The organism is Pseudomonas sp. NyZ201 (assembly GCF_049860765.1).
In the GTDB taxonomy this organism is placed as follows: domain Bacteria; phylum Pseudomonadota; class Gammaproteobacteria; order Pseudomonadales; family Pseudomonadaceae; genus Aquipseudomonas; species Aquipseudomonas bharatica.
In genome coordinates, this window is the sequence record NZ_CP187557.1 from 808,199 (window position 1) to 863,864 (window position 55,666).

At 64.8% G+C, this 55,666-nt stretch carries 55 protein-coding genes (2 of these 55 cut by a window edge); 27 read left to right on the forward strand and 28 right to left on the reverse strand.

The features are described 5' to 3' along the window. Positions 1-607, forward strand: the 3' portion of a protein-coding gene (locus ACPFMA_RS03685; protein WP_425929704.1) for an rRNA large subunit pseudouridine synthase E. It extends 38 nt beyond the left edge of the window; 607 of the gene's 645 nt are visible here — the last part of the coding sequence; the start codon falls outside the window, past its left edge; the stop codon is at positions 605-607. On the opposite strand, the gene ACPFMA_RS03690 is transcribed toward ACPFMA_RS03685, so the two are convergent. Together ACPFMA_RS03690 and ACPFMA_RS03695 are read right to left on the reverse strand one after the other, a co-directional pair. Next, positions 582-788 carry a DUF2788 domain-containing protein gene (locus tag ACPFMA_RS03690; protein ID WP_009394931.1) on the reverse strand — a complete coding sequence of 69 codons (207 nt, stop codon included), beginning with the start codon at positions 786-788 and terminating at the stop codon, positions 582-584. The two genes, ACPFMA_RS03685 and ACPFMA_RS03690, sit on opposite strands and share 26 nt — an antisense overlap. 38 nt (positions 789-826) lie before the next feature. Further along, positions 827-1,303, reverse strand: a complete 477-nt coding sequence (locus ACPFMA_RS03695) for an Lrp/AsnC family transcriptional regulator (RefSeq protein WP_009394930.1) — start codon at positions 1,301-1,303, stop codon at positions 827-829. A 396-nt stretch (positions 1,304-1,699) separates the two neighbouring features. Here ACPFMA_RS03695 and ACPFMA_RS03700 point away from each other — a divergent pair, with 396 nt between their 5' ends. Beyond that, positions 1,700-2,485, forward strand: a complete 786-nt coding sequence (locus ACPFMA_RS03700; RefSeq protein ID WP_064302035.1) for a DUF6515 family protein — start codon at positions 1,700-1,702, stop codon at positions 2,483-2,485. Positions 2,486-2,622: 137 nt separating this feature from the next. On the opposite strand, the gene ACPFMA_RS03705 is transcribed toward ACPFMA_RS03700, so the two are convergent. Together ACPFMA_RS03705 and ACPFMA_RS03710 are read right to left on the reverse strand one after the other, a co-directional pair. Continuing rightward, positions 2,623-3,495 carry a cation diffusion facilitator family transporter gene (locus tag ACPFMA_RS03705; RefSeq protein WP_064302034.1) on the reverse strand — a complete coding sequence of 291 codons (873 nt, stop codon included), beginning with the start codon at positions 3,493-3,495 and terminating at the stop codon, positions 2,623-2,625. 1 nt (position 3,496) lies between these two features. Next, entirely contained in the window at positions 3,497-3,916 is a 420-nt protein-coding gene (locus ACPFMA_RS03710; RefSeq protein WP_425929705.1) for a polyribonucleotide nucleotidyltransferase, read from the reverse strand. 119 nt (positions 3,917-4,035) lie between these two features. Here ACPFMA_RS03710 and hrpB point away from each other — a divergent pair, with 119 nt between their 5' ends. After that, the gene (gene hrpB / locus ACPFMA_RS03715; RefSeq protein ID WP_425929706.1) at positions 4,036-6,555 is read left to right on the forward strand and encodes an ATP-dependent helicase HrpB; all 2,520 of its coding nucleotides are present in this window, start codon (positions 4,036-4,038) and stop codon (positions 6,553-6,555) included. Positions 6,556-6,558: 3 nt separating this feature from the next. Here the strand turns inward: hrpB and ACPFMA_RS03720 are convergent, their stop codons facing one another. The 9 genes from ACPFMA_RS03720 to ACPFMA_RS03760 form a co-directional block, all read right to left on the reverse strand. Beyond that, the gene (locus ACPFMA_RS03720; RefSeq protein WP_425929707.1) at positions 6,559-7,911 is read right to left on the reverse strand and encodes an APC family permease; all 1,353 of its coding nucleotides are present in this window, start codon (positions 7,909-7,911) and stop codon (positions 6,559-6,561) included. Between the two features lie 253 nt (positions 7,912-8,164). Then, a complete protein-coding gene (locus ACPFMA_RS03725; RefSeq protein ID WP_064302031.1) occupies positions 8,165-8,935 on the reverse strand; it encodes an IclR family transcriptional regulator in 771 nt (256 codons plus the stop codon). 99 nt (positions 8,936-9,034) lie between these two features. Next, positions 9,035-9,604 carry a sarcosine oxidase subunit gamma gene (locus ACPFMA_RS03730; RefSeq protein ID WP_420058290.1) on the reverse strand — a complete coding sequence of 190 codons (570 nt, stop codon included), beginning with the start codon at positions 9,602-9,604 and terminating at the stop codon, positions 9,035-9,037. A 3-nt stretch (positions 9,605-9,607) separates the two neighbouring features. Further along, entirely contained in the window at positions 9,608-12,505 is a 2,898-nt protein-coding gene (locus ACPFMA_RS03735) for an FAD-dependent oxidoreductase (RefSeq protein ID WP_425929708.1), read from the reverse strand. After that, positions 12,502-12,801 carry a sarcosine oxidase subunit delta gene (locus ACPFMA_RS03740; protein ID WP_009394921.1) on the reverse strand — a complete coding sequence of 100 codons (300 nt, stop codon included), beginning with the start codon at positions 12,799-12,801 and terminating at the stop codon, positions 12,502-12,504. The genes ACPFMA_RS03735 and ACPFMA_RS03740 overlap by 4 nt, the downstream gene beginning before the upstream one ends. 10 nt (positions 12,802-12,811) lie before the next feature. Beyond that, positions 12,812-14,053 (reverse strand): FAD-dependent oxidoreductase, encoded by a 1,242-nt coding sequence (locus tag ACPFMA_RS03745; RefSeq protein WP_009394920.1) that lies wholly within the window; start codon positions 14,051-14,053, stop codon positions 12,812-12,814. Next, entirely contained in the window at positions 14,035-14,928 is an 894-nt protein-coding gene (gene folD / locus ACPFMA_RS03750; protein WP_009394919.1) for a bifunctional methylenetetrahydrofolate dehydrogenase/methenyltetrahydrofolate cyclohydrolase FolD, read from the reverse strand. The genes ACPFMA_RS03745 and folD overlap by 19 nt, the downstream gene beginning before the upstream one ends. Further along, entirely contained in the window at positions 14,925-15,791 is an 867-nt protein-coding gene (gene purU, locus ACPFMA_RS03755) for a formyltetrahydrofolate deformylase (protein ID WP_009394918.1), read from the reverse strand. Before purU ends, folD begins: the two co-directional genes overlap by 4 nt. Before the next feature lie 317 nt (positions 15,792-16,108). Then, complete coding sequence (locus ACPFMA_RS03760) at positions 16,109-16,702, reverse strand: helix-turn-helix domain-containing protein (RefSeq protein ID WP_009394917.1); 594 nt, start codon at positions 16,700-16,702, stop codon at positions 16,109-16,111. 294 nt (positions 16,703-16,996) lie between these two features. Here ACPFMA_RS03760 and glnT point away from each other — a divergent pair, with 294 nt between their 5' ends. The 4 genes from glnT to ACPFMA_RS03780 are packed head-to-tail and all read left to right on the forward strand — an operon-like array spanning position 16,997 to position 21,301. Then, positions 16,997-18,331, forward strand: a complete 1,335-nt coding sequence (gene glnT / locus ACPFMA_RS03765; protein ID WP_009394916.1) for a type III glutamate--ammonia ligase — start codon at positions 16,997-16,999, stop codon at positions 18,329-18,331. Between the two features lie 41 nt (positions 18,332-18,372). Next, positions 18,373-19,272 (forward strand): class II glutamine amidotransferase, encoded by a 900-nt coding sequence (locus ACPFMA_RS03770; RefSeq protein WP_064302025.1) that lies wholly within the window; start codon positions 18,373-18,375, stop codon positions 19,270-19,272. An 11-nt stretch (positions 19,273-19,283) separates the two neighbouring features. Next, the gene (locus ACPFMA_RS03775; RefSeq protein WP_009394912.1) at positions 19,284-19,958 is read left to right on the forward strand and encodes a glutamate synthase; all 675 of its coding nucleotides are present in this window, start codon (positions 19,284-19,286) and stop codon (positions 19,956-19,958) included. 20 nt (positions 19,959-19,978) lie between these two features. Then, a complete protein-coding gene (locus tag ACPFMA_RS03780; protein ID WP_009394911.1) occupies positions 19,979-21,301 on the forward strand; it encodes an FMN-binding glutamate synthase family protein in 1,323 nt (440 codons plus the stop codon). 132 nt (positions 21,302-21,433) lie between these two features. On the opposite strand, the gene ACPFMA_RS03785 is transcribed toward ACPFMA_RS03780, so the two are convergent. Next, positions 21,434-22,516 carry an endonuclease/exonuclease/phosphatase family protein gene (locus ACPFMA_RS03785; RefSeq protein WP_425929709.1) on the reverse strand — a complete coding sequence of 361 codons (1,083 nt, stop codon included), beginning with the start codon at positions 22,514-22,516 and terminating at the stop codon, positions 21,434-21,436. 46 nt (positions 22,517-22,562) lie between these two features. Next, positions 22,563-23,228, reverse strand: coding sequence for a hypothetical protein (locus ACPFMA_RS03790; RefSeq protein ID WP_420058297.1), 666 nt, complete (start codon positions 23,226-23,228; stop codon positions 22,563-22,565). 139 nt (positions 23,229-23,367) lie between these two features. On the opposite strand from ACPFMA_RS03790, the gene ACPFMA_RS03795 reads away from it, so the two are divergent. From ACPFMA_RS03795 to ACPFMA_RS03805, 3 genes are all read left to right on the forward strand, one after another. Then, positions 23,368-24,066: a DUF2076 domain-containing protein gene (locus ACPFMA_RS03795; RefSeq protein WP_064302022.1), complete on the forward strand. Its 699-nt coding sequence runs from the start codon at positions 23,368-23,370 to the stop codon at positions 24,064-24,066. 169 nt (positions 24,067-24,235) lie between these two features. Continuing rightward, positions 24,236-24,715 carry an NYN domain-containing protein gene (locus ACPFMA_RS03800; RefSeq protein WP_420058298.1) on the forward strand — a complete coding sequence of 160 codons (480 nt, stop codon included), beginning with the start codon at positions 24,236-24,238 and terminating at the stop codon, positions 24,713-24,715. A gap of 9 nt (positions 24,716-24,724) precedes the next feature. Next, positions 24,725-25,330 (forward strand): 3'-5' exonuclease, encoded by a 606-nt coding sequence (locus ACPFMA_RS03805; protein WP_420058299.1) that lies wholly within the window; start codon positions 24,725-24,727, stop codon positions 25,328-25,330. Here ACPFMA_RS03805 and ACPFMA_RS03810 read toward each other — a convergent pair. Continuing rightward, the gene (locus ACPFMA_RS03810) at positions 25,327-25,776 is read right to left on the reverse strand and encodes an Lrp/AsnC family transcriptional regulator (protein ID WP_009394899.1); all 450 of its coding nucleotides are present in this window, start codon (positions 25,774-25,776) and stop codon (positions 25,327-25,329) included. The genes ACPFMA_RS03805 and ACPFMA_RS03810 overlap by 4 nt on opposite strands. A gap of 143 nt (positions 25,777-25,919) precedes the next feature. Between ACPFMA_RS03810 and yedA the strand changes: the two genes are divergently transcribed. Both yedA and ACPFMA_RS03820 read left to right on the forward strand, forming a co-directional pair. Continuing rightward, a complete protein-coding gene (gene yedA, locus ACPFMA_RS03815; RefSeq protein ID WP_425929710.1) occupies positions 25,920-26,843 on the forward strand; it encodes a drug/metabolite exporter YedA in 924 nt (307 codons plus the stop codon). A 58-nt stretch (positions 26,844-26,901) separates the two neighbouring features. Next, positions 26,902-28,227 carry a DEAD/DEAH box helicase gene (locus ACPFMA_RS03820; protein ID WP_009394895.1) on the forward strand — a complete coding sequence of 442 codons (1,326 nt, stop codon included), beginning with the start codon at positions 26,902-26,904 and terminating at the stop codon, positions 28,225-28,227. A 110-nt stretch (positions 28,228-28,337) separates the two neighbouring features. Here ACPFMA_RS03820 and ACPFMA_RS03825 read toward each other — a convergent pair whose 3' ends face one another. Continuing rightward, complete coding sequence (locus ACPFMA_RS03825) at positions 28,338-29,576, reverse strand: TIGR03862 family flavoprotein (protein ID WP_425929711.1); 1,239 nt, start codon at positions 29,574-29,576, stop codon at positions 28,338-28,340. Between the two features lie 151 nt (positions 29,577-29,727). Beyond that, positions 29,728-30,642 (reverse strand): histone deacetylase family protein, encoded by a 915-nt coding sequence (locus tag ACPFMA_RS03830; RefSeq protein ID WP_009394884.1) that lies wholly within the window; start codon positions 30,640-30,642, stop codon positions 29,728-29,730. 109 nt (positions 30,643-30,751) lie between these two features. On the opposite strand from ACPFMA_RS03830, the gene ACPFMA_RS03835 reads away from it, so the two are divergent. The 5 genes from ACPFMA_RS03835 to ACPFMA_RS03855 all read left to right on the forward strand — a co-directional run bounded on the left by ACPFMA_RS03835 (position 30,752) and on the right by ACPFMA_RS03855 (position 34,283). Next, the gene (locus ACPFMA_RS03835; protein ID WP_064302016.1) at positions 30,752-31,321 is read left to right on the forward strand and encodes a GNAT family N-acetyltransferase; all 570 of its coding nucleotides are present in this window, start codon (positions 30,752-30,754) and stop codon (positions 31,319-31,321) included. A 65-nt stretch (positions 31,322-31,386) separates the two neighbouring features. After that, positions 31,387-32,256, forward strand: coding sequence for an acyl-CoA thioesterase II (gene tesB, locus ACPFMA_RS03840; protein ID WP_009394882.1), 870 nt, complete (start codon positions 31,387-31,389; stop codon positions 32,254-32,256). Then, positions 32,253-32,846, forward strand: coding sequence for an HAD family hydrolase (locus tag ACPFMA_RS03845; protein WP_425929712.1), 594 nt, complete (start codon positions 32,253-32,255; stop codon positions 32,844-32,846). The genes tesB and ACPFMA_RS03845 overlap by 4 nt, the downstream gene beginning before the upstream one ends. Before the next feature lie 148 nt (positions 32,847-32,994). After that, positions 32,995-34,002, forward strand: a complete 1,008-nt coding sequence (locus tag ACPFMA_RS03850; RefSeq protein ID WP_425929713.1) for a zinc-dependent alcohol dehydrogenase family protein — start codon at positions 32,995-32,997, stop codon at positions 34,000-34,002. A 68-nt stretch (positions 34,003-34,070) separates the two neighbouring features. After that, positions 34,071-34,283: a PLDc N-terminal domain-containing protein gene (locus ACPFMA_RS03855; RefSeq protein WP_425929714.1), complete on the forward strand. Its 213-nt coding sequence runs from the start codon at positions 34,071-34,073 to the stop codon at positions 34,281-34,283. 5 nt (positions 34,284-34,288) lie between these two features. Here ACPFMA_RS03855 and ACPFMA_RS03860 read toward each other — a convergent pair whose 3' ends face one another. Next, complete coding sequence (locus tag ACPFMA_RS03860; RefSeq protein ID WP_064302013.1) at positions 34,289-34,903, reverse strand: LysE family translocator; 615 nt, start codon at positions 34,901-34,903, stop codon at positions 34,289-34,291. A 114-nt stretch (positions 34,904-35,017) separates the two neighbouring features. On the opposite strand from ACPFMA_RS03860, the gene ACPFMA_RS03865 reads away from it, so the two are divergent. Then, positions 35,018-35,470: an Lrp/AsnC family transcriptional regulator gene (locus tag ACPFMA_RS03865; protein WP_009394857.1), complete on the forward strand. Its 453-nt coding sequence runs from the start codon at positions 35,018-35,020 to the stop codon at positions 35,468-35,470. Between the two features lie 179 nt (positions 35,471-35,649). Here ACPFMA_RS03865 and ACPFMA_RS03870 read toward each other — a convergent pair whose 3' ends face one another. From ACPFMA_RS03870 to ACPFMA_RS03905, 8 genes are all read right to left on the reverse strand, one after another. After that, a complete protein-coding gene (locus ACPFMA_RS03870; protein ID WP_425929715.1) occupies positions 35,650-36,441 on the reverse strand; it encodes an outer membrane protein OmpK in 792 nt (263 codons plus the stop codon). 249 nt (positions 36,442-36,690) lie between these two features. Continuing rightward, positions 36,691-37,656 carry a 2-oxoglutarate and iron-dependent oxygenase domain-containing protein gene (locus tag ACPFMA_RS03875; RefSeq protein WP_420058305.1) on the reverse strand — a complete coding sequence of 322 codons (966 nt, stop codon included), beginning with the start codon at positions 37,654-37,656 and terminating at the stop codon, positions 36,691-36,693. 164 nt (positions 37,657-37,820) lie between these two features. Further along, complete coding sequence (locus tag ACPFMA_RS03880) at positions 37,821-38,903, reverse strand: BMP family ABC transporter substrate-binding protein (RefSeq protein WP_420058306.1); 1,083 nt, start codon at positions 38,901-38,903, stop codon at positions 37,821-37,823. A gap of 306 nt (positions 38,904-39,209) precedes the next feature. Further along, on the reverse strand, positions 39,210-40,136 hold the full coding sequence (locus ACPFMA_RS03885) for an ABC transporter permease (protein ID WP_425929716.1): 927 nt from the start codon (positions 40,134-40,136) through the stop codon (positions 39,210-39,212). A 56-nt stretch (positions 40,137-40,192) separates the two neighbouring features. Then, positions 40,193-41,293, reverse strand: coding sequence for an ABC transporter permease (locus ACPFMA_RS03890; protein WP_064302009.1), 1,101 nt, complete (start codon positions 41,291-41,293; stop codon positions 40,193-40,195). Positions 41,294-41,306: 13 nt separating this feature from the next. Further along, on the reverse strand, positions 41,307-42,842 hold the full coding sequence (locus ACPFMA_RS03895; RefSeq protein ID WP_425929717.1) for an ABC transporter ATP-binding protein: 1,536 nt from the start codon (positions 42,840-42,842) through the stop codon (positions 41,307-41,309). A gap of 279 nt (positions 42,843-43,121) precedes the next feature. Next, positions 43,122-43,448 (reverse strand): AzlD domain-containing protein, encoded by a 327-nt coding sequence (locus tag ACPFMA_RS03900; RefSeq protein ID WP_009394850.1) that lies wholly within the window; start codon positions 43,446-43,448, stop codon positions 43,122-43,124. Then, complete coding sequence (locus ACPFMA_RS03905) at positions 43,445-44,179, reverse strand: AzlC family ABC transporter permease (protein ID WP_425929718.1); 735 nt, start codon at positions 44,177-44,179, stop codon at positions 43,445-43,447. The genes ACPFMA_RS03900 and ACPFMA_RS03905 overlap by 4 nt, the downstream gene beginning before the upstream one ends. A gap of 262 nt (positions 44,180-44,441) precedes the next feature. On the opposite strand from ACPFMA_RS03905, the gene ACPFMA_RS03910 reads away from it, so the two are divergent. Then, the gene (locus tag ACPFMA_RS03910) at positions 44,442-46,361 is read left to right on the forward strand and encodes a tyrosine-protein phosphatase (RefSeq protein WP_425929719.1); all 1,920 of its coding nucleotides are present in this window, start codon (positions 44,442-44,444) and stop codon (positions 46,359-46,361) included. Positions 46,362-46,367: 6 nt separating this feature from the next. Here ACPFMA_RS03910 and ACPFMA_RS03915 read toward each other — a convergent pair whose 3' ends face one another. Beyond that, complete coding sequence (locus ACPFMA_RS03915) at positions 46,368-47,345, reverse strand: AraC family transcriptional regulator (protein ID WP_420058311.1); 978 nt, start codon at positions 47,343-47,345, stop codon at positions 46,368-46,370. Positions 47,346-47,951: 606 nt separating this feature from the next. Between ACPFMA_RS03915 and ACPFMA_RS03920 the strand changes: the two genes are divergently transcribed. The 8 genes from ACPFMA_RS03920 to ACPFMA_RS03955 all read left to right on the forward strand — a co-directional run. Continuing rightward, positions 47,952-49,190 (forward strand): OprD family porin, encoded by a 1,239-nt coding sequence (locus tag ACPFMA_RS03920; protein ID WP_009394352.1) that lies wholly within the window; start codon positions 47,952-47,954, stop codon positions 49,188-49,190. Positions 49,191-49,309: 119 nt separating this feature from the next. Then, on the forward strand, positions 49,310-50,116 hold the full coding sequence (locus tag ACPFMA_RS03925) for an NAD-dependent epimerase/dehydratase family protein (RefSeq protein WP_425929720.1): 807 nt from the start codon (positions 49,310-49,312) through the stop codon (positions 50,114-50,116). 25 nt (positions 50,117-50,141) lie between these two features. Beyond that, positions 50,142-51,023, forward strand: a complete 882-nt coding sequence (locus ACPFMA_RS03930) for a glucurono-1,5-lactonase (protein WP_064303353.1) — start codon at positions 50,142-50,144, stop codon at positions 51,021-51,023. Positions 51,024-51,090: 67 nt separating this feature from the next. Beyond that, positions 51,091-52,056 carry a TRAP transporter substrate-binding protein gene (locus tag ACPFMA_RS03935; protein ID WP_009394349.1) on the forward strand — a complete coding sequence of 322 codons (966 nt, stop codon included), beginning with the start codon at positions 51,091-51,093 and terminating at the stop codon, positions 52,054-52,056. 60 nt (positions 52,057-52,116) lie between these two features. Then, entirely contained in the window at positions 52,117-52,644 is a 528-nt protein-coding gene (locus ACPFMA_RS03940; protein ID WP_064303354.1) for a TRAP transporter small permease, read from the forward strand. Continuing rightward, entirely contained in the window at positions 52,645-53,925 is a 1,281-nt protein-coding gene (locus ACPFMA_RS03945) for a TRAP transporter large permease (RefSeq protein WP_009394346.1), read from the forward strand. Positions 53,926-53,983: 58 nt separating this feature from the next. Further along, positions 53,984-54,907, forward strand: a complete 924-nt coding sequence (locus ACPFMA_RS03950) for an EamA family transporter (RefSeq protein WP_425929721.1) — start codon at positions 53,984-53,986, stop codon at positions 54,905-54,907. A 24-nt stretch (positions 54,908-54,931) separates the two neighbouring features. Next, positions 54,932-55,666: the 5' portion of an aldose 1-epimerase gene (locus tag ACPFMA_RS03955; protein ID WP_064303356.1), read on the forward strand. It continues 129 nt past the right edge of the window; only the first 735 of its 864 coding nucleotides appear in the window; the start codon lies at positions 54,932-54,934; the stop codon falls past the right edge of the window.

A 55,666-nucleotide genomic window follows, 5' to 3' on the forward strand; every position in this document is an offset into this window, starting at 1 on the left:
GGCCAAGCCCGCCGGTCCGCGACGCCCGCCCAAGGCGCCGCCGGCCGAGCCGCGGTTGATCCTGTTCAACAAGCCCTTCGACGTGCTGACCCAGTTCAGCGACGGCGAGGGGCGGGTGACCCTCAAGGATTTCATTGCGGTGCCCGGCGTCTATCCCGCCGGACGCCTTGATCGTGACAGCGAAGGCTTGTTGCTGCTGACCAACGACGGCCAGTTGCAGGCGCGTATCGCCGATCCGAAGCACAAGCTGCCCAAGACCTATTGGGTACAGGTGGAAGGCGAGCCGAGCGAAGAGCAGATCCAGCGCCTGCGCGACGGCGTCGAGCTGAACGATGGCCCGACCCTCCCGGCCCAGGCCCGCCCACTGGACGAGCCGCAGCTGTGGCCGCGCAATCCGCCGGTGCGTTTTCGCAAGAGCGTGCCGACCAGCTGGCTGGAACTGGTCATCAAGGAAGGCCGCAACCGTCAGGTGCGGCGCATGACCGCGGCGGTTGGCTTGCCAACCCTGCGCCTGGTGCGGGTGAGGATCGGCGACTGGACACTGGACGGCCTGGAGCCGGGCCAGTGGAAGGACGTGCCGGTTACTGGTGCAACTCGATCCAGGTGATCACCACGCTTTTGATGATGAAGGCGAGGATGCCCAGGCCGAGCACGAAAAACAGGATGAAGGTGCCGAACTTGCCGGCCTTGGACTTCTTCGCCAGGTCATAGACGATGAAGCCCATGAAACCAATCAGGACGGTGACGAGGATGGTCATCATCCACTCTTCGAACAACACAGGATCCATCGATTCTCTCCGGCAGCGTGAGGCGCCGGATTATACGCCTATCGCAGGTGGGTCAGTGGCAGCTCGGTCGAGGCCAAAACCTGATTCAGGACAAAACTCGAGCGCACGCTTGTGACACCCTCGATACGGGTCAGGTGGCCGAGCAGCAGTTTCTGGTAATGATCCATGTCCGGCACCACCACCTTGAGCTGGTAGTCGGCGTCCATTCCGGTGACCAGGCTGCACTCCAGCACCTGGGGCAGGTTGCGGATCGCCGCCTCGAAGGTTTCGAAGCGCTCGGGCGTGTGCCGGTCCATGCCGATCAGCACGTAGGCGGTCAGGCTCAGGCCGAGTTTCTTGCGATCGAGCAGGGCGACCTGGCGGGAAATGAAGCCGTCGTCCTCCAGCTGCTTGACCCGCCGCGAGCAGGGCGACGGCGATAGCCCGATGCGCTCGGCGAGTTCCTGGTTGGAGATGCGCGCATCACGCTGCAATTCGGCAAGGATGCTCAGGTCGTAGCGGTCCAGCTTGCTCATGGGAAGGGCCTTTTCTGTACGGATTGCTGACAATTATTAATATTTGGCAAAAAATTGCGCAAGTGGTGTTTATATCCGCAATCTTCGCAATCCTCTGCCGGCCCGGTTTTCCTAATATTGTTTCCAGAATCACTGCCCGGACATATGTCCACGGCGACCTCCCCAATCAGGAGGGTCGCGGCCAGCAATCCCACAGGGTTGTGCTTGGCCCCCGGGCTACACACGGTCCACAAGACAGGTGTGAGGTGAGCCGGCGTCACGAGCGTCGAGCCAGGACAAGTTTCTCGAAGGGCGACCCATGGGTCGCCCTTTTTTATGGGCAAGATTTCACCTGCCGAGCCGGATCGCCCCTGCTAGAGTGGCCGCACGATCATTACCACCGGTAGAGAACAAAGCATGACATCGCGTATCTGGCCGCTGGCTGCTGTCGGCCTGCTGTGCCTGAGCCTGAACGTAATGGCCGAGGGCGAGCATGACCGGCGTGGCGAGTCGCCTCTGCAATCCAAGCCGGGCGAAGCCTGGCAGACCCAGCCACCGCGCCAGGGCTACTACCAGGACATTCCCCGGCGCAACGACGGCAACCCGCACTGGCAAAACGGCCCGCGTGGCGAACAGCCGAACTGGGCCGGGCGCCCGAGCGGGCATGGCAACGGCTGGGGGCCAGGGCCGCAGTATCGGCCGGGGCACAGCATCGACCGTTTCCCGGACCGCTACTGGAAGGTGCCTTATCGCGGGCAGGATTATTTCTACTCGGGTGGTTATTGGTACCGGCCGCATGGCGCGGGTTATGTGGTGGTGACGCCGCCTTATGGCGTGCGGGTGACCTACCTGCCGGACTATGCGCGGGAGATGTGGGTTGGCGGGGCACTGTTCTTCCTGGTAGCGGACACTTGGTACCAGTATCTGCAGGACAGTCGTGAATACGTGGTGGTCAATCCGCCGCAGGTGCAGCAGCCGGTACCGGTGCAGCAAGGCGCGGGGTATGACGTGATCGCCTATCCGATGCAGGGACAGCCGCCGCAGCAGGTGGAGCAGGACCGCTACCAATGCCATCGCTGGGCGGTCGAGCAAAGCGGCTTCGACCCGGCCTACGCCAACCAGGCGCCGCCGGCGCAGGTGGCCGACACCTATCGCCGGGCCATGGGGGCGTGCATGGCGGGGCGCGGGTACAGCGTCAACTGAAGACTTGCTGTGCTCTTCAGGGCCTCATCGCTGGCAACGCCAGCTCCCACAGGTTTAGTGTCTGACCTGGGTTTTGTGATCGATCAGAAACCCTGTGGGAGCCGGCGTTGCCGGCGATGAGGCCCGAAGGAACACCCTCAAACCGGATCTGCATGCACCAGCACTTCAGCCCGCGGATACTCCCGGCTGATCGCCGCCGAAGCCTCTTCGCACAACGCATGCGCGCGTGTCAGCGGCAGTTCCCCCGGCAACTCCAGATGGACCTGCACGAACCAGCGATTCCCCGACACCCGCGTACGCAGGTCATGCGCCCCGACCACCCCGGGCACCGCGCAGACCAGCGCCAGCATCCGCTCGCTGACCTGCGCCGGCAGCTCTTCGTCCATCAAGGTGGCAAAGCTCTCCCGGGCGATGGTCAGAGCGCTCCAGAAGATGTAGACCGCAATTCCCAGCCCGAAGAACGCATCCAGTTGCGGCCAGCCATACGCAGCCAGCAGCAGCGCCACCAGGATGCTGCCATTGAGCAGCAGGTCCGAACGGTAATGCAGGGAGTCGGCGCGTACTGCCGTTGAACCGGTTGCCCGTATCACTCGCCCTTGCACTGCCAGCAGTGCCACTGTCAGTACCAGCGACAGCAGCATCACCGCCACGCCGAGCCCGGTGTTGCCCAGCGGCTGCGGGTCCTGCAAGCGCTCGAAGGCCTGGAACGCGATCAATACCGCACTGACACCGATGAACAGCGCCTGCGCCATGCCCGCCAGCGACTCGGCCTTGCCATGCCCATAGCGATGATCCTCATCCGCCGGACGCAGGGCATAGCGTACCGCCAGCAGATTGAGCAATGACGCCGCGCCATCGAGCAGCGAGTCGGTCAACCCCGCCAGCAGGCTGACCGAGCCGCTCAGCCACCAGGCGACGGCCTTGCTGACGATCAGGATGCACGCCACCGCCAGCGAGGCGCGTGTGGCGAGGCGCAGCAGGCGGGCGTGTTCGCTGGCGTGGTCGGTCATGTCAGGCAGCAGGAACCAGGCCGTACATGGCCAGTTGTTCTAGGCTGCCCTTGTGCTGGATCAGGCGCGGGTCGTTCAGCGGCAGGCGCTGGCCCAGTTCGCTTTCGAGGATGACCTGCAGGCGGGCGTTGTCCACCTTGCCGTCGGCGCCGATGGCTTCGTCGAGTTTTTCCGGCGACAACTGCGCGGTGCTGCCGCCAGGCAGGTAGATGGCGCCGGTGGCGAAGTCGACACCGAAGGCGATCAGGCCGGGAATGACGTAGAACAGGATGCCGACGGCATCGAGGGCGACGATCACCGGATCGACCTTGCCTTCGATCTGGCCGCGGCGATCGGGGTAGAACAGGGTGCCGCAAGCCGTGAGCTGGGTCAGCAGGGTCGCGACCAGGATGCCACCAGTGACACGGGAAGGAATACGCATTGAAAGTCTCCGCAAGGATAGCCGCAACGATACCGGCAAAAGGCCGGTGCCAGTGGATAAGACCATGATAGGGCAGGCCGGGTTCGCCGTTATACTCGCCCCTCTGTTTGAGGGCTACCATGATTTCCTTACCGATTGATGCCGTACTGCCATCGTTGCGCGAAGCCCTGGCCGAACGCCACGAAGCCGTGCTCGAAGCGCCGCCCGGCGCCGGCAAGACCACCCGCGTGCCGCTGGCGCTGCTGAACGAGCCGTGGCTGGCCGGGCAGACCATCCTCATGCTCGAACCCCGCCGCCTTGCCGCCCGCGCCGCCGCCGAGCGCCTGGCCAGCGAGCTGGGGGAAAAGGTCGGGGAAACCGTGGGCTACCGCATCCGCCTGGACAGCAAGGTCGGCCCGCGCACCCGCATCGAAGTGGTCACCGAAGGTATCCTCACCCGTCGCCTGCAGGATGATCCGGCGCTGGAAGGCGTTGGCCTGCTGATCTTCGATGAATTCCACGAGCGCAGCCTGGACGCCGACCTGGCCCTGGCCCTGAGCCTGAACGGCCGCGAATTGCTGCGAGACGAGCCGCCGCTGAAGATCCTGTTGATGTCCGCCACGCTCGAAGGCGAGCGCCTGTCCGCGCTGCTCGACGATGCCCCGGTGATCAGCAGCGAGGGCCGCATGTTCCCGGTGCAGATGCACTGGGGTCGGCCGTTCCAGCCAGGCGAACGTATCGAGCCGCGGGTCACCGACACGGTGTTGCAGGCACTGGATGAACAGAGCGGCAGCCTGCTGGTGTTCCTGCCCGGGCAAGCGGAGATTCGCCGGGTCCATCAATCGCTGCAGGAGGCCTTGGACGAGCGTCCGGATATCCTTCTTTGCCCGTTGCATGGCGAGCTGGAGCTGTCCGCCCAGCGCGCTGCCATCGAACCGGCGCCGGCGGGCAAGCGCAAGGTGGTGCTGGCGACCAATATCGCCGAGACCAGCCTGACCATCGACGGCGTGCGCGTGGTGATCGACGCCGGACTGGCGCGGGTGCCGCGTTTCGACCCGGGCAGCGGCATGACACGTCTCGACACCCAGCGCATTTCCCGCGCCAGTGCCACCCAGCGCGCAGGGCGGGCGGGGCGCCTGGAGCCGGGCGTGTGCTACCGGCTATGGTCCGAGGCCCAGCATGAACAGCTCTCCGCCTATGGCAGCGCCGAGATCATCCAGGCCGATCTGTCCGGGTTGGCCCTGCAACTGAGTCGCTGGGGCGTGACGCCCGAGCAGTTGAGCTGGCTGGACACGCCGCCGGCTGCGGCCTACAGCCAGGCCCAGGATCTGCTGCGTCGACTGGGCGCGTTGAGCGAAGGGCGTCTGACCGCCCACGGCCAGGCCATGGCCGAACTGCCGGCTCATCCCCGTATCGCCCACCTGTTGCTGCGTGCCCAGGACCTTGGCCTGACCGCCATGGCCTGCGATGTCGCCGCCTTGCTCGGCGAGCGCGACATCCTGCGCGGCGCCGGCGCTGATCTGCACAGCCGCCTGAGCCTGCTCAGTGGCGAGACCCGAGCCGATCGCGGCAGCCAGAGCGGGGTGCAGCGGGCCCGGCAACTGGCGCGGCAATATCGTGGTTTCCTGCGCGACAAGCCCGGCGCGGCGGTGGCCGACCCGGAGCATCCGCGCTGGCTCGGTGCCTTGCTGGCGCTGGCCTATCCCGACCGAGTTGCCCAGCAGCGGCGCGCCGGCGGCGCCGAGTACCGCCTGGCCAATGGGCGCGCCGCGCAATTCAGCGAGGTCGATGCGCTGATGAAGGAACCATGGCTGGTGGTCGCCGACCTGGGCAGTCGCCAGGGGCAACGCGAGGAGCGGATCTACCTCGCCGCTGAACTCGATCCCGGTCTGTTCGAAAACGTGCTGGCCGAGCAGGTCAGCGTGGTGGAACAACTGGAGTGGGATGAAAAGGAAAACGTCCTGCGGGCCGAGCGCCAGCGCAAGGTCGGCGAGCTGGTTCTCGGTCGTGAACCGCTGACCGGGCTGGATGACGATGCACGTGCCCGCGCCTTGCTCGATCTGGTCCGGCGCAAAGGCCTGGCGCTGTTGCCGTGGACGCCGGAACTACGCCAGTGGCAGGCACGGGTCGCCTTGTTGCGACAGCTCGATCTCGCCAACGGCGGCGACAGCGAATGGCCCGACCTGAGCGACGACGCGTTGCTGGCGACCCTGCCGGACTGGCTGCAGCCCTATCTGGGCAAGGTCACCCGCCTCAGCCACTTCGCCAACCTCGACCTCTCCTCCATCCTGCGCAACCAACTGCCCTGGCCGCTGCCGCAGCGCCTGGACGAATGGGCGCCGGTGCATATCGGCGTGCCGTCGGGTTCGAATATCCGCGTCGATTACAGCGAGCACCCGCCGGTGCTGGCAGTGCGCATGCAGGAACTGTTCGGGCTGGCGGACACCCCGCGTATCGCTCAGGGGCGGCAGAAGGTCCTGTTGCACCTGCTGTCCCCGGCACGGCGGCCGGTGCAAGTGACCCAGGACCTGGCGAACTTCTGGCGCAGTACCTACGCCGAGGTAAAGAAAGACCTCAAGGGACGCTATCCGAAGCATTACTGGCCGGATGATCCTCTGGTGGCCGAGGCCACCGCGCGGGCCAAGCCGCGCGGGACCTGAGGGTCAGCCAGCTTCTGAAAAATCGGCAACCTTCACCGTGCGGCGCAAGCCACCGGTCAGGACCAGCAGGTAGGCGATGCCGACGCCGAACCAGGCCAGGCCGATGGTCAGGGTCAGGCTCGACAGGCTGGTCCACAGCCACAGCGTCAGGGCCAGGCCGACCAGCGGCACCAGGCCATGGAGCAGCAGGTTCTTTGCTTGCCCCTTGGCCAGCAGATGGGTGCGCAGCACCGCCATGTTCACCGCCGAGAACGCCACCAGGGCGCCGAAGCTGATCAGCGAGGCCAAGGTTTCCAGGCTGATCACCAGCGCTACCAGCGAGACCACCGACACCAGCAGCGTGGCGTTGACCGGGGTACCGAAGCGCGGCGACAGGGTGCCGAACAGGCGTTCGGGCAGCAGCCTGTCGCGGCCCATGCTGTAGATGATCCGCGATACCGCTGCCTGCGAGGCCAGCGCCGAACCGAGGCTGCCGGCGACGAAGGCGGCGGTGAAGAAGTTGGCGAGGAACTGGCCGCCGATCTGCAGCATTACCTCGCTGGCCGCGGTGTCGGTATTGTTGAAGTGGCTACCGGGGATCGCCAGTTGGCTGAGGTAGGCGAGCAGGGTGAACAGGGCGCCGGCGACCAGGGTGGTCAGCATGATCGCCCGTGGCACATCACGGCGAGCGTCGCGGGTTTCCTCGGCCAGGGTGGACACTGCGTCGAACCCCAGGAACGACAGGCACAGGACGGCAGCGCCGGCCATCAACGGATCGAAGCCCGGCTGGCTGCCATCGCCGGCGAGCGGCGCCAGCCAGTCCACCGCAGCACCGCCCAGCGACTTGCACGACAGCGCGATGAACACCGCGATGAAGATCACCTGGGCCCCGACGATCAGGTTGCTGGCCTTGGCGACCGAGCGGATGCCGATCACGTTGAGCACCGTCACCAGGCCGATCGAAACCAGCACGAACACCCAGGCCGGCACGGCGGGGAAGGCGATGTTCAGGAACAGCCCGATCAACAGGTAATTGATCATCGGGATGAACAGGTAATCCAGCAGCAGCGACCAGCCGGCGAGGAAGCCGACATTCGCGCCGAAGGCGATGTTGGTATAGGAATAGGCCGAGCCGGCCACCGGGTAGCGCTTGACCATGATCCCGTAGGACGCCGCGGTGAACAGCATCGCCGCGAGTGTCACCAGGTAGGCTGCGGCGGTGCGGCCGCCGGTGGTCTCGGTAACGATGCCGTAGGTGGTGAAGATGGTCAGCGGGACCATGTAGACGAGCCCGAAGAAAACCAGCGCCGGAAGGCCGAGCACGCGGCGAAGTTGATCGTCGCCACCGGCCGTGGAGGTGTGATGCTGCTTGGTCATGAGTGTCCCTTGTATTTTTTATAGGGCTGCACGCGCGAATCGCGAATGGGTGAGGTGGCGATACCTGCCGGTGGGTCCGTGTTTGCGGCCTAGGCTAGCGGGGTGAGGGGGGAAAGAACATTGCAGTGGCGCAAAGAGTGGTTGCTGGTATGCCAATAGGAGTGACGGTGCTCTTTCGGGTCTCATCGCTGGCAAGTCGGAGCGCCGAACCGCAGCTCCCACAGGGTTTTGCGGCGGATATCGGACCCCCTCCTCAGTCCCGATAACCCAAGGCCGCCGAAATCTCCCGGCTCGCCGCCAGCAGCGCCTGCAGAAATGCCTCCTGCGCCACCGCCGTGTCCATCACCGCATCCGGCCCCGACAGGTTGATCGCTGCGGTGATCGCGCCGCTATGATCGCGAACCCCGGCAGCGATGGCCGTCGAGTAATCCGACCGATGCAGCACCCATCCCCGGGCCCGGTCCTCGGCAATCAGTTGCTGCAACTCCGGCAGGGTGCGTGGTGCCGGGGGCGGGTAATCATCCAGTCGCACATGCTGGTACAGCTGGCTCAGCGCGCCCTCGGTCAGCCCGGTCAGCAACACCCGGCCCAAGGCTGTGCCGTGACAAGGCAGGCGCGTGCCGATGGGGATATTGACGGTCAGCCGCTGCGGTGCAAAGGCGCGATAAACGTAGAGGCTGTCGGTTTGCTCGCGAATGCTCAGGTGACACGACAGCGAGGTGCGGTCGCGCAGGTCATTGAGATAGGGCATCGCCACCTCGACGATATCGCGGCTGGCGAGGTAGGCGAAGCCGTCGGAGATGACCCGGCTGCCCAGCTCGAAATCGCTGCGCCCTGCCTTGCGCAGGTAGCCCATGTCCACCAGCGTCTGCACGATGCGGTAGACGGCGGAAGGGCTGATTGCAAGGCGTTCGGCCATGTCCTGCATGCTCAGGCTGCGCTGGCGGGCGTTGAACATGCCGAGGATGGTCAGGCCGCGCTGCAGGGCGGGGACTCGGTAGTCCAGGGGTTCGATGGCGGTCATGGATTCGGGTCCTTTGGCGACTGGGCGGGCTTCATCGCTGGCAAGCCCCCACCCTGTGGGAGCTGGCTTGCCAGCGATGAGGTCATCAGCAACAACACATCAGTTGAGCAAGTTCTCCAAAGCCACCGGCACCCCACCAAACTCCCCCATGGCATCCAGCACCGCACCCTGGAAATACTCCAGCGAAGCCCGGTCGCAGAGCAGATGGAACTTCGCCAATTCCGCACTTCCGGCGTTGATCACGATGACATTCAAGCGCGCCACCGAGGTCTGCGCCACGCTCCCCACCGGGAACGCCTCGGCACGCAGGTCCACGCCGCAGATCTTCGCCATCACCTCGGCCACATGCTTTCCGGACAACTGCAACCAGGCATGGCTGTCCTGCCGTGGCAGCAGGTAGTTGCGTTCCTCGCCCAGCACCCAGCCCGCTTCTTCCGAGGCAAGCCGTTGCCCTCGGTCCGCCAGGCTGCCCAGCAGGAAATATTCGGTCTGCGACAGCCGCGCCACCAGGGTTCCATCCCCGCACAGCACCGCCCGGTTGGGCGCCTCCGGCAAGGAATAGCCGCGTGCCGCCAGCCATTGCGCGGCATCCAGGCCACGGAAACCCACCCGTGGCAGGTCGGTCAGGTCGATGAGCGCACAGCGCTCGATAGGATTGAGACTGGTCATGGCTCAGAGCTCCTGGCGCTGGTTGTCGGGATCGAAGAACGGCAGTTTCACCACGGTGGCCTGGACGATTTCGCCACCTTCCACACGGATCGGAATGCGCATCCCCGGCTCGGCCTGGTCGGCCCCGGCATAGGCCAGCCCGATGATTTGCCCCAGCGTGCTGGAGTATTCGCAGGAGGTGACGTTGCCGCTGATATCCGCGCCCTTGAGCACCAGGTGCCCCTCGAGCGGTTGCGAGCTGCCCTTGGGCAAGGTGAAGCCCACCAGCTTGCGCTTGAGCGGCTGGCGCTCGAGGATCTCGATGGAGCGCTTGCCGACGAAGAACGGCTTCTTGCGCCCGATCGCCCACTGCATGTCGATTTCGCCGGGATGGGTCATGCCGTCGGTGTCCTGGCTGATGATCACGTGTCCCTTCTCCAGGCGCAGCAAGCGCTGGCTTTCCACGCCGAACGGACGGATCCCGAACTCGGCGCCGGCCTCCATCAGCACATCCCAGAGCTTGCCGCCATGTCGGGCCGGCACGTGGATTTCATAGCCCAGTTCACCGACGAAGCCGACCCGCATCAAGCGTGCCGGAATTCCCGAAACGCTGCCGGTACGCACGCCGAGGTAAGGGAAGCCTTCGGCCGAGAGGTCCACATCGCTGCAGATCTTTTCCATCACCTTGCGCGACAGCGGCCCGGCCACGTTCACCGCTGCCAGCGCCGCGGTGACGTTGGCGATGTCCACGTCCAGGCGCCATTGCGCATTCCACTTGAGCATCTGCTGGTAGATGCGGTCGACGCCGCTGGTGGTGGCGGTCACGTAGAAATGCCGCTCGGACAGGCGTGCAACCACACCATCGTCGATCACCACGCCATGCTCGTTGGTCATCAGCCCGTAGCGGGTCCGGCCGACCGGTTGCTTGGTGAACGGCATGGTGTACATGCGCTCCAGCAGTTCGGCGGCATCCGGGCCGCGCACGTCCAGGCCGCCCAGGGTCGAGACGTCGATCAGGCCGACCTTCTCCCGTACATGCCGGACTTCTTCCTGCATGCAGCGTTCGCGCTCATCCGCCTTGCCGTAGTAGGCGGGACGCTGCCAGATACCGGCAGGCATCAGCTTGGCACCGGCGGCCACATGGCGGCTGTGCATGGCCGTATGGCGATACGGATCGAAGGCGCGACCGGCCACATGGGCCAGCTTCTCCGCTTCGAACGGCGGACGCGCCGTGGTCACGCCGGTCTCGCTGATGCTGCGCTGGGTCGCCTGGGCCACCAGGCGTGCCGTCGGCAGCGCCGAGTGACGGCCTTGCGAGGGGCCCATGCCCACCGTGGAGAAGCGCTTGACCAGCTGCACGTCGCGATAGCCATGGCGCGTGGCGTTGACGATATCGCGCACTTGCAGGTCCTCGTCGAAGTCGACGAAATCCTTGCCTTTGGGGTGAGCGAAGATCGGCCATTCGAAGTTGACCCGCGCCTCGCCGGTGAACTCGGCGCTGCCCACGCCCGGTTCCAGCCCCAGTGCCTGCACGGCGGCAGCCGCGACCCGGCTGCCATCGAGCAGCACGTTGTCCAGTTGGTGCCGGCCGTTCACCGAGCCGGCGACGCTGAGGCCATCCGGCAGGCCGGTGATGGCGAATTCGGCGCGATGCTCGTCGTACGCCAGCTTGCCGCCGGCCTGGCACAACAACTGGTACACCGGCATGTAGCCTGCCGACATGCACAGCAGGTCGCAGGCGAGCGTCAGGCCTTGCCCGGCCACCTGGCCTTGGGCCGTGATGCGGCGGATCTCCACGCCACTGACATGGCGCATGCCTTTCTCGTGCAGCGCCTCGTACACCGTGCTGCCCAGGTGCAGCGCAATCCCGCGTTTCTCCAGTGCCACTTTCAATGCCACATCGGCTGGCTGCGCCCGCATGTCCACCAGGGCTGCTACCTGTACACCCTGGTCGGCCAGATCGAGCGCCGCGAGGTAACCGTCATCGTTGCCCGTCAGCACCACGGCGCATTTGCCCGGCTTGACGGCATACAGCTTCATCAGGCGCTGCGCCGCACTGGCGAGCATCACACCCGGCAGGTCGTTGTTGCGGAACACCACCGGCTGGTCGAAGGAGCCTGCGGCGACGATGCATTGCTTCGCCCGTACCTTGTACATGCGCTTGCCCTGGATCACCGGCAGGTAGTTGTCGGTGAACCAGGCATTGCAGGTGGCCTGGGTCAGCACCTGGATATTGGCGTGGCCTTGCACGGCGGCGAGCAGTTCGTGGCGCAGGGCGTCGGCGCGCCGGCCTTCGGCGTCGAAGCGGGCGTAGGTCAGCGAGCCGCCGAGCACCGGCTGCTGTTCGATCAGCAGTACCCGGGCGCCGGCGTTGGCCGCGGTGAGCGCAGCGCTGAGGCCCGCCGGGCCCGCGCCGACCACGGCCACGTCAACGAAGAGATAGGCCTTGTCGTAGTACTGCGGCTTGAAGTTCAAGTCCAGCACGCCGAGCCCCGCCTTCTTGCGGATCAGCGGTTCCCAGATCTTCCACATGCCCTTGGGCTTGAAGAACGAGCGGTAGTAGAAGCCCACCGGCATGAAGCGCGAGAACTTGCCGAGGTACGCGTCGCGGTCGCTGTCCAGCGAGCCGTTGAAGTTCTGTCCGGTGACGGTCATCCCGGCCGCCAGGCCTTGGGCATCGGCCAGCACATTGGGTTCGTCCGGCAGTTGCACCAGGGTGTTGGCATCCTGCCCGGCCATGGTCAGCGGGCCGCGCGGGCGGTGGTACTTGAACGAACGCGACAGCAGCCAGCGGCCATTGGCAAGCAACGCACTGGCGATGCTGTCGCCGGCGAAACCCTGGTAGTCGGTGCCGTCGAAACTGAAACGCAGGGGCTGATCGCGGTCGATCAGCAGGCCCATCGGGGCGGCCAGGCGGCTCATGCGACGCCCTCCTCATGGGCCTTGAACTCGACCCGCTGGTTGAACACTTCCTTCGCGTCGAAGGTGCGAATGATCTGGTCGGTGACCGTGTGGCGCTCGGCGAGGAACCAGTAGCTGGAGGCGTTGTGCATCCACCACTCGCGCACCACCCCGGCCTCGTTGTCGCTGTTGAACACGTAGTCGGCCCACTCGGCGTCGCTGCAGGTGGCCGGGTCGGGCATCACCTTGAATTCGCCGCCGTAGGTGAACTCGCTGATGTTTCTTGGCCCGTTGAGCGGGCAATTCATGATCTTCATGGGATTCCCCTTAGTGGCTGGCCGCGGTGGCGCCCATTTCGTTGACTTGCTGGAAGGTGCTGAAGCGCTCCAGGGCGAACGGCTTGATCAGCTCCGGCACGCGGCCGCCGCTGGCGACCAGCTCGGCCATGGTCTTGCCGCAGATCGGCGTGGACTTGAAGCCCCAGGTGCCCCAGCCGGCGTCGAGGTAGTAATTCTTCACCGGCGACAGGCCCATGATCGGGCTGTAGTCCGGGGTCATGTCGGTGATCCCGGCCCACTGCCGCATCAGCCTGGCGTTGGCCATGAACGGGAACATCTCGATGGCGTGGGCCAGCAGGCTTTCCTTGAGGTCCAGGGTCGAGCGGGTGTTGTACAGCGGGTACGGGTCGGAGCCACCGCCGAAGACGATCTCGCCACGGCTGGTCTGCTGCACGTAGCAGTGCAGGGCGGAAGAGCTGACCAGCGGATCGAGGAACGGCTTGAACGGCTGGGTGACCATGGCCTGCAGCGGGTAGGTGTGGATCGGTGCGCGGATCCCGGCTTTCTTCAGCATCAGCGAGCTGGCGCCGGCGATGGCCTGCACCGCGCAGCCGCATTTCACCGTGCCGCGGTTGGTCTTCACGGCGGTGATGCGACCGTTCTCGATGACCAGGTCCTGGACTTCGGTGAGCTGGTGGATTTCCACGCCGCGCTTGGCGGCCTGCTTGGCGTAGCCCCAGGCCACGGCGTCGTGGCGGGCGGTGGCGCCGTCGATATGCCAGAGGCCGGCGAGCACCGGGATATGCCCCGGGTCGAGGTTCAGGGTGGGAACCAGTTCGCGGATCTGCTGGCGGTCGATCATCTCGGTGCGCCCGCCGAAGTGCTTGTTCACCTCCGCACGCTGGCGGAAGGCGCGCACCGTGGCATCGGTATGGGCCAGGGTCAGCTGGCCGCGCTCGGAATACATGATGTTGAAGTCGAACTCGTTGGACAGCTCCTGGAACAACCGCACCGACTCGATATAGAAGCGCACGCCTTCGCTGGTCAGGTAGTTGGAGCGGATCACCGCCGTGTTGCGCGCGGTGTTGCCGCCACCCAGGTAGGACTTCTCCAGCACCGCGACATTGGTGATGCCGTGGTACTTCGCCAGGTAATAGGCGATGGCCAGGCCATGGCCGCCGCCGCCGATGATCACCACGTCGTAGGAGGACTTCAGTTCGGTTGGCGGCGGCAGGTCGACCTCCGCCGGGTACTCGGAACTCAGGCCGTATTTCAGGAGATTGAAGGGCATGGTGCCTCCTGCTGCAGGCGCGCGGCGGTCAGGGTGTTTTTCATCAGGAAGGCAATGGTCATCGGGCCGACACCGCCGGGTACCGGGGTGATGGCCGCGACCTTGGGCAGGGCGCTGTCGAAGTCCACGTCGCCGACCAAGCGCGAGCGCTCTCCCTCGGTGATGCGGTTGATGCCGACATCGATCACCACCGCGCCAGGCTTGAGCCAGTCGGCATCGACCAGGCGCGGGCGGCCGACGGCGGCGACGACGATATCCGCCTGGCGGCACAGCTCCTTCAGATTGGCGCTGCGCGAATGCACCACGGTCACCGTGCAATGGGCCTTGAGCAGCAGGGCGGCCATGGGCTTGCCGACGATGTTGGAGCGGCCGATGACCACGGCATGCTTGCCGCTGAGGTCGCCCATGCTGTCCTCCAGCAGGCGCATGCAGCCGGCGGGTGTGCAGGGGGTGAGCACGTCGCGGCCCTGGCTGAGGCCACCGACGTTCTCGGCGTGGAAGCCATCGACGTCCTTGAGCGGGTCGATGGCCTGGAGCACCCGGGTTTCATCGATATGGGCCGGCAGCGGTAGTTGCACGAGGATGCCGTGGACGCTGGCGTCGGCATTCAACTCGCCGATCAGGGCGAGCAGGGTGGCCTCGCTGGTGTCGGCCGGCAGCCGGTGCTCCTCGGAGCGAATGCCGCATTCCTCGGCGCGCAGCACCTTGTTGCGCACGTAGACCTGGCTGGCCGGGTCCTGGCCGACGAGGATCACCGTCAGTGCGGGGGCGATGCCCTGGTTCTTCATGGCCGCGACCTGCGTCTTCACTTCCGCGATCACGCGGGCAGCGGCGGCCTTGCCGTCGATCAGCTTGATGGGGGCTGGAGTATTCACCGGAAGATCACCGTACGGTCGCCATTGAGGAAGACCCGGTGCTCGAGGTGGTATTTCACCGCCTTGGACAGGGCCACTGTTTCGGTATCGCGGCCGACACTCACCAGGTCGTCGGCGAGGTAGGCGTGGTCCACGCGTTGCACTTCCTGTTCGATGATCGGCCCTTCGTCGAGATCGGAGGTGACGTAGTGGGCGGTGGCGCCGATCAGCTTGACGCCGCGGGCATAGGCCTGGTGGTACGGCTTGGCGCCCTTGAAGCCGGGCAGGAACGAGTGGTGGATGTTGATGGCGCGGCCGGCAAGCTGTTTGCAGAGGTCGTCGGAGAGGATCTGCATGTAGCGGGCCAGTACCACCAGCTCGGTCCCGGTTTCCTCGATGATCTGCAGCAGGGCCGATTCCTGGCGGGACTTGGTGTCCTTGGTCACCGGCAGGTAGATGAAGCGGATGCCCTCGCGCTCGGCCATGGGGCGCAGGTCGAGATGGTTGGAGACGATGGCGGTGATCTGCATGTCCATCTCGCCCTTGTGGTGGCGGTAGAGCAGGTCGGCCAGGCAATGATCGTATTTGCTCACCATCAGCAGCACGCGCATCGGCTGGTTGCTGCCGTGCAGGCTCCACTCCATGTCCAGGCGCCTGGCCACGGCATCGAAGCCTTGCTCGACCTCGTCGATGTCGCCTTCGTAGTTGTCGTTGAAACGGAACACCGCGCGCATGAAGAAGCGTCCGCTGGTGTCGTCGTCGAACTGCGACATCTCGCTGATGTAGCAGCCTTTTTCCGCCAGGTAGGTGGTGACCGCCGCGACGATGCCGGAGGTGGCCGGACAGCTGATCTTGAGGATGTAGTGGCTGGTGGCGTGATGCATTTCGGGTCCTCGGATGAAGTGGCGGCAGCGGTCGCAAGGCGGAAATTTCAGCGGTGAAGCGGTATTTGATCGGCGAAAATTATTTATTCGTGGGAATAAAATATTCCTTTTGCGCTTTTATAGGCGAAAGGAAGGTGCAGGTCTAGCCTGTGGGGAAAATTTTTATCTTGGGAGGAAACTGAAAGGGCGGGATTTTTGTAGTGGGGCTTAGGGCCTCATCGCCGGCAACGCCGGCTCCCACAAGGTCCCGGGTGCGCCGCAGAACCTGTGGGAGCCGGCGTTGCCGGCGATGAGGCCATCAAAAGCGGTGAAGAATTTCAGTCGTTACCGTAGTTCATGATCGACAACAACCTGATCGGCACCTGCACCAGTTTCTCCGGCCCGTGGGGCACATCGCCGTCGAAGGTCAGGCTGTCGCCGGCCTGCATGGGGTACAGCTGGTTGCCATGCCGGTACACCAGTTCCCCCTCCAGCAGATGCAGGAACTCGGTGCCCGGGTGGGCGAAGGTGGGGAACTCCTCGCTCGCATCGTCCATGGTCACCATGTAGGCCTCGAAGTTCTTCTTCGGCCCGCGTGTATGGTTGAGCAGGTGATAGGTATGGCCCTTCTCGGTCCCGCGCCTTACCACTTCCAGGCCTTCGCCACTCTTGACCAGGATCGCGCTGCCATCGGGCTGGTCGTATTGGCTGAACAGCTTGGACATGGGCATGCCCAGCACGTCGCACAGGCGGCTGAGGATATCCAGGCTGGTGGACACCTGGGCGTTCTCGATCTTGCTCAGCATGCCCTGGCTGATCCCGGCGATGCGCGCGACATCCGCCAGCTTCAGTTCCTGCGCCTGGCGCTCGCGACGTATCTGCATGCCCAGGTATTGCTCCAGGCGAAGGCGGGGTGGGTTCTCGGTGGTCACGGTCGGTCGATCCTGCTTGTTTTCGGTTCAGGAAAATTAATTTCGCACTGAGAAAGTGCAAAAAATCCCGACCTGGCGTGAGTCATGGTCGGGACTTTCCTCGGATGAAAGAGAGTTTCCCATATAAACAGCAGGCCGGTGCAACGCCGGGGCCATTTCTTCCTGTGTCTTGAAAACTGGCAAGCGCCTTGCATTCCTGTCAGGAAACTAAATTTCCTTGTTGGAATCAGCCTCACCCGAACCTTGTTCTCCTGCCTTATTCGACCGCCTTGCCCTTTTCAGGAGTGAAGACCCATGTTGCCAGTTGAAACGCAGCGCATCATCGAACAGCACGGCATCAAGTACGTGCTGGCCCAGTTCGTCGATATCCATGGCGCCGCGAAGACCAAGTCCGTCCCGGTCACCGGCCTCAAGGCGGTCGCCGAGGATGGCGCCGGCTTTGCCGGTTTCGCCATCTGCGGCATGGGCATGGAACCCCACGGCCCGGACTTCATGGCCCGTGGCGATCTCTCCACCCTGATTCCGGTGCCCTGGCAGCCGGGCTACGGGCGCATCGTCTGCATCGGCCATGTCAACGGCGAGCCCTGGCCGTATGACACCCGCTATGTCCTGCAACAGCAGGTCGAGCGCCTGAAAGCTAAGGGCTGGACCCTGAACACCGGCCTGGAACCCGAATTCAGCCTGTTCCGCCGCGATGCCGGCGGCAAGCTGCAACTGGTGGACGCCTCCGATAACCTCGACAAGCCCTGCTACGACTACAAGGGGCTGTCCCGTTCCCGCGAATTCCTCGAACGCCTGACCGAAGCCCTGCAACCGGTGGGCTTCGACATCTACCAGATCGACCACGAGGACGCCAACGGCCAGTTCGAGATCAACTACACCTACAGCGACGCCATGGAATCGGCGGACCGCTTCACCTTCTTCCGCATGGCCGCCGGCGAGATCGCCAACGACATGGGCATGATCTGCTCGTTCATGCCCAAGCCCGACCCCAAGCGCGCCGGCAACGGCATGCACTTCCACCTGTCGATCGCCAGCGCCAGCAACAAGAACCTGTTCCATGACGCCAGCGACCCGAGCGGCATGGGCCTGTCGAAGCTGGCCTACCACTTCGCCGCCGGCCTGCTGGCCCACGGCCCGGCCCTGTGTGCCTTCGCCGCGCCGACCGTGAACTCCTACAAGCGCCTGGTCGTCGGCCGCTCGCTGTCCGGCTCGACCTGGGCCCCGGCCTTCGTCGCCTTCGGCGCCAATAACCGTTCGGCCATGGTCCGCGTGCCTTATGGCCGCCTCGAATTCCGCCTGCCCGATGCCGGCTGCAACCCGTACCTGGTGACCGCCGCGATCATCGCCGCCGGCCTCGACGGCATCGAGCGCCAGCTTGAGCCGGACTTCGTCTGCAACGAGAACCTGTACTCCCTCAGCCTCGAGGAAATCGCTGCCCGCGGCATCAAGACCCTGCCGCAATCGCTCAAGGAAGCCACCGACGCCCTGGCCGCCAACCCGCTGTTCCGCGAGGTGCTGGGCGCCGAGATCGTCGACGAGTTCATCCGCCAGAAGCGCATGGAATGGGTGGAGTACAGCCGGCATGTCTCCGATTGGGAGATCCAGCGCTACACCGAATTTTTCTGATCACCGAATTCCCGATTCATCTGCCCCAAGGAGACAACGCCATGTGCGGAATCGTAGGTCTGTACCTGAAGAAGCCCGAGCTCGAAGGCCAGCTCGGCAAACTGTTCGAACCGATGCTCGAAGCCATGACCGATCGCGGTCCGGACAGCGCCGGCTTCGCCATCTATGGCGATGAAGTGGCCGATGGCTGGGTCAAGCTGACCCTGCAGGCCGCTGATACCAGCTTCGACTGGAAGGCCCTGATGGGTGAACTGGAAGGCCGTCTCGGCTGCTCGCTGGACTGGTTCCAGAATGCCAGTGCCGCCGTGCTCAAGGTCCACAGCGCCGAGGAGCCGGTACGCGCCGCACTCGCCGAACTGGCCCCCGACGTACGCATCATGAGCGCCGGCCAGAGCATCGAGATCCTCAAGGGCATGGGCCTGCCGCGGGAAATCTCCGAGCGCTTCGGCCTGGCGGGCATGAAGGGCAGCCACATCATCGGTCACACCCGCATGGCCACCGAAAGCGCGGTGACCATGGAAGGCAGCCATCCGTTCTCCACCGGCGCCGACCTGTGCCTGGTGCACAACGGCTCGCTCTCCAACCACTTCCGCCTGCGCCAGGAGCTCAAGCGTGAAGGCATCACCTTCGAAACCGACAACGATACCGAGGTCGCCGCCGGCTACCTGACCTGGCGCCTGCGCCAGGGCGACAGCCTCAAGGAAGCCCTGGACAAGTCCCTCGAAGACCTCGACGGCTTCTTCACCTTCGCCATCGGCACCCGCAACGGCTTTGCCGTGATCCGCGACCCGATCGCCTGCAAGCCGGCGATCCTCGCCGAAACCGACGACTACGTCGCCATGGCCTCCGAGTACCAGGCCCTGGCCAGCCTGCCAGGTATCGACAAAGCCAAAGTGTGGGAACCCGAACCCGCCACCATGTACATCTGGGAACGTGCCTGAGGAGCATTCATATGAAAACCATCGACCTGTCCAGCGCCTCGGTGCGTGAACTGAACCAGACCTTGCACGGCGAGGTGCAGGACCGCGAGTGGGTTGTGACCCACCCGGACGGCAAGCACAACCTGGCGGTCGGCCTGAACCAGGCCGTCAGCATCGATATCCAGGGGCATGCCGGTTACTACTGCGCCGGGATGAACCAGAAGGCCAGTATCACCGTGCACGGCAACGTTGGCGTGGGCGTCGCGGAAAACATGATGTCCGGCTCGGTGCGGGTCAAGGGCAGTGCGTCCCAGGCTGCCGGCGCCACCGCCCATGGCGGGCTGCTGGTGATCGAAGGTGATGCCGGCGCCCGCTGCGGGATTTCCATGAAAGGCGTGGACATCGTGGTCGGTGGCAGCATCGGCCACATGAGCTGCTTCATGGCCCAGGCCGGGCGCCTTGTGGTGTGCGGCGATGCCGGCGACGCACTGGGCGACTCGCTGTACGAGACCCGCATCTACGTCAAGGGCGAGGTCAAGTCGCTGGGCTCGGACTGCATCGAGAAGGAAATGCGCGCCGAGCACCTGGCCGAACTGGCCGAACTGCTCAACCGCGCCGGCTTCCCCGAAGACCCGGCCAGCTTCAAGCGCTACGGCTCGGCCCGCCAGCTGTACAACTTCAAAGTCGATAACGCATCCGCGTACTGATCCGCGGCGAGGACATTCACATGAGCGAAAAGAACACTCCCGTGCTGCGCGAATCGGCCACCTTCGATCGCCTGACCATCCAGGAAATCCAGCGCGCCGCCGAAACCGGCATCTATGACATCCGCGGTGGCGGCACCAAGCGCAAGCTGCCGCACTTCGACGACCTGCTGCTGCTCGGCGCCTCGGTGTCCCGTTACCCGCTGGAAGGCTATCGCGAGAAGTGCGGTACCGACGTGGTGCTCGGCACCCGCTTCGCGAAGAAGCCGATCCACCTGAAGATCCCGGTGACCATCGCCGGCATGAGCTTCGGCGCGCTGTCGGCCAACGCCAAGGAAGCCCTGGGTCGTGGCGCCAGCATCGCCGGTACCAGCACCACCACCGGCGACGGCGGCATGACCCCGGAAGAGCGTGGCCAGTCGCAGCATCTGGTGTACCAGTACCTGCCGTCGCGCTACGGCATGAACCCGGATGACCTGCGCAAGGCCGATGCCATCGAGATCGTCCTCGGCCAGGGCGCCAAGCCGGGCGGCGGCGGCATGCTGCTGGGCATGAAGGTCACCGAGCGCGTGGCCGGCATGCGCACCCTGCCGATCGGCGTGGACCAGCGCAGCGCCTGCCGTCACCCGGACTGGACCGGCCCGGACGACCTGGCGATCAAGATCGCCGAATTGCGCGAAATCACCGATTGGGAAAAGCCGATCTACGTCAAGATCGGCGCCAGCCGCCCGTACTACGACGTCAAGCTGGCGGTGAAGGCCGGGGCCGATGTGATCGTGCTCGATGGCATGCAAGGGGGTACGGCGGCGACCCAGGAAGTGTTCATCGAGCATGTCGGCATTCCGATCCTGCCGGCCATTCCGCAAGCGGTGCAGGCGCTGCAGGAAATGGGCATGCACCGCAAGGTCCAGCTGATCGTTTCCGGCGGTATCCGCAATGGTGCGGACGTGGCCAAGGCCATGGCCCTGGGCGCCGATGCGGTGGCGATCGGTACGGCGGCACTGGTGGCGCTGGGCGATAACCATCCGCGCCTGGACGAGGAATTGAAGAAGATCGGTTCGGCGGCGGGTTACTACGACGACTGGCAGAACGGACGTGACCCTGCGGGCATCACCACCCAGGATCCGGAGCTGTCCAAGCGTCTCGATCCGGTGGAGGCGGGGCGGCGCCTGGCCAACTACCTGCGGGTGCTGGTGCTGGAAGCGCAGACCATGGCCCGGGCCTGTGGCAAGTCGCACCTGCACAACCTCGATCCTGAAGACCTGGTGGCGCTGACCGTGGAAGCGGCGGCGATGGCCCGGGTACCGCTGGCCGGGACCAGTTGGGTGCCGGGGCAGCAGTACTGATCCGATAGTGAGGTTGTTCTTGAGGGCCCTATCGCCGGCAACGCCGGCTCCCACAGGTGGCGTGCACCGCCGAACCCTGTGGGAGCCGGCGTTGCCGGCGATGAGGCCCTCGAGAACCCTGCAAATTCCGCCTTAGGATCCTGGTGGTACAGGCAACAACAAGCTTGCACTCACCGGCAAATGATCGGAGATCTCCAGGGTATCCTGCTGCAACACCCCAGCCTCCAACCGCCGCAGTTTAGGGCTATGGAACAGGTAATCCAGCGTCCGGTCCGGCCCTTCCAGCCGCGGGTCATTGGGGAAATGCGTCAGCCACTGCTCCCGATCCGCCCCCGTCGCTTCGGCATTCGCCGGAATCATCGGGTACTTGTCCCACAACAGGTGCAGTTCGCTATCAGCGGAATACAGCGGCTGTTGCTCGGGCTTGAGCCGGCGATGCTGCCCCAGTGGCAGCAGGTTGAAATCCCCGCCCAACAGCCACGGCGTGCCCTGGCGTTCGAACTGATCGACCAGCTTCTCCAGCGCCTGAACCTGGCGCAGTTGTACATCGCTGCCGGCTTCGTGCTTCGACAGCCGGGTGTTGAGCACCGCCAGTTGCCCGTCGCCCATCGGCAGGTAACTTACCAGCACCGCCGGTTGCGGCTTGAGCAGGCGGCTAAGGACATTGTCCTGGGCCATCGGCAATTGCACCCGCTGCGCGCGCTGTATCGGATAACGGCTCAGGGTCGCCAAGGTTCGCCCGACACTTCCGGCGATGTGCACGTCCGGCACGAATTCGGCCTTCCAGTCGTAGGCCTGCACGGCACAGGGATACAGATCGGCGAGGCGTTCGCGCAGGAGGGCAAGCTGGTCCTGGTAGTCGCTGGCCTTGGCGCCCTTGTCCAGTTCCTGGAGCAGGACGATATCCGGCTGTTCGGCACGGATGACCCGGGCGACTTCATCGAGGCTGAAGGCGAGGTCTTCCCCGGTGGGACGGGTATCGTCGCCGCGGGCTTCGTCGTACCAGAACACGTAGCGCTTGCCCGCCAGGTACTGCACGTTCCAGGTCATCACCTTCAACGGTTGCCCCGCCAGCAGCGCCTGGCCGGCGCCGGTGCAGGCGGCCGGCAGGTCTTCCAGTGGCTCCGCCCGCCAGCTTGCCTGGAAGGCCAGCAGCCAGAGCAGGACGGTGATCGACAGCAAGGACAGCAGGACGTTGCGCAGTAGTCGGGTCATCGGGCTCGCACGGGTCAGGGTAGACGGTTGAGCATAGTCGCCGGGTTCAGGAACGTGCCGCTGGTGCCTCGCTGATCAGCATGTACAGGCGGAACAGGACCACGGTGCTGAACAGTTGCAGGAAGCTGTTGATCACACTGACCATCAGTTCCAGGAGCGGGTTCACTTCCTCGGGCAGCAGCCCCAGGGTGATGCCGTTGAACAGGTACAGCGGCGCCATCACGCCGAGCATGCACACCAGGATGCGCCAGAAGTTGCCACGGACCATCTGGAAACTCTCGCGCATGGCCGCGACCGGGGCCATGCCGCGCAGCACCAGCAGGTATTCGGCGAACACCAGGTTGGTCATCACCCAGATGCCCGGGAGGATGAACAGCGAGATGCCGAACATGATCAGCAGCGAGCTGAGCGCCACCAGCAGGGCGAACGACGGCCACAGTTGCAGGGCGCGGGCCAGCAGGTTGCGCTTGAGCGGCTCGTGGCCGTCGCTGCGGGCATCGAGGTAGAGGATCAGCGCAGCGCTGTACAACGGGTAGAACAGCAGCCCGACCAGCAGGCCGTAGGTCATCGACGCATCCTTGCCCAGTTGGCCGTAGAGCAACTGGACGCACAGCGCCTCGAGGATCACCAGCGGCAGGCACAGCGCGGCGATGCTGACCAGGTGGCGGCGGAAGAAGTACAGGGAGTCGCGCAGAACAGTGAGCGGATTCATGGGTCGATTTCGAAGTCCAAAGCAGGCGTCACTTTAGCTCAGGGGCCGAACCTGAACAAAGTTTCATGGGCGGCTGCGGTTGAAAGCGCCATGCTTGTCCCAATCTTCACTGCAACCCGTATTACAGAGAGGTCGCCACATGAACCACGAAGAGCAAACCCTGATCGAAGGCCTGTTCGCCAGGCTGCGTCAGGCCGAGGCCGAAGGCGCGCCGCGCGATGCCCAGGCCCAGGCGCATATCGCCAGTCTGGTTCAGCAGCATGCGGCGGCGCCTTACTACATGGCCCAGGCGATCCTGGTCCAGGAAGCGGCGCTCAAGCGCATGGACGAGCAGAATCGCCAGCTCCAGGCCGAGCTGGCGCAGGCCAAGGCAGCCGCTAGCGCACCGGCCCCGCAGCAACAGGGCGGCGGCGGGTTCCTGTCGAGCCTGTTCGGGTCGTCCAGCCCGCGCCCGGCGGCTGCACCGGCTCCTGCGCCTGCGCCGTCGAGTGGTGGTGGCTGGCGCGATGGCCCGGGTGTGGCGCCGCAATCCAACTGGGGCGCACCGCCTGCGCCCCAAGCCGCACCGGCGCGCAGTGGCGCCAGCAGTTTCCTTGGCGGCGCCTTGCAGACTGCAGCCGGCGTGGCCGGTGGCGTGATGCTGGCGCAAGGTATCAGCAGCCTGTTCCATCACAATTCGCAGCCGGAAGAAATCGTCGAGGTCATCAAGGAAGAGCCGGCCCAGGTCAATGACCAGGGCGGCGGCTGGAATGATGACAGCCAGCGCTATGTGGCGGATGACAGCGGCAGCTATGGCGACGATGGTGGCGGGTTCTTCTCGGACGACGATTACGTCTGACTGAGAACTCCTGTGGGAGCGGGTTCACCCGCGATTGCAATGGTGACTTCACCACCGTAATCGCGGGTAAACCCGCTCCCACAGGGTTCGCGGTGTGCTTTCACCCCCTCCACACTGGCATACTGGGCCCCCTTTGCCACCCAAGGCCCGGTCTCGAAGGAGGGGTTCAGTGAAGAAAATCGCGTTGTTCGTCGATGTCCAGAACCTCTACTACACCGTGCGCCAGGCCTATGGCTGCCATTTCAACTACGCCGCTTTCTGGAAGGACGTGAGCCGTGACGGCGAGATCGTCGAGGCCTTTGCCTACGCCATCGACCGTGGCGACGCCAAGCAGCAGCAGTTCCAGCAGATCCTGCGCAACCTCGGTTTCACCGTGAAGCTCAAGCCCTATATCCAGCGTGCCGATGGCTCGGCCAAGGGCGACTGGGACGTGGGCATCACCCTCGATGTGGTGGACGCCGCGCCCCGGGTCGACCGGGTGGTGCTGGCTTCCGGCGACGGTGATTTCGACCTGCTTCTGGAGCGGGTGATCCAGCGCCATGGCGTCGAGGCGGTGGCCTATGGCGTCCCCGGCCTGACCGCCCATTCGCTGATCCGCGCCGCGTCCCGCTATGTGCCGATCGAAGGCGCGTTGCTGCTTAAACACTGAGGTTTTTTCGTGGAACGTATCGCTGTCATCGACTTTGAAACCACCGGTATCACCCCAGGCGCCGGCTGCCGCGCCACCGAGGTGGCAGTGGTGATGCTCGAGCGCGGGCGCATCGTCGAACGCTACCAGAGCCTGATGAACGCCGGCGTGCCGGTGCCGGCCTTCGTCGCCGGGCTGACCGGCATCACCACCGCCATGCTGCGCAGCGCGCCACCGGTGGACCGGGTGATGAACGAAGTGGCCGAGTTCGTCGGTGACACCCCATTGCTGGCGCACAATGCGGCCTTCGACCAGAAATTCTGGGACTACGAGCTGAGCCGCATCGGCCGCAACCGCAGCCAATCCTTCGCCTGTTCGCTGCTGTTGTCGCGGCGCCTGCTGCCGGCGGCACCGAACCACAAGCTCGGCACCCTGACCCGCTGGGCCGGCCTGCCGGACACCGGCACCGCGCACCGGGCCATGGCCGACGCCGAGATGGCCGCGAACCTGCTGCAACACCTGGTCGGTGAACTGCGCCAGACCCACGGTATCCAGGAGCTGTCCCACGCCTTCCTGTGCCGCCTGCAGAAAGTCCCCGCCGCGAAGATCCGCGAAACCCTGGTCAAATACCGCTAGGCCTTCTTCTCCAGCTGCGCCAGGGGCACCCGCCGCTCCACGGCGCTGGAGAGGATGATCGAAGTCTTGCTGAAGCCGAACTGCGCCACCCGGTTGATCAGCTCTTCCAGCTCCGGCATCGAGCCCACCGCCGCCTGCATGATCACGCACGGATCACCGGTCACCCGGTGGCATTCGGTGAGCTGGGGAATCTGCGTCAGCGCTTCATAGGCCTGCTGGTTGCCGTGGCTGGCCAGGCGCAGTTCGATCACGCACTGGATCGGCAGGCCGATCTTGCTCATGTCTACTTTCGCCTGGTAGCCGGTGATCACCCCGCTGGCCTCGAGTTTCGCCACCCGCTCCGCGACTGCCGGCGCAGACAGGTTGACCGTGCGCGCCAGTTGGGCGAAGGAGGCGCGGCCGTTGTCGAGAAGGGCGGCGAGGAGCATGCGATCGTATTTGTCCATGGGCATCTTGTGAAAAAGAAGGAAAGGGCCTGGTAGATCCGTTTTTTCGAAAGTCCAGGTGCTTGATAAGCGTTTTTTGAAACTTAATTTTGCCGGTGAAGCTTTTTAAAATAGCGCCACAACTACTCGAATACGAGCTTTCCATGCCTGCCTCCCGTCGTTCTCCCTGGATGTTGATCGGTGCCTTCCTCGCCCTGTACCTGGTCTGGGGCTCCACCTACCTGGCCATTCGCATCGGCGTGGAGTCCTGGCCGCCAATGCTGATGGCGGGATTGCGCTTCATCATTGCCGGCGGATTGATGTACGGCTTCCTGCGCTGGCGCGGGGTGCCGGCGCCGACCTGGCAGCAATGGAAGGCCGCAGGGGCGATCGGTTTCCTCCTGCTCAGTTGCGGCAACGGCGGCGTGACGGTGGCCGAGCATGCCGGGGTCGCCTCGGGTGTGGCCGCGCTGGCGGTGGCCACCGTGCCGCTGTTCACCTTGCTCTTCGGCCTGTTCTGGGGCCATCGCAATACCCGTCTGGAATGGGCCGGGATCTTCCTGGGGCTGGTCGGCATCGCCTTGCTCAACCTGGGTTCCAACCTCCAGGCCAGCCCGATGGGCGCGGCGCTGATCCTGTTCGCCGCTGCGTCCTGGGCCTTCGGTTCGGTGTGGAGCAAGAGCCTGCCGCTGCCCCAGGGGCCGATGGCCAGTGCGGCGGAAATGCTGGTGGGCGGTGTGGTCCTGCTGGCCGGCAGTTTCTTCAGCGGCGAGCGCTTGACTCATATGCCCAGTGCCTCTGGCTGGGGCGCGCTGGCCTACCTGGTGGTGTTCGGTTCGATCATCGCCTTCAGCGCCTACATGTATCTGCTCAAGCATGTGCGCCCGGCGGCTGCCACCAGCTACGCCTACGTCAACCCGGCGGTGGCGGTATTGCTGGGAATCCTGTTCGCCGGTGAAGAGATCGGCGCCGAGGAATGCCTGGCCATGGCGGTGATCATCGGTGCCGTGGTGCTGATCGGTATTCCGCAGTGGCGCAAGACGCCGCAGGAGCCGGTGGTCGAGGGCGAGATGTCCGGGACTCGGTGATCCGGGGCCGAACAGGGTAGACTTCGCGCCATTGCACGAAGCCCCTGACGGTATTTCCATGACATTCGCCAAACTCGGCCTGATCGAACCGCTGCTGCGCGCCCTCGACGGCCTCAACTACAACACCCCGACGCCGGTCCAGGCCCAGGCGATCCCGGCCGTGCTGGCCGGCCGCGACCTGATGGCCGCAGCCCAGACCGGCACCGGCAAGACCGCCGGTTTCGCCTTGCCGCTGCTGCAGCGCCTGACCCTGGAAGGCGCCCAGGTCGCCGCCAACTCGGTGCGCGCCCTGGTGCTGGTGCCGACCCGCGAACTGGCCGAGCAGGTCCACGCGAACATCCGCGAATACGCCGAGCACCTGCCGCTGCGCACCTACGCGGTGTACGGCGGGGTCAGTATCAACCCGCAGATGATGAAGCTGCGCAAGGGTATCGACCTGCTGGTGGCGACCCCGGGCCGCCTGCTCGACCTGTTCCGCCAGAACGCGGTGAAGTTCAACCAGCTCCAGGCCCTGGTGCTGGACGAAGCCGACCGCATGCTCGACCTCGGGTTTGCCGAGGAACTGCGTTCGATCTACGCCGCCTTGCCGGTCAAGCGCCAGACCCTGCTGTTCTCCGCCACCTTCTCCGACGAGATCCGCCTGATGGCCGGGCAGATGCTCGCCAACCCGCTGAGCGTCGAAGTCAGCCCGCGCAACGTCACGGCGAGCACGGTGAAGCAGTGGATCGTCACTGTGGATAAAAAGCGCAAGGCCGAACTGTTCTGCCATCTGCTGCGCAAGCAGCGCTGGAGCCAGGTGCTGGTGTTCGCCAAGACCCGCAACGGCGTGGACCAGCTGGTCGAGCGTCTGCTGGGCATGGGCATCAATGCCGACGGCATCCACGGTGACCGTCCGCAGGCGACCCGCCAGCGTGCGCTGGACAGCTTCAAGGCGCGGGAAGTGCAGATCCTGGTGGCCACCGATGTGGCGGCGCGGGGGCTGGATATCGATGATTTGCCGCTGGTGGTCAACTTCGACCTGCCGATCGTGGCCGAGGACTATGTCCACCGTATCGGTCGTACTGGCCGGGCGGGAAATACCGGTGAAGCGATTTCCCTGGTATGTGCCGACGAAGTGCAGTTGCTCTCGGCGATCGAGACCCTGACCCGCAAGACCCTGCCGCGCCATGACGAGCCGGGCTTCGAGCCGGATCACCGGGTGCCGGTGACCGATGCCAGCGGGCAGATCCTGAAGAAGCCGAAAAAGCCGAAGAAGCCCAAGGCGGGCGGAGCCAAGGGCAGCCTGGGACGCTGGATGGACAGCGGTGACGCACCGGTGGCGCCGGCCAAGGCGGTGCGCAAGGTACCGTCGTTCAATACCGGGCCGAAAAAGCGCAAGCCCTGAGATTGTGGCTGTGCTTTAGGGCCTCATCGCGGGTGAACCCGCTCCCACACTGACTGCGCCGTCCTTGTGGGAGCGGGTTCACCCGCGATGAGGCCGGTACAGCCAATCCATCAATCCCTGCCAAGCCACTCCAGCACCGCCAATCCGGCCCTCATGCCACTGGCAAAACAGGCCGTCAGCAGATATCCCCCGGTGGGCGCCTCCCAGTCCAGCATCTCCCCGGCACAGAACACACCGGGCACCTGCTTGAGCATCAACCCTTCGTCCATCGCCTCGAAGCGCACCCCGCCAGCGGTACTGATCGCCTCATCCAGCGGTCGCGCACGCACCAGTACGATGGGCAGGGCCTTGATCGCCGCCGCCAGCTTCTGCGGATCGGCGAATACCTCCGGGCCGGTCAGCTCGCGCAGCAGCGAGGCCTTCACCCCGTCGAGCCCCAGTTGCCCGTGAAGATGTTTCGCCATCGACCGCGATCCACGCGGCTTGCTCAACGCAGCAGCAATCTTGTCCACAGCCTTGTTCGGCAGCAGGTCCAGCAATAGCGTGGCCTGGCCGTCACGGTTGATGGTTTCGCGAATCTGCGACGACCAGGCATAGACCAGGCTGCCTTCCACCCCGCCTTCGGTCAGGACGAACTCGCCCAGTCGCGGTGCCTGCCCCGGCAGGCTCAAGGCGATGTTCTTCAACGGTGCCCCGGCGAATTTCTGCTTGAGCAGCTCGCTCCAGGCCGCGACTTCGAAGCCGCTGTTGGCCGCCTGCAATGGGGCGATGTCCACGCCCCGTTCGGTCAGCCAGGGTAGCCAGGCGCCGTCCGAGCCCAGGCGTGCCCAACTGCCACCGCCGAGGGCGAGGATCGTGGCGTCGGGCCGGATCGCCAGCTCACCCTGTGGATAACCAATCCGCAGCGCGCCTTCGTCGTTCCATCCGAGCCAGCGGTGCCGGGTGTGGATAACTACTCCGGCGTCGCGCAGGCGCTTGAGCCAGGCACGCAATAGCGGTGCGGCCTTCATGTCGGTGGGAAAAACCCGACCCGACGTACCGACGAAGGTCGTTATCCCCAACCCATGAATCCACTTCCGCAAGGCATCGGCATCGAAGCCCTGCAGCAACGCGCCGATCTCGCCGCTGCGCTCGGCGTAACGGGAGACGAAATCCGCGTAGGCTTCGGAGTGGGTGATATTCATCCCGCCCACCCCGGCCAGAAGGAACTTGCGCCCCACCGAAGGCATGGCGTCGTACAGATCGACCCGGACCCCGGCCAGGGCCAGGACTTCGGCCGCCATCAGGCCGGCGGGGCCGCCGCCGATAATGGCGACGTGGGCAGGGACGGTGGTGCGGGAATCGGTCATGGTGGCGGCAGGCTGGGGATAAGTAGGCCGCGCATTCTACCCGAGGCGAGGCGGGCAGGGCACTGTACAAAAAACGATCAAGCGCCGCGCAGCCCCGGTTTCACGGGGGCGGAAGGGCTTTCCCGCAGGTTATCCACAAGCGGTTCCACAGTCATTGTGGGTAATCCAGCACCCGTTGCGCGCTGTGATGGAGGATGCCGTGGCGTCGGGCCAGGGCCTCGCGGTCCTTGCTGTAGCCGCCGCCGATCACCCCGACCACCGGGATATCCCGGCCCAGGCAGTGACGCAGTACGCAGGTATCACGGGCAGCGACGCCGGCATCGGTCAGTTGCAAATAGCCGAGGGCGTCGTCCTTGTGCACATCGACCCCGGCGTCGTACAGCACCAGGTCTGGCTGGTACAGCGGCAGCAGGTAGTTCAGGGCGTCATCGACGATCTTCAGGTATTCGCTATCGCCCATGCCCCGGTGCAGCGGGATATCCCAGTCGCTGCGGGCCTTGCGGACCGGGAAATTCTGCTCGCAGTGCAGGGATACGGTGATCGCGTCCGCGGTGTGTTCGAGGATCCGCGCCGTGCCGTCGCCCTGGTGCACGTCGCAATCGAAGATCAGCACGCGGTGCACCCGTCCGGCTTCCAGCAGGTAATGGCTGATCACCGCCAGGTCGTTGAAGATGCAGAAGCCTGCCGGATGATCGTAATGGGCATGGTGGGTGCCGCCGGCCAGGTGGCAGGCGATGCCGTGCTGCAGCGCCAGTTCGGCGGCCAGCAGCGAGCCGCCCACCGCGCGCACGGTGCGCCGGGCCAGCGCCTCGCTCCAGGGCAGGCCAAGGCGGCGCTGGTCCTCGCGGGACAGTTCGCCGTTCATGTAGCGCTCGATATAGGCGCGATCATGGGCCAGGGCGAGGATGTCGTTGGGACAGATGTCCGGGCGATGCAGCTCGGCATCGGTCGTCAGGCCGCTGGCGATCAGGTGGTCGTGCAGCAGGCGGAACTTGTCCATCGGGAAGCGGTGCCCGGCGGGGAATTCCGGACTGTAGTCATCGTGGTAAACAAGAGGCAGGCGCATGGCGGGTCCGGCGATGGGTACCGGGTGATCTTGCCCGATGAGGGCCGGGCGTAGCCAGCATTGCCTGCCTACGCTGTAGACTGCGAGGCCATGGACCCTGGAGCCATCGATGACGCAGATTCTCGAGCTGGAAAGCGCGCGCCTGGTGCTGCGCCAATGGCAGGACGACGACCTTAAGGAATTCGCTGCGCTGTGCGCCGACCCGCAGGTGATGCGCTATTTCCCCGCACCCCTGAGCCGGCTGGAAAGCGCCGCGCTGATCGGCAAGATCCGCGGGCATTTCGCCGAATACGGCTATGGCTTGTGGGCGCTGGAGCGCAAGGACACCGGGGCCTTCATCGGCATGACCGGCCTGCTCAACGTTGGCTTCGACGCCGCTTTCACCCCGGCGGTGGAGATCGGCTGGCGCCTGGCCCGTCGCCATTGGGGCCTGGGCTTCGCCAGCGAGGCGGCCTGGACCTGCCTGCGCTGTGCCTTCGCCCAGCTCGGCCTGGAGGAAGTGGTGTCGTTCACCACCCGCGAGAACCTCGCTTCGCAGAAGGTCATGCAGGCCATCGGCATGCAGGCAGACCCCGCCGGCGACTTTGAGCACCCTAAACTCGAACCCGGCCACCCGCTGCGTCCCCATGTGCTGTATCGCATTGACCGGGCCCAATGGCAGGCCACCTTGCGCGGCTGAACCCGCGAATATTCGGACAAACCCTGTATCATTTGCCGCCTGGGCCTTGCTTTGGAGAATCTCGAATGAGCCATGTGTTGGACGATCTGGTCGATCTGTTGAGTCTGGAAGCGATCGAGGAAAACCTCTTCCGCGGTCGTAGCCAGGACCTGGGCTTCCGCCAGCTCTATGGCGGCCAGGTACTCGGCCAGTCGCTTTCGGCGGCGAGCCAGACGGTCGAGGAGGCGCGCCACGTGCATTCCCTGCATGGCTACTTCCTGCGTCCGGGCGATGCCAGCATGCCGGTGGTCTACTCGGTAGACCGCGTGCGTGACGGCGGCAGCTTCAGCACCCGGCGCGTCACCGCGATCCAGAAGGGCCACCCAATCTTCACCTGCAGCGCCTCGTTCCAGTACGACGAGGAAGGCTTCGCGCACCAGGGCCAGATGCCCGAGGTGGTGGGCCCGGAAAACCTGCCGTCGGAAGTCGAGCTGGCGCGTTCCGTGGCCGACCGGCTGCCGGAACACATCCGCGACAAGTTGCTGTGCGCCAAGCCCATCGAGGTGCGTCCGGTCACCGAGAAGGACCCGTTCAATCCCAAGCCCGGCGACCCGGTGAAGTACGCCTGGTTCCGCGCCGACGGCACCCTGCCGGACTCCCAGGCGTTGCATAAGTACATGCTGGCCTACGCCTCCGATTTCGGCCTGCTGACCACTTCGCTGATGCCCCATGGCAAGTCGGTGTGGCACAAGGACATGCAGATCGCCAGCCTCGACCACGCCCTGTGGTTCCACGGCAACCTGCGCGCGGACGAGTGGCTGCTGTATGCGATGGACAGCCCCTGGGCCGGCAATGGCCGCGGTTTCTCCCGGGGCAGCATCTTCAACCGCGCCGGGCAACTGGTGGCCTCGTCCTGCCAGGAAGGGCTGATCCGTCACCGCAAGGACTGGGCATGAGCCTCAAGGACATTCGCCACTGGGTGTTCGACATGGACGGCACCCTGACCGTGGCCGTGCATGACTTCGCCGCGATTCGCCAAGCGCTGGGCATTCCGCCGGAGGACGACATCCTCACCCACCTTGCCGCCTTGCCTGCCGAAGAAGCGCAAGCCAAGCACGCCTGGCTGCTGGAGCACGAGCGCGACCTGGCGATTGCCTCGAAACCTGCGGAAGGTGCGGTGGAACTGGTGCGGGAACTGGCCGGGCTTGGCTATCAACTGGGTATCCTGACCCGCAATGCGCGGGAACTGGCCCATGTGACGCTGGACGCCATCGGCGTGGCGGACTGCTTCCCGGTGGACAGCATCCTCGGGCGAGACGAGGCCCCGCCCAAGCCGCATCCGGGCGGCCTGCTGAAACTGGCCGAGGCCTGGGCGGTGCAGCCGGCTGACATGGTGATGGTCGGCGACTATCGTTTCGATCTGGACTGTGGCCGCGCGGCGGGTACGCGCACGGTGCTGGTGAACCTGCCGGACAATCCCTGGCCGGAACTGGCGGACTGGCATGCGGCGGATTGCCGGGCGTTGCGGGTCCTGCTCGGATATTGATCCTGAAGACTCTTGTGGGAGCCGGCGTTGCCGGCGATGAGGCCCGATCGGGCACCGGCTGTGTCCAGACTGGCCTCATCGCCGGCAACGCCGGCTCCCACAGGTTTCTCTCACAAGCCGAACTATCACCTACTCCCAGGAGAACCCCATGAGCAAAGCCATTTACGTTCAACCCGGCGGCGGCTACGACAAGGTCGGCCTGGGCAGCGCGGAAGCCGCAGCTCCGGCCGCCGGCGAGATCACCGTGCGCCTGCACGCCAACTCCCTCAACTATCACGATTTCGCCGTGGTCAGCGGTATGTGGGGCCCGAGCGCACCGCGTATCCCCATGGCCGACGGCGCCGGCGAGGTGATCGCGGTGGGCGAGGGGGGCAGCGAGTTCGCCGTGGGCGATTCGGTGGTCAGCACCTTCTTCCCTGACTGGCTCGATGGCGAGCCGCTGGTGGAAGGCTTCGCCACGGTGCCGGGCGACGGTATCGATGGCTATGCGCGTGAGCTTGTGACCGCCCGTGCCACCTCCTTCACCCGCGCACCCAAGGGCTACAGCCATGCCGAGGCTTCGACGCTGACCACCGCCGGCCTTACCGCCTGGCGTGCGCTGATGGCCGATGACTCGCTCAAGCCGGGCGATACCGTGCTGGTGCAAGGTACCGGCGGCGTCTCGATCTTCGCCCTGCAGTTCGCCAAGGCGGCGGGCGCTACGGTGATCGCCACGTCGTCCAGCGACGAGAAGCTGGAGCGCCTGAAGACCCTCGGCGCTGATGAAGTGATCAACTACCGCAGCACGCCGAACTGGGGCGAGAAGGTGCGCGCCCTGACCGATAACCGTGGCGTGGACCATGTGATCGAAGTGGGCGGCCCGGCGACCCTCGAACAATCCATGATCGCCGCGCGGATTGGCGGGCATGTTTCGCTGATCGGCATCCTGACCGGAGTCGCCGGGCAGTTGCCGCTGGTTCAGGCGCTGGTCCGGCAGATCCGCTTGCAGGGCGTGCTGGTGGGCAGCCGTGCGCAGCAGCAGGCGATGATCCGGGCGATCGATGCCAATGGCCTGCGCCCGGTGATCGACAAGGCGTTCGAGCTGGAGCAGATCGTCGAGGCGTTCCGTTACCAGGAAAGCAACCGGCACTTCGGCAAGATCTGCCTGAGCTTCTGATCCGCAATCCGAATGAACCCCGAGGCGTCTGCCGTGCCCAATGCAAACAGCCAAACGGGAGACAGCCTATGGAACACGGACATTTGTGGATCACCCTCGCGGTGTTGCTGGCGGTGCTCGAGGTCTGGGCCATCAAACGCATCATCGGCAGCCCGGCGCGGGCCGAGAACAAGATGATGTGGATCGTCTTCGTGGTCTTTGTGCCGGTGATCGGCCTGATCACCTGGGGACTGAGCGGGCCCAAGTCGCGACCCGGCGTACCCCTGTCCAAGGAAGGCTGACCAGGTCAGGCGAGCAGCCGCTCGCCGAACAGCACGGCGGCGATGGCAATCATCGCCAGCCCGGACAGGCGGCTGACATTGCGTGCCGCCGCCGGCCGGGCCTGCAACACGCTGCGAGCGCTATAGCCGACCAGCAGGTAGATGATCCCGCAGCTCAGCAGATGCAGCAGGCCAAGGGCAAGGATCTGGCCCGGCACCGGCCAACTGGACAGCGGATCGGTGAACTGCGGCAGCAGCGCCAGGAACAGCAGGAACACCTTGGGGTTCAGCCCGCTGACGCAGAACCCGCGCAACACCCAGCGCGACCATGACTCCGCCTTGTCCTCGCCGGCCGAGGGCGTCGAAGGCTTCCATAGCATGTTCACGCCCATCCACAGCAAGTACGCGGCGCCGACCAGGGTCATCACCGACAGTGCCGCCGGGTTGCTGGCCAATAGCGCTCCGGCGCCCGCCGCGACGATCAGCGTCGCCAGCAGATGCCCTGCCAGTAATCCGGCCACCGCCGGTACCACCCAGCGTCCGCGGATTCCGGCGGAGATGACGTAGGCCCAGTCCACGCCCGGGGTAATCACGAACAGAAACGACACCGCCCAAAAGGCGGCCAGGACACTGACAGTCATCGGAAACTCCCCGGGATTTGCGCTGAAGATGTCTTCAGAAGACTACGCAAGCGCTGCGGGAATTATCTTTCGTATATCCTCCGGGTTCGCCCTGAATGTGGAAGATCCTTCCTGATGGACCGTATTGATCGAAAGATTCTTGCCGAGCTGCAACGGGATGGCCGGCAATCCCTGACCGAACTGGCCGAGCGGGTCGGCCTCAGCCTTTCACCCTGTCATCGACGGGTGCGGGCGATGGAGGAGTCGGGGGTGATCCAGGGGTATCGCGCGTACCTGTCGCCGACCGAGCTGGGGCTCAATTTCGCCGCGATCGTTTTCGTGACCTTGCGTGAAGGGCACCAGCAGGCGGTGCATGCCTTCGAGGCGGCGCTGCCGGAGATTCCACAGATCCTCGAAGCCCAGCGTCTGTTCGGCGACCCGGACTACATGCTGCGCATCGTCACCCGCGATCTGCCGGCATTCCAGCAGCTCTACGACGAGCATCTGGCACGCTTGCCGAACGTGCAGCGCTTGAGTTCGACGCTGGTGATGAAGCAGGTGATCCAGGGGCGGGCATTGCCGTTATGAGCCGGTACCGTTTCGAGGCTGACCGCGGCCCTGTGGGAGCGGGTTCATCGGACCGCCGAACCGCCGCCATTACGGTAGTGGATTCACCATAGCAATCGCGGCGGTTCGGCGGTCCGATGAACCCGCTCCCACAGGGCCCGTGCAAATCAAAGAGTTATGTTTTGTTCTTCGGACTGGCCTCAGAAGTGCGCTTTCACCAGCAGGCTGATCGCGCTCTGGTTCGTTCCGCCCAGCACTTCCTGGCCCAGGTAGCTGTCGTGGCTGATCCCGTATTTGTCGCTCCAGTAGTCATACTCCACCCCGACATAGAACTTCTCGCCCCAGCCCATGGCCTTGGCCAGGTCGTACTTGATCTGCGGGTTGAAGTGGAAGTTGGCGTGGTAGCTCTTGTCATTGTCCACCACCCAGTCGATGAAGCCGTCGACGACTACGTTGGAATTGCCCACCGGCACGGTGTAGCTCCACACCGGGGTGATCTGCCAGACACCCTTGCCGTCACGCTTGCCATCCGGTGTGCGCAGGTAGGTGTTGAGCTGGAAGTAGTCGAAGCCGGGGATGTTCAGGTCCACTGCGGGGCCGATCAGATAGGTATCGACATCGTCCTCGCCGAATTCATAGGTGGCCGAGAGCAGCACGTCCTTGATCGGGCCGAACGACAGGTCGGTGCCGGTGATCTTGCCGAACGACAGGCGCGGGCTGAACTCGCCGTAGAAGCTGTGGCCGTCGCCCGCGCCGTTGGTGGCCTCGGTGTTGTACTTGATGCCGTCGACGAAGAAGAACAGGTCGCCGAAACTCCAGCCGCTGGCGTGCTCGAAGGTGACGGTCTGCTGCTTCGGCGGATCGACCTTGAAGTCGATGCCGTTGAGGTAGGTGAGGCTGTTGTCCTGCCACAGCAGAAGGTCGCCGGCCAGGGCCTGACCGGTTGCCAGCACGCTGCCCGCCAGCAGCATGGAAGTAGTGGTGCGGATCATCGAAAGCTCCTGATTTCTTGTGTTTTTCAAGGGGTGAACCTGTCGTGTTGGTCAGGCTTTCTCGATAGAGCAGGAAGGGTGCCAATTCCTGTCCAGATGGACAGAAATCGTAATAATTTCGTCGCCCCGGCTTTTTTCGCGGCCTGTAAACGCACGACGCCGCGCAACCAAGGGGTTGCGCGGCGTCGTGCCTGGCGAAGGTGCTTCAGGATGGCGCGTCGTCGCGCCATCACGGGGCCTGGTTGCGGATCAGGCCTGGGCTTCCTCGCGGCGGTAGGCGTAGGTATCGGCGAAGCGCGAGAGCATGTAGGCGCTGCACGAAACGGCCGGGTAGCGGGCCGGGTTGTCCTGGCCGGAACAGTTCGGCAGGCAGCTGATTTCCGTATCCGGATGGGGCTCGGCGAAGAACGGCATGGAGTAGCGGTCTACCCCTAGCGGGCTGATCACCCGATGCGGCGTGGACTTGTAACGGTCATTGCTCCAGCGCGCCATCATGTCGCCAATATTGACCACGTAGGTGCCCTCGATGGGCGGCGCGTCGATCCATTCGCCGTCCAGGCTCTGCACCTGCAAGCCGCCCGCGTTGTCCTGGTACAGCAAGGTCACGCAGCCGTAGTCGGTATGCGCCCCGGCGCCCTGCTGGTCGGCGCTGCTGGCGCTCTGGCGCGGCGGGTAGTGGATCATGCGGAACACGCTGATCGGCTCGGCGAAACGCCGGTCGAAGAAATCCGCCTCGATGCCCAGCGCTTCGGCCATCGCTCGCAGCAGGGTCAGGGACAACTGGTGCATGTCCTGGTAATGCTGTTGCAGCAGTGTTTCCCAGCCGGGGATATCCGGGTGGCGGTTGGGGCCGCGCAGCGGTTTTTTCGCCAGCACGTCGGGGTGCTGCGCGTCCATGTGGAAGCCCATGTCGAAGGTTTCCTTCAGGTCGCTCGGGCGGCTCGGGTCCAACTGCTCGGTGGCGATGGCGCCGTAGCCGCGGTGATGGGCGCTTTGGGTGATGTCGATTCGCAGTTTCTCTTCGACCGGGCGGGCGAAGAAGTCCTCGGCGATGGCCTTGAGTTCGGCGATGCGTGACGCTGCGATCGGGTGTCCCTTGATGTAGTAGAAACCCCATTGCCGGCAGGCGGCGTCGATCTGCCTGGCCACGGTCTGGCGGGCGGCGGGATCGTCCTGGTACAGCGGGGTGATGTCGATGATCGGCAGGGTGTTCATGAATGGCTCCGGGAAGGACGGACCGTACCAGGGTGTGGTCCGCAGTGCTGCGAGTCTTCTCGTACCCAGGCAGCGAAGAGGCCGGCGGGGCCGGCCTTGTGCGCGGTTCTCATGGGAGGGACGGCGGCACATGGGCGGGCGGGAGCGGCGCTCCCGCCTGGCGATCACTTCGGCAGTTGCGCGGTGATGCCTTTGACGTAGTAGTTCATGCCGGCCAGTTCCGCATTGGTGGCCACCTTGCCTTCAGGGATCTTGACGGCGCCGGCCTGGTCGAGGATCGGGCCGGTGAAGGGGTGGAACGAGCCGTCCTTGATGCTGGCGATGATCTGCTCGGCGCCGCTTTTCACGTCGGCCGGGACCAGGTCGCTGATCGGCAGTTCGACGGTGCCGTCGGCCAGGCCACCCCAGTAGTCCTGCGACTTCCAGGTACCGTCCATGACCGCCTGGGTGCTCTTGATGTAATGCGGGCCCCAGTTGTTGACGATGGAGGTCAGCACCGCTTTCGGCCCGAAGTGGGCCATGTCCGACGCGTAGCCCACGGCATAGACGCCACGGCGTTCGGCGGTCTGGATCGGTGCCGGGCTGTCGGTGTGCTGGAACAGCACGTCGACGCCCTGGTCGATCAGGGCGTTGGCGGCGTCCGCCTCCTTGCCTGGATCGAACCAGGAGTTGACCCACACCACCTTGATCTCGGTGCCCGGGTTGTATTTGTCCAGGGCCAGCTGGATGGCGTTGATGTCGCGCAGCACTTCCGGGATCGGGAAGGAGGCGACGTAGCCGATCTTTTTCGTCTTGGTCATCTTCGCCGCGAGGTAACCACCGACATAGCGACCTTCATAGGACGTGGCCAGGTAGGTGCCAAGGTTCTTGTCCTGCTTGTAGCCGGTGGCGTGCTCGAAGGTGACTTTCGGGAATTGCTTGGCGACCTTGGCGGTGGGGTTCATGTAGCCGAAGGAGGTGGCGAAGACCAGGTCATAGCCGCCCTTGGCCATGTTGCGGATGACCCGCTCGGCGTCGGCGCCTTCCGGTACGTTCTCGACGAAGCTGGTGTCGATCTTGTCACCGAACTGCTTGATCAGCGCCTGGCGGCCCTGTTCATGCTGGTAGGTCCAGCCGTGGTCGCCGATCGGGCCGATGTAGACGAAACCGACCTTCAACGGATCGGCGGCGGAGGCGGACAGTGCGGTGCTCAGGCCGATGGCGGCGGCCAGGGTGCGCAGCAGGTTCTTGCTTTTCTTCTGTTGCATCGGGGGTGGGCTCCTGTGGGTCTTTTCTAATGGCCGTGTCGGGCTTTTCTGGGTAGTGCAAAAAGTCAGTGCAAAACGTCAGTGCAAAAAGCTGACCATGTGGGCAAAAAATGGTGTTTTGCGGGGCTGGCTGGCTGGGTGGTGATTTCAGGGAACTGGAGTGGTGCGTCAGTGAGTCCGGGTCGCCCATCGCTGGTGCGCCGCTGCACCCTGTGGGAGCGGGTTCACCCGCGATGGCGTCGGTGAATTCACCACCGTAATCGCGGGTGAACCCGCTCCCACAGGGGCCGTGTCACGGCTGCTGCTTCACCGCCCACCCTTCCAGGGTTGCCCCAGCGACACCGGTGCATACAAGCGGGTCTTGATCGCATCCCGCGACAGCACCACCAGCACCAGGATGGTCGCGACATAGGGCAGCATCGCCAGCAGGTTGGCCGGGAAGCTCACGCCGATGCCCTGGGCCACCAGGTGCAGGATGCTGGCGAGGCCGAACAGGTACGCCCCCAGCAGCACGCGGAACACCCGCCAGCTGGCGAACACCACCAGGGCAAGCGCAATCCAGCCACGCCCGGCGGTCATGTTCTCGGCCCACATCGGGGTGTAGGCGAGCGACAGATAGCCACCGGCCAGGCCGGCCATGGCGCCGCCGAACAGCACCGCCAGGGTTCTCACACGCAGCACGGGCAGGCCCATGGCACTGGCGGCATCCGGGTTTTCACCCACAGCCTGCAGCACCAGCCCGGTACGACTTTTCAGCAGCACCCAGGCGATCAGGATGAAGAGCAGGAAGGATAGGTAGACCAGCACATCCTGGTTGAACAACATGTGGCCCACGATCGGCAACTCCGACAGCAGCGGGATCGCCACCGGTTCGAAGCCGGTCAGCGGCTTGCCGACCCAGGCGGAGCCGATGAAGGACGACAGGCCCACGCCGAAGATGGTCAGGGCCAGCCCGGTCGCCACCTGGTTGGCCTGGCAGCCCAGCGCTACCAGGGCGAACAGCGCCGACAGCAGCATGCCGGCCAGGCAGGCCATCAGCACGCCGAGCCACAGGTTGCCGGTGGCGAAGGCGGCGATAAAGCCCGCCACCGCGCCGAACAGCATCATGCCTTCCTGGCCCAGGTTGAGTACGCCGCTCTTTTCGCAGACCAGCTCGCCCAGGGCGACCAGCAGCAGCGGTGTGCCGCAGCGCACCATGGCGTAGAGAATGTTGCCAAGCAGATCGGGATCCATAATCGAAACCTCAGCCCGCGCGCCATTGGCGCGGGTAAACGAAAAGTCAGTCGGAGTCAGGCATTCGCCGGTTCGGGCAGGCGCACGGGCTGGCGCCTGCCCAGCTTGAGGCGCGGCCGGTAAAGGATCAGCACGTCGCAGGCGAGCAGGTAGAACAGCATCATTCCCTGGAACAGCCCGGTCAGGGACTGCGGCAGGTTGAGGCTCATCTGCGCGTTTTCACCGCCCAGGTAGAGCAGCGCCATCAGCAGCCCGGCGACGAGGATGCCGAGGGGATTGAGGCGGCCGAGAAAGGCCACGGTAATGGCGGCATAGCCGTAGCCCGGCGACACCTGCGGCACCAGTTGGCCGATCGGTCCGCTGACTTCGCTGACCCCGGCCAGCCCAGCCAGGCCGCCACTGATCAGCAACGCCAGCCAGACCAGGCGCTTCTCGCGGAAACCGACGAATCCGGCGGCGCGCTGGTCGAGGCCGAGCACCTTGATCTGGAAGCCCAGGAAGCTCTTGTGCAGCAGCACCCACACCGCCACCAGGGCGAGCAGGACGAAGTACAGGCCGATATGCACCCGGCCATCCTCGAACAGCGCCGGCAGGCGGCTGGCATCGCCGAACATCGCCGACTGCGGGAAGCTGAAGCCGTCCGGATCCTTGAGCGGACCGTGGACGAAGAACAGCAGCAGGTTCAGGGCGATGTAGTTGAGCATGATGGTGGTGAGGATCTCGTTGGCGTTGAAGTGCGTGCGCAGCCACGCCGCGAGCGCTCCCCACAAGGCCCCGGCGAGCGTCCCGGCGAGCAGGACCCAGAGCAGCGCCCAGCGGCTGTCCCAGTCGATGATCTGGATGGCCAGGGCACTGCCGGCCAGGGCGCCCATCAGCAACTGGCCTTCGGCGCCGATGTTCCAGATCCGTGCCTGGTAGGCCACCGCCAGGCCCAGGGCGCACAACAGGATCGGCAGGGCCTTGAGCAGCAGTTCGGAGAGGCCATAGAGATCGCTGACCGGCTCGATCAGCAGGGTGTGGAAGGTTGGCAGCGGGTCATGCCCGAGCGCGCTGAACAGCAGCGCTCCGCTGAGCAGGGTCAGCAGCCCGGCGAGCAGGGGCGACAGCAGGAGCATGGCGCGGGACTGCCGGGTACGGGGTTCAAGGGATAGCAACATGGCAGGCTTCTCGTCAGGCAGCGTCTTGCGTGGTGTCGAACTGGCCGGCCATCCAGCCGCCGACCTCCACGGTATGGGTTTCGGCGGTGGCCTTGAGCGGCGACAGGCGACCGCTGCACAGGGCGCCGATGCGGTCGCTGATCTGGAACAGTTCGTCGAGGTCTTCGGAGATCACCAGGATTGCCGCGCCGGCATCGCGCAGGGCGATCAGCGCACGGTGGATCGCCGCGGCGGCACCTACATCGACGCCCCAGGTCGGGTGCGCGGCGACCAGCAGTTTCGGGTTCTGCAGGATCTCGCGGCCGAGGATGAATTTCTGCAGGTTGCCGCCGGAAAGGCTGCGCGCCGTGGTCTGGGCATCCGGCGTCTTCACTGCGAAGCGCTCGATGATCCGCTCGGCCAGCTCCAGCACCTTGCCCGAGCGGATCAAGCCGCGGCTGACCAGGCCTTGCTGGAAGGCGGTGAGCAGGGCGTTGTCGGCCAGGCTCATATCCGGCACGGCGCCGTGGCCGAGGCGTTCGGCGGGAACGAAGGCCAGGCCAAGGGCGCGACGGGCGTCGGGATAGAGGTTGGCCATGGGCTGGTTATCGAGGGTGATGCGTTCGCGCTCGCCGGCCGGCAGGCGGGTTTCGCCGCTGAGCAGCGCCAGCAACTCGTCCTGGCCATTGCCGGCGACCCCGGCGATACCGACGATCTCGCCGCTGCGCACTTCAAGGCGCAGGTGTTCGAAGGAGGTGCCGAAGGGGTCCTTGTTGCGCCAGGTCAGGTCGTCTACCCGCAGGCGCGGCAGCTGGCCTGCGCTTTTCGGGTAACTGGCCTCCAGGCCCTCGGCATCGCCGACCATCAGCCGCGCCAGTTGCAGGTCGCTGCATTCGGCCGGTACGCAATCCCCCGAGACCCGGCCGCCGCGCAACACCGTGGCGCTGTGGCAAAGGGCGCGGACCTCGTTGAGCTTGTGGCTGATGAACAGGATCGAACAGCCCTCTGCGGCCAGGGCGCGCAGGGTGATGAACAGCTCGTCGACTTCCTGGGGCGTCAGCACCGAGGTCGGCTCGTCGAGGATCAGCAGCTTGATGTCCTGCATCAGGCAACGAACGATCTCGACCCGCTGACGCTCGCCGATGGACAGGCTGTGCACCAGGCGCTCCGGCTCCAGGCCCATGCCGTAGCGCCGGGAGACCTCGCGGATGCGCGGTGCCAGTTGCCCTGGCGTACCCGCTTCGCGGCCCAGGGCCAGGGCAATGTTCTGTGCGACGGTCAGGGTCTCGAACAGGGAGAAATGCTGGAACACCATGCCGATCCCCAGCCGGCGGGCCTGGGCCGGATCGCGCACCTGCACGGGCTGGCCCTCCCACAGCACCTGGCCGGAGTCGGGGGCGGTGACGCCATAGATGATCTTCATCAGGGTGCTCTTGCCCGCGCCGTTCTCGCCGAGCAGGGCATGGATTTCACCGGCGCCGATACGCAGGTCGATGCGGTCGTTGGCCAGGGTGCCGGGGTAGCGCTTGGTAATGGCGCGTAGCTCCAGGCGCAGGGGGGATTCGGACATGGGACTGCTCGGGGATCAGTGTGTTGAGCAGCTTGCAAAGCAAAAACATGGCCAAGTGGTCAGATTATTACTGGAGGGGCCGGGGTAAAGGGGTTGTGGGTTTGTAGGAAGGTGGTTTGGAAGGGGGCAGGAAGGGGAGAGTGATTGGTTTTGGGGCGGGTGGGGGCATCAAACTGGTGCGGTGCTTCTGAGGGCCTCATCGCCGGCAACGCCGGCTCCCACAGGGTGCGCGAACACCGCCGGACCTTGTGGGAGCCGGCGTTGCCGGCGATGAGGCCTTCAGTGCATGAGCATCTTCAGCCCCCACAAAGCCCCCATCCCCACCGCCAGGGTCAGCACGGTATTGCGGGTTTTCCACGCCACCAGCGCCGCCAGCACCGCCGCCGGAATCTGCGGATTGCCCAGCACGAAATCCCCGTGCCCTTCCGGATACACCACCGCCGGCAGCACCAGCGCCGCCAGTACGCTGGCCGGCACATAGGCCAGGGCCCGGCTCACCAGCGGCGGCACACGCAGGTTGCCGTACAGTTCGACGAAGGACAGGCGCAAGGCAAAGGTCCCCACCCCGACGGCCAGGAAAAGTCCCCACAAGGCCAGGTCGCTCATTGGCTTTCTCCTTCTGCTCGATAGTCCGTTTCCGACGCTTTCCTGCGCAGGCTTTCCGTGACCACCCCAGCAACCACTCCGCCGATCGACGCCGTCACCAGCCCGAGGTTGTACGGCAGATCCACCGCCGCCACGGCAATCCCGCCGCCGACGATGGCCGCCACCAGCGCCGGGATATTGCGGATCCCCGGCACCAGCAAGGCGAGGAACGACAGGGGAATGGTGAAACCCAGCGACCAGCTTTCCGGAATGCTCCCACCGACGAATACGCCTGCCACTACCGACAGGTTCCACGCCAGCCACATGGCCGCTGCCGTGCCCGCGTAGTAGTGATAGCCATAGCGCCCCAGCTCGCCGGACGACAGTCTCAAGACGCACAGCGCGTAGGCCTGGTCGGAAAGCATGTACGACAGCGGCCAGGTCCAGCGCCGTGGCAACGCGTGCAGATAGGGCGCCAGCGAGGCGCTGTACATGATGAAGCGCAGGTTGATGATCAGCGCCGTGGCGCCGATCGCCACCGGCAGCACGCCGCCCTGGATCAGTTGCAGGGCAACCATCTGGGCCGAGCCGGAATAGAACAGCAGGGTCATGCCGATGGCCATGGTCGGGCTCATGCCCATCTTGACCGCCATGACACCGGTGACCAGGCCGAAGGGGATGACGCCGGGCGTGAGGGGCAGCAAGGCACGGACGCCCGCGCCAAAGGCTGCACGGCCGGAGGGGTAAGGCATTTCGCCTCCTTGTTATAGGTTTTGTATGACAGACGCATCCGTCTGCATCGCGGGATAGAGTGTAGGGCTTCTCGGTTGTCGCCGACGAGCCGGACGTCCTGCCTATGCAGGATTGGCTGATTGCCCGGGGCAGCCATCACGGACGAAAAACGCAGCATGCGGACAGATCGCGCCGGCATTTTCCTGTGCTGGGGGTTTGTAATATCCAGTCACAACGCCCTGAAGATAGTAGCCGCCTCACTTCCCTGAAAGAGGCTACGCCGTGTTGCTCCGTGTCCTGTTTTCCCTGTCCGCCCTCAGCCTGTCCATCGCCGCCCAGGCCGCCGGGACCTACGACCTCGACACCCCGCGCCTGACCGGTATCGACAACTTCCGCGATATCGCCGGTACCACGACGGCCTACACCACGGTCAATGACGGCACGATGCGTTCGGGCGTGTTCTATCGCTCCAATGCCCTGACCCCGACGGCGTCGGACCTGGCTACGTTGAATACCCTCGGCATTTCCAATGTCTACGACCTGCGCACCCCGAGCGAGATCGCCGCGACCCCGGACACCCTGCCGAGCGGCGCGGTGTACCAGAACATCGACATCATCGGCGGCACCGCGTCCGGCGCGAACGTGACCAACATTTCCTTCACCAGCGCCGCCCAGGCCGTGGCGATGATGGAGGAAACCAACCGCGCCTTCGTCAGCGATAGCGGTATGCGCAGTCAATTCAGCGCACTGTTCAACGAACTGGCTGCGGCCGACGGTGCCGCGTTGTTCCATTGCACCGCGGGCAAGGACCGCACCGGCTGGACCGCCGCCGTATTGCTGAGCATCGCCGGGGTGGACAGCGCGACCATCATGGAAAACTACCTGGCCACCAACGACTACACCGCTGCTCGTGTCGCCGCCACCCTGGCCGCACTGCCGGCGAGCATGGCGGCGATCTACGAGCCGTTGCTCGGTGTGCAGGCCAGCTACCTGCAAGCCGGCCTCGACGAGGTAACCGCCAAATACGGCAGCATGGACAATTACCTGAAGGAAGGCCTCGGCCTGTCCCAGGAAACCATCTACGTACTGCGTGGGAAGATGGTGTTCTACAACAGCCTGCCGGGGGCTGCCGACCTGCTGGGCAACTCGGCGGCGGGGGCTCGGCTACTGTCGCAATTGCAGAACAGCAGCCTGTCCGGGGACTACACGGCCTACAACTACTACCTGCAATCGGCGATCGATGCGGGCACCCTCGGCGGTGTCGAAGCGACCGTGGGCGGGCAGGTGCATGCCGACGCGGTCAGCTACCTGCTGCGCCAGGGCGCGCTGCTGGACAACGCGGCGGCGCCCTATGCCAGCGGCACCGACCTGAAGATCGGCCAGTATCGCTTGTGGACCACGGCGCTGGCCGGGTACCAGGGCACCGATGGCTCCTCGCGGGCAGCGAGCAGCAACGAGCATACCCAGGGAATGATGGTCGGCATTACCCAGCGTTTCTCCGAGCAGCTCAGTGCGCATGCCGGCTTTGGCTACAGCAATGGCAGCGTCGGGGCGGCGGGTGGTGATGTGGATACCGGCCTGACCTTCATCAAGGCCGGTGCGCGTTTCGCCTTCGACACGCTGGACCGTGGCCTCTTCCTTGACGCCGGGTTGAGTGGCGGCTGGCTGGACTACGACAGCAAGCGGGAACTGGGTGGTGGTCTCGGCGCGGCCAAGGGCGATACCGACGGCACCCTGGCGGGTGCGAGCCTGGCACTGGGCTACCGGATGCCGATGTCGGGTGTCACGGTCGAGCCGAGCCTGGGGGTGCGGGTCAGCCGGGTGGATCTCGATGGCTTCCAGGAGAAGGGCAGCGAGCTGGCCTTGCAGGTGGAAGGGTTGCAGGAAACCCGGCGCAGTGCCTTTGCCAACGTCAAGGCCACCTTCGCAGCGCATGAGCTGGGTGCCGGCTGGCGACTGACGCCGGGACTCGACGTAGGTTACGAGCATGCGCTGGGCAACCATGACGTCGATAGCCAGGGCCATCTGCTGGGGCTGGATGTCGAGCAGCGGGCGGCGTTCGACAGCCGTGACCAGTTCAGTGGCGGTTTCAGCCTGACGGCTAGCCAGGGGGACTTCAGTGTGGGGGCTGACCTTGGCGTCATCGCGGGTGGCGAGAGTCATGGCGTCAGCGGGAATCTGAAGGCCAGCTATCAGTTCTGACCCGCTTCAAGACCCGTCGCGCAGGTCGGCTGGACTGATGCCGTAGGCGTTCTGGAAGTACTGGCAGAAGCGGCCGACATTGCTGAAGCCCAAGGCCAGCGAGATTTCGCTTACCGAGCGGGAGGGATCCTGCGTCAAGGCGTCATGGGCCCGTTGCAGGCGCACCTGGCGCTGATAGGACACTATCGAGGTACCTACGAAACGACGGAAGCCGTCCTGCAACGCACGCAGGCTGATATTGCTGAGTTCGGCCAGTTCGCTGCCGCTGGGCAAGGCGTCGGGATGGGCCTGGATGTAGTCCATGGCCTGTCTCACATGGCGCGGGGCGATCAGCGCTTGCGGGCGTTTCAGTTCGTCGCTGTAGGTGTGCGGCCAGGCTTCCAGCACCGAGTCCACCAGCATTTCCTGCAGGCGGCCGGGCATCAGCGAACTGGCGGTCATCAGTTGGTCGAACGCGTTGCCGGTAGCCATGCCGACGATGGCCTTGATGCCCTGGAAGGCGTCCGCAGCCAGATCCACCATGGAGTGGAAACGAATGGGCCGGAGAATGGGCTTGCCCAGCAGGACCGACAGGCGACGGGCGAAGATCGAGCGGCGGATGGACATGCCGTACTGGGAATGGCCGTCGATGAAGTTAACCGACTTGACCGCGGTTTTCTCCACTGCCAAGCCGATCCGGGGCGTGCCGACGATCTCGCTGGAATGGCTGAACACGATGCGTCCTGCGGTGGGAAAAACGAAGGTGATCTCGTCCTCGGCGTCGGGCAGGCCGGTGCGCAGGTCGCCGCGAAAGCTCAGGTTGCGCACGCTCACACCGTTATAGCGACCGTAGACCCCGGCAATGGCGACCTGCCGATCCGGGCGCGGCATGCCGGCGTACAGATCGCCGAACATGCGCGTGAACAGCGCGCCGAAATCGTCGGTGCTCATGTTGTCGGAGCGGATCATGAAGGACTGGCGAGGGCTGGCTGGGTCCGGATGCATTGTTGGTCTTCGGCGGATTCTGGGGAAAAAAGCAGGATAGGGAAGGGGGGTTACAGCCTGATGATCGTGCCCGCTACTGTCGCTCATGGAAAAAATGACTCTTTGACTTGCAGGGACCTTGTGGGAGCGGGTTCAGCCGCGATTGCATCAGTGAGCTCACCATAGCAATCGCGGGTAAACCCGCTCCCACAGGACCGAGGTCAATTCGCGGGTTGTCATCGTATGTCTTTGCCTGCTGCTCAACCCGCGCAGTAGAGCCCCTGTCTCCAGATCTGCCTCATGAACTCAAAGCCAATCGCCAAGTCCGCCCTTGCTTGAGCGTTGACACCCCATCGCGGCCTTGCTAATAATTCGACATGTTGTACGACAACACACAACAACAACTAAAAACAGTGAACCTGCCCATGTCGACATCACCTTCGTCTTCTCAGCGCACCTCCCCTCTTGCGGTTTGCCCGGCCAGCCCTTTCGGTTCGCCGCGTTTCGTCGTGGGCAACTGACCCGCGCGAACCCCAGGTTCCACCCCACGCCACCCGCCCCATGCCGCAGGTCGCCGATGCGCGCCCGGAAGGGCGGACTGCCACACCCTCAGGGAGCACAACAATAATGAAAATCCGCCACACCCTTCCGTTCACCCTGCTCGGCACCGGCCTGCTCGCCAGCCTGCCGATGACCGGCAGCGCCGCCGGTTTCATCGATGATTCCAAGGCCACCCTCGGCCTGCGCAACTTCTACATCAACCGTAATTTCACCAACCCGAGCAACCCGCAGAGCAAGGCGGAGGAGTGGACCCAGAGCTTCATCCTCGACGCCCGCTCGGGCTTTACCGAGGGCACCGTGGGTTTCGGCGCGGATGTGCTGGGGCTGTGGTCGGTGAAGCTCGATGGCGGTGGCGGTACCTACGGCACTGCGCTGTTGCCGCGACATGACGACGGACGTCCGGCTGACGATTACGGGCGCCTGGCAGTGGCCGGGAAGATGCGCATCTCCAAAACCGAGCTGAAGGTCGGCGAGTGGATGCCGGTATTGCCGATCCTGCGCTCCGACGACGGCCGCTCCCTGCCGCAGACCTTCCGCGGTGGCCAGGTCACCTCCAACGAGATCGCCGGCCTGACCCTCTACGGCGGCCAGTTCCGCGGCAACAGCCCGCGCAACGACGCGAGCATGGACGACATGAGCTACGGCGGCGGGGTGTCGGACCGCTTCAACTTCGTCGGTGGCGAGTACAAGTTCAATCAGGACCGTACCCTGTTCGGCCTGTGGAATGCGGTGCTGAAGGATGTCTACGAGCAGCAGTACCTGCAGGTGAGCCACTTGCAGCCTGTCGGTGACTGGACACTCGGTGCCAACCTCGGCTATTTCCACGGCGACGACGATGGCGCCGCCCGCGCCGGCAAGCTGGACAACAAGACCTACTCGGGCATGTTCTCCGCCAAATATGGCAGCAGCACCTTCTGGCTTGGCCTGCAGCGGGTCGATGGCAATACCTGGATGCGGGTCAACGGCACCAGCGGCGGCACCCTGGCCAACGACAGCTACAACTCCAGCTTCGACAATTCGGAAGAACGTTCCTGGCAGGTCCGCCATGACTTCAACTTCGCCGGTGTCGGCATTCCGGGCCTGACCCTGATGAACCGCTATATCAGCGGCAAGGACGTACACACCGGGGCGATCACCGATGGCAAGGAATGGGTAAGGGAGTCGGAACTGGCCTACGTAATCCAGAGCGGAACCTTCAAGAACCTCAGCATCCGCTGGCGCAACTCCAGTATCCGTCGCGATTACAGCAACAACGAATTCGACGAGAACCGGTTGATCTTCAACTATCCGCTGTCGCTGCTGTGATCGAAGCGGGGGTCGCACCGCGATCCCCGCAACCAAGCGTTGACAGGCAGGCGGATCGCTGTCGATAATCGTCAAAGTCATACGACAACCTACAACAAATCAGACAACAAGGGCCGGCCATGACCACCATTCCCTTCAAGCGCCTGCTGCTCACCGGAGCCGCAGGCGGCCTGGGCAAGATCCTCCGTGAGCGCCTGCAAGGCTTTACCGAGGTGCTGCGCCTTTCCGATATCAGCCCCATGACTCCTGCCGCGGGCCCCCATGAAGAGGTAGTGAACTGCGACCTCGCCGACAAGGCGGCGGTACATGCGCTGGTCGAAGGTGTCGATGCCATCATCCATTTCGGCGGCGTGTCCACCGAGCACTCCTTCGAAGAGATCCTCGGCCCCAACATCTGCGGTGTGTTCCACATCTACGAGGCGGCCCGCAAGCACGGGGTGAAGCGGGTGATCTTCGCCAGCTCCAACCACACCATCGGTTTCTATCGCCAGGACGAGCGTATCGACGCCCGTTCCCCGCGTCGTCCGGACAGCTACTACGGCCTGTCCAAGTGCTATGGCGAGGACGTCGCCAGCTTCTACTTCGATCGCTACGGCATCGAGACCGTCAGCATCCGCATCGGCTCTTCCTTCGACCAGCCACAGAACCCGCGCATGCTCTGCACCTGGCTGAGCTACGACGACCTGACCCAACTGATCCAGCGCGGCCTGACTACACCCGACGTCGGCCACACCGTCGTCTTCGGTGCATCCGACAACCGCACCGTATGGTGGGACAACCGCTACGCCGAGCATCTCGGTTACGTGCCCAAGGACACCTCCGAAGTCTTCCGTGCCCAGGTGGAGGCCCAGCCGGCGCCGCCTGCCGATGATCCCTCGATGGTCTACCAGGGCGGCGCCTTCGTCGCGGCCGGACCGTTCAACTGATCCCGCGCGCCAGGAGGCTTGGCCCATGAAATGCGAACTGATCGTCGACGCCCGCAACGGCACCGGTGAAAGCCCGGTGTGGCACGCCGCCGAGCAGGCCCTGTATTGGGCCGACATCCCCGCCCGGCAGCTTCATCGCTGGAGCGCGGCGGATGGTACGCACCGGGTCTGGCAGGGCGAGGAAATGCTCGCCTGCATCGCCCGCAGTGGCGACGGTTGGGTGGCCGGCATGGAAAGCGGCATCTTCCAGGTCACCACCAGCGCTGAAGGGCGCCTCGACAGCCGCCAGCTCAGCCCGGTGCAGCATGCCCGCGACGGCATGCGTTTCAACGATGGGCGTTGCGACCGCCAAGGGCGTTTCTGGGCCGGCACCATGCTCATGGACATGCAGCAGGGCGCCGCCGTCGGCGCGCTGTACCGGCACGACGGCGAAGGCCGCCTGCATCGCCAGCTCGAGGGCATGCTGGTGCCCAACGGCCTGGCCTTCAGCCCGGACGGCCGGCGCATGTACCTGTCGGACTCGCACCCGAGCGTGCAGACGGTCTGGGTCTTCGACTACGACATCGACACGGCCACGCCGCACAACCGCCGGGTTTTCGTCGATATGCACGAACATCCCGGCCGCCCGGACGGCGCGGCCATCGACCAGGACGGCTGCTACTGGATCTGCGGCAACGATGCCGGATTGATCCACCGCTTCACCCCTGACGGTCGTCTCGACCGTTCGTTGCCCGTGCCGGTGAAAAAACCGGCGATGTGCGCCTTCGGTGGCGCCAACCTCGACACCCTGTTCGTCACCTCGATCCGCCCGGCGGGCATCGACCTCGCCGACCAGCCCCTGGCTGGCGGTGTGTTCGCTCTTGATCCCGGCAGCAAAGGCCTGGAGGAACCCGCCGCGCGCTATTAAACGCTACACCGCACGACCTGCCGTCATACAAGCCAAACCGGATAACAACAAAACACGGAGCTTCACCATGACTTTCAAACGCAAGCTGCTTCTTGCCGCGCTTCCCTTCGCCTTCTCCGCGTCCGCCTTCGCCCTGGATATCAAGTTCGCCGACGTGCACCCGGCCGGTTACCCGACCGTGGTCGCCGAACAGAACATGGGCAAGAAACTCGAAGAGGCCACCAATGGCGAAATCACCTTCAAGATGTTCGCCGGCGGCGTACTGGGCTCCGAGAAGGAAGTGATCGAGCAGGCGCAGATCGGCGCCGTGCAGATGGCCCGGGTCAGCCTTGGCATCGTCGGTCCGGTGGTGCCGGACGTGAACGTGTTCAACATGCCGTTCGTGTTCCGTGACCATGAGCATATGCGCAAGGTCATCGATGGCGAGATCGGCCAGGAAATCCTCGACAAGATCACCAACTCCGAATTCAACCTGGTCGCCCTGGCCTGGATGGATGGCGGCACCCGCAGCCTGTACACCAAGAAGCCGGTGCGTTCGCTGGAAGACCTCAAGGGCATGAAGATCCGCGTGCAGGGCAACCCGCTGTTCCTCGACATGATGAATGCCATGGGCGGCAACGGTATCGCCATGGACACCGGGGAAATCTTCAGCGCCCTGCAGACCGGGGTGATCGACGGTGCCGAGAACAACCCGCCGACCTTGCTCGAGCACAACCACTACCAGAACGCCAAGTACTTCACCCAGACCGCCCACCTGATCCTGCCGGAGCCGGTGGTGATGTCCAAGACCACTTGGAACAAGCTGACTGCGGACCAGCAGGCACTGGTCAAGAAGGTCGCACGCGAGGCGCAGTTCGAAGAGCGCGCGCTTTGGGACGCCAAGTCCGCTGCCAGCGAAGAGAAGCTCAAGGCTGCCGGCGTCGAGTTCATCGTCGTCGACAAGAAGCCGTTCTATGACGCCACCGCTTCGGTCCGCGAGAAATACGGCGCGCAGTACGCCGACCTGATGAAGCGTATCGACGCTGTCGAGTAATCCCTCCCACATCGACCCTGGTCGTGCGGCCCGTGCCGCGCGGCCGCTTTGGTGATGCCTATGAAATTGCTTTTCCTGCGCCTGAACGACGTGCTCTACCGCGCCTGCATCTGGGTTGCCGGCCTGTCGATCCTGGCCATGTCGTTGATCATCCCCTGGGGCATTTTCGCCCGCTACGTGCTGGGTACCGGCTCCAGCTGGCCAGAGCCGGTATCGATCCTGCTGATGGTGCTGTTCACCTTCGTCGGCGCCGCCGCCAGCTACCGCGCAGGCGCGCACATGGCGGTGAACATGATCACCGATCGCCTCGCCCCATTGCCGCGGCGCCTGGTTGGTGTGCTGGTGCAGGTGCTGATGGTCCTGGTCTGCCTGTTCATGACCTGGTACGGCTTCAAGCTGTGCGTCACCACCTGGAACCAGTACCTGGCGACGCTGCCGAGCATACGGGTAGGCATGACCTACGCGCCGATTCCGGTCGGTGGCCTGCTGACCCTGAGCTTCGTGCTGGAAAAACTCATGCTGGGCGACCAAAGCCATCGCAAGGTGGTGCGCTTCGACCTGGTGGAAGAAAACGAAGGAGCTGCATAAATGGATGCCTTCATTCTTTTGGGCAGCTTCATCCTGCTCATCCTCATCGGCATGCCGGTGGCCTATGCCCTGGGCCTGGCGGCGCTGATCGGCGCCTGGTGGATCGACATCCCGCTGCAGGCGATGATGATCCAGGTGGCCAGCGGGGTGAACAAATTCTCGCTGCTGGCGATTCCGTTCTTTGTCCTGGCCGGCGCGATCATGGCCGAGGGCGGCATGTCCCGGCGCCTGGTGGCCTTCGCCGGGGTGCTGGTGGGCTTCGTGCGTGGCGGGCTGTCGCTGGTCAACATCATGGCCTCGACCTTCTTCGGGGCGATTTCCGGTTCGTCGGTTGCCGATACCGCGTCGGTGGGCTCGGTGCTGATTCCCGAAATGGAACGCAAGGGCTATCCGCGCGAATTCTCCACCGCGGTGACCGTCAGCGGCTCGGTGCAGGCATTGCTGACGCCGCCCAGCCATAACTCGGTGCTCTACTCGCTGGCGGCGGGCGGCACGGTGTCGATCGCCTCGCTGTTCATGGCCGGTGTGATGCCGGGGCTGTTGCTCAGCGCGGTGATGATGGGCCTGTGCCTGCTCTTCGCGAAAAAGCGCAACTACCCCAAGGGCGAGGTGATCCCGCTGCGCCAGGCACTGAAGATCGCTGGCGAGGCGCTCTGGGGCCTGATGGCCATGGTCATCATCCTCGGCGGGATTCTCTCGGGCGTGTTCACCGCGACCGAGTCGGCGGCGGTAGCGGTGGTCTGGTCATTCTTCGTGACCATGTTCATCTACCGCGACTACAAATGGCGCGACCTGCCCAAGCTGATGCACCGCACGGTGCGGACCATCTCCATCGTGATGATCCTGATCGGGTTCGCGGCCAGCTTCGGCTATGTCATGACCCTGATGCAGATCCCGTCGAAGATCACCACGGCGTTCCTGACGCTGTCGGATAACCGCTACGTGATCCTGATGTGCATCAACTTCATGTTGCTGCTGCTGGGCACGGTGATGGACATGGCGCCGCTGATCCTGATCCTGACGCCGATCCTGTTGCCGGTGATCAACGGCATCGGTGTCGACCCGGTTCACTTCGGCATGATCATGCTGGTCAACCTCGGCATCGGCCTGATCACGCCGCCGGTAGGCGCGGTGCTGTTCGTCGGCTCGGCCATCGGCAAGGTCTCGATCGAGTCCACGGTCAAGGCGCTGCTGCCGTTCTACCTGGCGCTGTTCATGGTGCTGATGGCGGTGACCTACATCCCTGCAATCTCTCTCTGGCTGCCCAGCGTCGTGCTGTAAGCGGTCATTTGGGCGGGCCGGTACTGGCCCGCCTTTTTTTCGCATATGGATTTCGCACATGGCTGTTCCTTCCGCTGCACCCGGGCTGTTTCCGCGCAAGCTGGCGATCGCGCTCTTGGCGTTGCTGGCCTGTTCCTTCGCCGGCAACCATATCGCCGCGCGCTTCGCTTTCGATGACGGCACCGGGGTGTTGCTGGCGATTCTTTGTCGATCCGGGATTACCTTGCTGGTGCTGGCCGGATTGCTGGCCTGGCAGCGTCAGCCACTGGGGCTGCCGGCCGGAGCGTTGCGTTGGCAATTGCTGCTGGGCTTGCTGATTGCGACCCAGAGCCTCTGTTTGTATTCGGCCGTGGCGCGGATCCCCGTGGCCCTTGCCCTGTTGGTGGGTAATACCTTTCCGATGCTGCTCGCGCTGTTGACCTGGGCGCTGGGTGGGCCGCGCCCGACGGGGCGTAGCGTGCTGTTCATGGGCCTGATTCTCTGCGGGCTGGTCCTGGCCCTGGATGTGCCGGCGCGGCTGTTCGACAGCGGTGAGGCCAATCCGCACTGGACCCTCGGCGTAAGCCTGGCCTTCGGCGCGGCCTGTGCCTTTGCCTGCGCGCTGTGGATAACCGATCACAAGCTGGCCGCCATGCGCGGGCCGGTGCGCAGCCTGCTGACCTTGGTCATCGTCTTCTCCAGCATGCTGATCGCCGGGGTGAGCGGGGTGATGCCCAGCGGCTTGTCGGCACCGGGCACAACGGGAGGCTGGCTGGCGCTGGCGAGCCTGGTGGTGCTCTACGGCATCGCCTTCACCTTGCTGTTCGTCTGCGTACCGCGGCTGAACATGGCGCAGAACGCGCCGGTGATGAATATCGAACCCATCGCCACCATGCTGCTGGGCTGGGCCTTGCTCGACCAACAACTGAGTGGCCTGCAATTGCTCGGCGGCGCGGTGGTGGTAGGCGGCATCGCCCTGCTGACCTGGCGCAAGAGTGGCTGAGCCCTTTATCCACAGGAGCCTTCGATGGCCTTGAGCGAGCTGTACCTGCAAGACCGCCTGACCCGCCTCAGCATTGCCCCGGGGCTGGGCGGCAGCCTGGTCAACTGGGAAGTGAAGGCGACCGGGGAAGCGCTGTTGCGCCACGCCGATGACCAGGCGAAAGCCGCTGGCACGCCGCGCCGACTGGGTTGCTACCCGCTGTTACCCTGGTCCAACCGTATCGCCGAAGGCGGCTTCGAACGCCCGGATGGCTGGCAGGTGCTGGCGCCGAATACCGACCATGATCCCTATCCGATCCACGGCAGCGCCTGGCAACAGGCCTGGCAGGTGGATCATCACAGTGAGCGGCGGGCGCGGCTGACCCTCGATAGCAAATGGCCCTTTGCCTACCAGGCGACCCTGGATGTGCATCTGCATGAGGGTTGCCTGAACCTGGACCTGCACGTGACCCATCTGGATGAACAGGCCAATTGGTATGGGCTGGGGTTGCATCCGTATTTTCCGCGGTATCCGCAGACCCGCTTGCTCGCGCCGGCGCGGAGCGTGTGGCTGGGAGAGCAAGGGCGATTGCCTTGGTACGAGGCAGAGATTCCCGAGGACTGGCGCTTCTCCGAACTGTCCGGGTTGCCGGCACGGCAGGTGGATCATGCGTTCAGTGGCTGGGCCGGTGAGTGCGTGATCGAACAGCCGGGGTATCGGCTGGAATGCCGGGCTACCGGGGCGGACTACTTCCTGCTGTTCTGTCCTGAGGACAAGCCG

Coding starts and splice junctions, on each gene's coding strand:
- ACPFMA_RS03690 (WP_009394931.1), bottom strand. CDS start 788: ATGGATCCTGTGTTGTTCGAAGAGTGGATGATGACCATCCTCGTCACC.
- ACPFMA_RS03695 (WP_009394930.1), bottom strand. CDS start 1,303: ATGAGCAAGCTGGACCGCTACGACCTGAGCATCCTTGCCGAATTGCAG.
- ACPFMA_RS03700 (WP_064302035.1), top strand. CDS start 1,700: ATGACATCGCGTATCTGGCCGCTGGCTGCTGTCGGCCTGCTGTGCCTG.
- ACPFMA_RS03705 (WP_064302034.1), bottom strand. CDS start 3,495: ATGACCGACCACGCCAGCGAACACGCCCGCCTGCTGCGCCTCGCCACA.
- ACPFMA_RS03710 (WP_425929705.1), bottom strand. CDS start 3,916: ATGCGTATTCCTTCCCGTGTCACTGGTGGCATCCTGGTCGCGACCCTG.
- hrpB (WP_425929706.1), top strand. CDS start 4,036: ATGATTTCCTTACCGATTGATGCCGTACTGCCATCGTTGCGCGAAGCC.
- ACPFMA_RS03720 (WP_425929707.1), bottom strand. CDS start 7,911: ATGACCAAGCAGCATCACACCTCCACGGCCGGTGGCGACGATCAACTT.
- ACPFMA_RS03725 (WP_064302031.1), bottom strand. CDS start 8,935: ATGACCGCCATCGAACCCCTGGACTACCGAGTCCCCGCCCTGCAGCGC.
- ACPFMA_RS03730 (WP_420058290.1), bottom strand. CDS start 9,604: ATGACCAGTCTCAATCCTATCGAGCGCTGTGCGCTCATCGACCTGACC.
- ACPFMA_RS03735 (WP_425929708.1), bottom strand. CDS start 12,505: ATGAGCCGCCTGGCCGCCCCGATGGGCCTGCTGATCGACCGCGATCAG.
- ACPFMA_RS03740 (WP_009394921.1), bottom strand. CDS start 12,801: ATGAAGATCATGAATTGCCCGCTCAACGGGCCAAGAAACATCAGCGAG.
- ACPFMA_RS03745 (WP_009394920.1), bottom strand. CDS start 14,053: ATGCCCTTCAATCTCCTGAAATACGGCCTGAGTTCCGAGTACCCGGCG.
- purU (WP_009394918.1), bottom strand. CDS start 15,791: ATGCATCACGCCACCAGCCACTACATCCTCAAGATCAGCTGTCCGGCC.
- glnT (WP_009394916.1), top strand. CDS start 16,997: ATGTTGCCAGTTGAAACGCAGCGCATCATCGAACAGCACGGCATCAAG.
- ACPFMA_RS03770 (WP_064302025.1), top strand. CDS start 18,373: ATGTGCGGAATCGTAGGTCTGTACCTGAAGAAGCCCGAGCTCGAAGGC.
- ACPFMA_RS03775 (WP_009394912.1), top strand. CDS start 19,284: ATGAAAACCATCGACCTGTCCAGCGCCTCGGTGCGTGAACTGAACCAG.
- ACPFMA_RS03780 (WP_009394911.1), top strand. CDS start 19,979: ATGAGCGAAAAGAACACTCCCGTGCTGCGCGAATCGGCCACCTTCGAT.
- ACPFMA_RS03785 (WP_425929709.1), bottom strand. CDS start 22,516: ATGACCCGACTACTGCGCAACGTCCTGCTGTCCTTGCTGTCGATCACC.
- ACPFMA_RS03790 (WP_420058297.1), bottom strand. CDS start 23,228: ATGAATCCGCTCACTGTTCTGCGCGACTCCCTGTACTTCTTCCGCCGC.
- ACPFMA_RS03795 (WP_064302022.1), top strand. CDS start 23,368: ATGAACCACGAAGAGCAAACCCTGATCGAAGGCCTGTTCGCCAGGCTG.
- ACPFMA_RS03810 (WP_009394899.1), bottom strand. CDS start 25,776: ATGGACAAATACGATCGCATGCTCCTCGCCGCCCTTCTCGACAACGGC.
- yedA (WP_425929710.1), top strand. CDS start 25,920: ATGCCTGCCTCCCGTCGTTCTCCCTGGATGTTGATCGGTGCCTTCCTC.
- ACPFMA_RS03820 (WP_009394895.1), top strand. CDS start 26,902: ATGACATTCGCCAAACTCGGCCTGATCGAACCGCTGCTGCGCGCCCTC.
- ACPFMA_RS03825 (WP_425929711.1), bottom strand. CDS start 29,576: ATGACCGATTCCCGCACCACCGTCCCTGCCCACGTCGCCATTATCGGC.
- ACPFMA_RS03830 (WP_009394884.1), bottom strand. CDS start 30,642: ATGCGCCTGCCTCTTGTTTACCACGATGACTACAGTCCGGAATTCCCC.
- ACPFMA_RS03835 (WP_064302016.1), top strand. CDS start 30,752: ATGACGCAGATTCTCGAGCTGGAAAGCGCGCGCCTGGTGCTGCGCCAA.
- tesB (WP_009394882.1), top strand. CDS start 31,387: ATGAGCCATGTGTTGGACGATCTGGTCGATCTGTTGAGTCTGGAAGCG.
- ACPFMA_RS03845 (WP_425929712.1), top strand. CDS start 32,253: ATGAGCCTCAAGGACATTCGCCACTGGGTGTTCGACATGGACGGCACC.
- ACPFMA_RS03850 (WP_425929713.1), top strand. CDS start 32,995: ATGAGCAAAGCCATTTACGTTCAACCCGGCGGCGGCTACGACAAGGTC.
- ACPFMA_RS03855 (WP_425929714.1), top strand. CDS start 34,071: ATGGAACACGGACATTTGTGGATCACCCTCGCGGTGTTGCTGGCGGTG.
- ACPFMA_RS03860 (WP_064302013.1), bottom strand. CDS start 34,903: ATGACTGTCAGTGTCCTGGCCGCCTTTTGGGCGGTGTCGTTTCTGTTC.
- ACPFMA_RS03865 (WP_009394857.1), top strand. CDS start 35,018: ATGGACCGTATTGATCGAAAGATTCTTGCCGAGCTGCAACGGGATGGC.
- ACPFMA_RS03870 (WP_425929715.1), bottom strand. CDS start 36,441: ATGATCCGCACCACTACTTCCATGCTGCTGGCGGGCAGCGTGCTGGCA.
- ACPFMA_RS03875 (WP_420058305.1), bottom strand. CDS start 37,656: ATGAACACCCTGCCGATCATCGACATCACCCCGCTGTACCAGGACGAT.
- ACPFMA_RS03880 (WP_420058306.1), bottom strand. CDS start 38,903: ATGCAACAGAAGAAAAGCAAGAACCTGCTGCGCACCCTGGCCGCCGCC.
- ACPFMA_RS03885 (WP_425929716.1), bottom strand. CDS start 40,136: ATGGATCCCGATCTGCTTGGCAACATTCTCTACGCCATGGTGCGCTGC.
- ACPFMA_RS03890 (WP_064302009.1), bottom strand. CDS start 41,293: ATGTTGCTATCCCTTGAACCCCGTACCCGGCAGTCCCGCGCCATGCTC.
- ACPFMA_RS03895 (WP_425929717.1), bottom strand. CDS start 42,842: ATGTCCGAATCCCCCCTGCGCCTGGAGCTACGCGCCATTACCAAGCGC.
- ACPFMA_RS03900 (WP_009394850.1), bottom strand. CDS start 43,448: ATGAGCGACCTGGCCTTGTGGGGACTTTTCCTGGCCGTCGGGGTGGGG.
- ACPFMA_RS03905 (WP_425929718.1), bottom strand. CDS start 44,179: ATGCCTTACCCCTCCGGCCGTGCAGCCTTTGGCGCGGGCGTCCGTGCC.
- ACPFMA_RS03915 (WP_420058311.1), bottom strand. CDS start 47,345: ATGCATCCGGACCCAGCCAGCCCTCGCCAGTCCTTCATGATCCGCTCC.
- ACPFMA_RS03920 (WP_009394352.1), top strand. CDS start 47,952: ATGAAAATCCGCCACACCCTTCCGTTCACCCTGCTCGGCACCGGCCTG.
- ACPFMA_RS03925 (WP_425929720.1), top strand. CDS start 49,310: ATGACCACCATTCCCTTCAAGCGCCTGCTGCTCACCGGAGCCGCAGGC.
- ACPFMA_RS03930 (WP_064303353.1), top strand. CDS start 50,142: ATGAAATGCGAACTGATCGTCGACGCCCGCAACGGCACCGGTGAAAGC.
- ACPFMA_RS03935 (WP_009394349.1), top strand. CDS start 51,091: ATGACTTTCAAACGCAAGCTGCTTCTTGCCGCGCTTCCCTTCGCCTTC.
- ACPFMA_RS03940 (WP_064303354.1), top strand. CDS start 52,117: ATGAAATTGCTTTTCCTGCGCCTGAACGACGTGCTCTACCGCGCCTGC.
- ACPFMA_RS03945 (WP_009394346.1), top strand. CDS start 52,645: ATGGATGCCTTCATTCTTTTGGGCAGCTTCATCCTGCTCATCCTCATC.
- ACPFMA_RS03950 (WP_425929721.1), top strand. CDS start 53,984: ATGGCTGTTCCTTCCGCTGCACCCGGGCTGTTTCCGCGCAAGCTGGCG.